This is a genomic window from Streptomyces sp. NPDC055254 (genome assembly GCF_053606025.1).
This window is the reverse complement of the sequence record NZ_JBSGQV010000009.1, coordinates 1-57,671: the sequence shown is the minus strand read 5'-3', so window position 1 is coordinate 57,671 and position 57,671 is coordinate 1. Positions and strand designations below refer to the sequence as shown.

At 71.3% G+C, this 57,671-nt stretch carries 47 protein-coding genes and 4 pseudogenes (1 of these 51 running past the window's edge); 40 read left to right on the top strand and 11 right to left on the bottom strand.

The genetic code is table 11. The annotated features are described in order from the left end of the window. From ACWFQ8_RS12175 to ACWFQ8_RS12125, 11 genes are all read left to right on the top strand, one after another. On the top strand, window positions 1-6,118 hold the 3' end of the coding sequence (locus tag ACWFQ8_RS12175) for a WXG100-like domain-containing protein (RefSeq protein WP_453786105.1). It extends 14,507 nt beyond the left edge of the window; the window shows 6,118 of its 20,625 coding nt (coding positions 14,508-20,625); its start codon lies beyond the left edge, outside the window; it ends in the stop codon at window positions 6,116-6,118. Window positions 6,119-6,204: 86 nt separating this feature from the next. After that, entirely contained in the window at window positions 6,205-6,627 is a 423-nt protein-coding gene (locus ACWFQ8_RS12170; protein ID WP_453786104.1) for a hypothetical protein, read from the top strand. Between the two features lie 80 nt (window positions 6,628-6,707). Continuing rightward, window positions 6,708-8,090, top strand: a complete 1,383-nt coding sequence (locus tag ACWFQ8_RS12165; RefSeq protein ID WP_453786103.1) for a hypothetical protein — start codon at window positions 6,708-6,710, stop codon at window positions 8,088-8,090. Window positions 8,091-8,131: 41 nt separating this feature from the next. Then, window positions 8,132-11,587, top strand: a complete 3,456-nt coding sequence (locus ACWFQ8_RS12160; RefSeq protein WP_453786102.1) for a right-handed parallel beta-helix repeat-containing protein — start codon at window positions 8,132-8,134, stop codon at window positions 11,585-11,587. A gap of 242 nt (window positions 11,588-11,829) precedes the next feature. Continuing rightward, window positions 11,830-12,906 carry a S8 family serine peptidase gene (locus ACWFQ8_RS12155; protein ID WP_453786101.1) on the top strand — a complete coding sequence of 359 codons (1,077 nt, stop codon included), beginning with the start codon at window positions 11,830-11,832 and terminating at the stop codon, window positions 12,904-12,906. Between the two features lie 381 nt (window positions 12,907-13,287). After that, entirely contained in the window at window positions 13,288-13,932 is a 645-nt protein-coding gene (locus ACWFQ8_RS12150; protein WP_453786100.1) for a sigma-70 family RNA polymerase sigma factor, read from the top strand. Between the two features lie 112 nt (window positions 13,933-14,044). Beyond that, complete coding sequence (locus tag ACWFQ8_RS12145; RefSeq protein ID WP_453786099.1) at window positions 14,045-15,319, top strand: nucleotide-binding protein; 1,275 nt, start codon at window positions 14,045-14,047, stop codon at window positions 15,317-15,319. Between the two features lie 188 nt (window positions 15,320-15,507). Then, window positions 15,508-16,062: a hypothetical protein gene (locus tag ACWFQ8_RS12140; protein ID WP_453786098.1), complete on the top strand. Its 555-nt coding sequence runs from the start codon at window positions 15,508-15,510 to the stop codon at window positions 16,060-16,062. Between the two features lie 648 nt (window positions 16,063-16,710). After that, window positions 16,711-19,515, top strand: coding sequence for a BTAD domain-containing putative transcriptional regulator (locus ACWFQ8_RS12135; RefSeq protein ID WP_453786097.1), 2,805 nt, complete (start codon window positions 16,711-16,713; stop codon window positions 19,513-19,515). A 120-nt stretch (window positions 19,516-19,635) separates the two neighbouring features. Beyond that, window positions 19,636-20,829, top strand: a complete 1,194-nt coding sequence (locus ACWFQ8_RS12130) for a cytochrome P450 (protein ID WP_453786096.1) — start codon at window positions 19,636-19,638, stop codon at window positions 20,827-20,829. Window positions 20,830-21,002: 173 nt separating this feature from the next. After that, a complete protein-coding gene (locus ACWFQ8_RS12125; RefSeq protein ID WP_453786095.1) occupies window positions 21,003-22,346 on the top strand; it encodes an ABC transporter substrate-binding protein in 1,344 nt (447 codons plus the stop codon). Between the two features lie 99 nt (window positions 22,347-22,445). Here the strand turns inward: ACWFQ8_RS12125 and ACWFQ8_RS12120 are convergent, their stop codons facing one another. Both ACWFQ8_RS12120 and ACWFQ8_RS12115 read right to left on the bottom strand, forming a co-directional pair. After that, the gene (locus tag ACWFQ8_RS12120) at window positions 22,446-23,984 is read right to left on the bottom strand and encodes an alpha/beta fold hydrolase (protein WP_453786094.1); all 1,539 of its coding nucleotides are present in this window, start codon (window positions 23,982-23,984) and stop codon (window positions 22,446-22,448) included. A gap of 78 nt (window positions 23,985-24,062) precedes the next feature. Then, on the bottom strand, window positions 24,063-25,613 hold the full coding sequence (locus ACWFQ8_RS12115) for an alpha/beta fold hydrolase (RefSeq protein ID WP_453786093.1): 1,551 nt from the start codon (window positions 25,611-25,613) through the stop codon (window positions 24,063-24,065). 161 nt (window positions 25,614-25,774) lie between these two features. Here ACWFQ8_RS12115 and ACWFQ8_RS12110 point away from each other — a divergent pair, with 161 nt between their 5' ends. Then, window positions 25,775-26,059: a hypothetical protein gene (locus ACWFQ8_RS12110; protein ID WP_453786092.1), complete on the top strand. Its 285-nt coding sequence runs from the start codon at window positions 25,775-25,777 to the stop codon at window positions 26,057-26,059. A gap of 336 nt (window positions 26,060-26,395) precedes the next feature. Next, entirely contained in the window at window positions 26,396-27,052 is a 657-nt protein-coding gene (locus tag ACWFQ8_RS12105; RefSeq protein ID WP_453786091.1) for a GOLPH3/VPS74 family protein, read from the top strand. A gap of 630 nt (window positions 27,053-27,682) precedes the next feature. Here the strand turns inward: ACWFQ8_RS12105 and ACWFQ8_RS12100 are convergent. Continuing rightward, window positions 27,683-28,333: a SigE family RNA polymerase sigma factor gene (locus ACWFQ8_RS12100; RefSeq protein WP_453786090.1), complete on the bottom strand. Its 651-nt coding sequence runs from the start codon at window positions 28,331-28,333 to the stop codon at window positions 27,683-27,685. 199 nt (window positions 28,334-28,532) lie between these two features. On the opposite strand from ACWFQ8_RS12100, the gene ACWFQ8_RS12095 reads away from it, so the two are divergent. The 17 genes from ACWFQ8_RS12095 (at window position 28,533) to ACWFQ8_RS12015 (ending at window position 41,777) form a co-directional block, all read left to right on the top strand. Beyond that, complete coding sequence (locus tag ACWFQ8_RS12095) at window positions 28,533-29,888, top strand: YcaO-like family protein (RefSeq protein WP_453786089.1); 1,356 nt, start codon at window positions 28,533-28,535, stop codon at window positions 29,886-29,888. Window positions 29,889-29,896: 8 nt separating this feature from the next. Further along, window positions 29,897-30,526, top strand: a complete 630-nt coding sequence (locus tag ACWFQ8_RS12090; RefSeq protein ID WP_453786088.1) for a TOMM precursor leader peptide-binding protein — start codon at window positions 29,897-29,899, stop codon at window positions 30,524-30,526. Continuing rightward, window positions 30,523-32,181 carry a hypothetical protein gene (locus ACWFQ8_RS12085; protein ID WP_453786087.1) on the top strand — a complete coding sequence of 553 codons (1,659 nt, stop codon included), beginning with the start codon at window positions 30,523-30,525 and terminating at the stop codon, window positions 32,179-32,181. Before ACWFQ8_RS12090 ends, ACWFQ8_RS12085 begins: the two co-directional genes overlap by 4 nt. Further along, on the top strand, window positions 32,178-32,939 hold the full coding sequence (locus tag ACWFQ8_RS12080) for a nitroreductase family protein (protein WP_453786086.1): 762 nt from the start codon (window positions 32,178-32,180) through the stop codon (window positions 32,937-32,939). The genes ACWFQ8_RS12085 and ACWFQ8_RS12080 overlap by 4 nt, the downstream gene beginning before the upstream one ends. 28 nt (window positions 32,940-32,967) lie before the next feature. After that, on the top strand, window positions 32,968-33,153 hold the full coding sequence (locus tag ACWFQ8_RS12075; protein ID WP_453786085.1) for a thiocillin family RiPP: 186 nt from the start codon (window positions 32,968-32,970) through the stop codon (window positions 33,151-33,153). A gap of 32 nt (window positions 33,154-33,185) precedes the next feature. Then, complete coding sequence (locus ACWFQ8_RS12070) at window positions 33,186-33,359, top strand: thiocillin family RiPP (RefSeq protein ID WP_329102287.1); 174 nt, start codon at window positions 33,186-33,188, stop codon at window positions 33,357-33,359. 79 nt (window positions 33,360-33,438) lie between these two features. Continuing rightward, window positions 33,439-33,612 (top strand): thiocillin family RiPP, encoded by a 174-nt coding sequence (locus ACWFQ8_RS12065; RefSeq protein ID WP_453786084.1) that lies wholly within the window; start codon window positions 33,439-33,441, stop codon window positions 33,610-33,612. A gap of 41 nt (window positions 33,613-33,653) precedes the next feature. Continuing rightward, window positions 33,654-33,833: a thiocillin family RiPP gene (locus tag ACWFQ8_RS12060; RefSeq protein ID WP_433085592.1), complete on the top strand. Its 180-nt coding sequence runs from the start codon at window positions 33,654-33,656 to the stop codon at window positions 33,831-33,833. Between the two features lie 64 nt (window positions 33,834-33,897). Then, window positions 33,898-34,080 (top strand): thiocillin family RiPP, encoded by a 183-nt coding sequence (locus ACWFQ8_RS12055; RefSeq protein WP_453786083.1) that lies wholly within the window; start codon window positions 33,898-33,900, stop codon window positions 34,078-34,080. A 204-nt stretch (window positions 34,081-34,284) separates the two neighbouring features. After that, window positions 34,285-35,385 carry a hypothetical protein gene (locus ACWFQ8_RS12050; protein ID WP_453786082.1) on the top strand — a complete coding sequence of 367 codons (1,101 nt, stop codon included), beginning with the start codon at window positions 34,285-34,287 and terminating at the stop codon, window positions 35,383-35,385. Then, window positions 35,382-37,865 (top strand): hypothetical protein, encoded by a 2,484-nt coding sequence (locus tag ACWFQ8_RS12045; protein WP_453786081.1) that lies wholly within the window; start codon window positions 35,382-35,384, stop codon window positions 37,863-37,865. The genes ACWFQ8_RS12050 and ACWFQ8_RS12045 overlap by 4 nt, the downstream gene beginning before the upstream one ends. Beyond that, window positions 37,862-38,746 carry a lantibiotic dehydratase C-terminal domain-containing protein gene (locus ACWFQ8_RS12040; protein WP_453786080.1) on the top strand — a complete coding sequence of 295 codons (885 nt, stop codon included), beginning with the start codon at window positions 37,862-37,864 and terminating at the stop codon, window positions 38,744-38,746. Before ACWFQ8_RS12045 ends, ACWFQ8_RS12040 begins: the two co-directional genes overlap by 4 nt. A gap of 125 nt (window positions 38,747-38,871) precedes the next feature. Beyond that, a complete protein-coding gene (locus tag ACWFQ8_RS12035; protein ID WP_453786079.1) occupies window positions 38,872-39,882 on the top strand; it encodes an ABC transporter ATP-binding protein in 1,011 nt (336 codons plus the stop codon). Further along, window positions 39,882-40,640: an ABC transporter permease gene (locus ACWFQ8_RS12030; RefSeq protein ID WP_453786078.1), complete on the top strand. Its 759-nt coding sequence runs from the start codon at window positions 39,882-39,884 to the stop codon at window positions 40,638-40,640. Before ACWFQ8_RS12035 ends, ACWFQ8_RS12030 begins: the two co-directional genes overlap by 1 nt. A gap of 41 nt (window positions 40,641-40,681) precedes the next feature. Continuing rightward, the gene (locus ACWFQ8_RS12025; RefSeq protein ID WP_453786077.1) at window positions 40,682-41,116 is read left to right on the top strand and encodes a hypothetical protein; all 435 of its coding nucleotides are present in this window, start codon (window positions 40,682-40,684) and stop codon (window positions 41,114-41,116) included. Next, window positions 41,113-41,454: a winged helix-turn-helix domain-containing protein gene (locus tag ACWFQ8_RS12020; RefSeq protein WP_453786076.1), complete on the top strand. Its 342-nt coding sequence runs from the start codon at window positions 41,113-41,115 to the stop codon at window positions 41,452-41,454. Before ACWFQ8_RS12025 ends, ACWFQ8_RS12020 begins: the two co-directional genes overlap by 4 nt. 35 nt (window positions 41,455-41,489) lie before the next feature. Beyond that, window positions 41,490-41,777, top strand: a complete 288-nt coding sequence (locus tag ACWFQ8_RS12015) for a hypothetical protein (RefSeq protein WP_453786075.1) — start codon at window positions 41,490-41,492, stop codon at window positions 41,775-41,777. Window positions 41,778-42,298: 521 nt separating this feature from the next. Here ACWFQ8_RS12015 and ACWFQ8_RS12010 read toward each other — a convergent pair. Then, window positions 42,299-42,503: pseudogene (locus ACWFQ8_RS12010) on the bottom strand (transposase family protein); the annotation flags it as partial. A gap of 380 nt (window positions 42,504-42,883) precedes the next feature. Between ACWFQ8_RS12010 and ACWFQ8_RS12005 the strand changes: the two are divergent. Both ACWFQ8_RS12005 and ACWFQ8_RS12000 read left to right on the top strand, forming a co-directional pair. Continuing rightward, window positions 42,884-43,039 (top strand): hypothetical protein, encoded by a 156-nt coding sequence (locus tag ACWFQ8_RS12005; RefSeq protein WP_453786074.1) that lies wholly within the window; start codon window positions 42,884-42,886, stop codon window positions 43,037-43,039. A 158-nt stretch (window positions 43,040-43,197) separates the two neighbouring features. Further along, a pseudogene (locus ACWFQ8_RS12000) lies at window positions 43,198-43,686 on the top strand (transposase family protein); the annotation flags it as partial. On the opposite strand, the pseudogene ACWFQ8_RS11995 reads toward ACWFQ8_RS12000, so the two are convergent. After that, window positions 43,672-43,953: pseudogene (locus ACWFQ8_RS11995) on the bottom strand (transposase); the annotation flags it as partial. The pseudogenes ACWFQ8_RS12000 and ACWFQ8_RS11995 sit on opposite strands and share 15 nt — an antisense overlap. Between ACWFQ8_RS11995 and ACWFQ8_RS11990 the strand changes: the two are divergent. Continuing rightward, a pseudogene (locus ACWFQ8_RS11990) lies at window positions 43,935-44,612 on the top strand (IS701 family transposase); the annotation flags it as partial. The pseudogenes ACWFQ8_RS11995 and ACWFQ8_RS11990 sit on opposite strands and share 19 nt — an antisense overlap. Window positions 44,613-45,048: 436 nt before the next feature. On the opposite strand, the gene ACWFQ8_RS11985 reads toward ACWFQ8_RS11990, so the two are convergent. Then, the gene (locus ACWFQ8_RS11985) at window positions 45,049-46,014 is read right to left on the bottom strand and encodes a pirin family protein (protein WP_453786073.1); all 966 of its coding nucleotides are present in this window, start codon (window positions 46,012-46,014) and stop codon (window positions 45,049-45,051) included. A gap of 105 nt (window positions 46,015-46,119) precedes the next feature. Here ACWFQ8_RS11985 and ACWFQ8_RS11980 point away from each other — a divergent pair, with 105 nt between their 5' ends. From ACWFQ8_RS11980 to ACWFQ8_RS11950, 7 genes are all read left to right on the top strand, one after another. Further along, a complete protein-coding gene (locus ACWFQ8_RS11980) occupies window positions 46,120-46,470 on the top strand; it encodes a tetratricopeptide repeat protein (protein WP_453786072.1) in 351 nt (116 codons plus the stop codon). A 193-nt stretch (window positions 46,471-46,663) separates the two neighbouring features. After that, entirely contained in the window at window positions 46,664-47,860 is a 1,197-nt protein-coding gene (locus tag ACWFQ8_RS11975; RefSeq protein WP_453786071.1) for a methyltransferase, read from the top strand. A gap of 28 nt (window positions 47,861-47,888) precedes the next feature. After that, a complete protein-coding gene (locus ACWFQ8_RS11970) occupies window positions 47,889-48,650 on the top strand; it encodes a MerR family transcriptional regulator (RefSeq protein ID WP_453786070.1) in 762 nt (253 codons plus the stop codon). A gap of 208 nt (window positions 48,651-48,858) precedes the next feature. Beyond that, window positions 48,859-49,440 (top strand): DUF6230 family protein, encoded by a 582-nt coding sequence (locus ACWFQ8_RS11965; RefSeq protein WP_453786069.1) that lies wholly within the window; start codon window positions 48,859-48,861, stop codon window positions 49,438-49,440. Continuing rightward, window positions 49,431-50,096: a DUF6114 domain-containing protein gene (locus ACWFQ8_RS11960; RefSeq protein WP_453786068.1), complete on the top strand. Its 666-nt coding sequence runs from the start codon at window positions 49,431-49,433 to the stop codon at window positions 50,094-50,096. Before ACWFQ8_RS11965 ends, ACWFQ8_RS11960 begins: the two co-directional genes overlap by 10 nt. Continuing rightward, the gene (locus tag ACWFQ8_RS11955; protein WP_453786067.1) at window positions 50,093-50,743 is read left to right on the top strand and encodes a hypothetical protein; all 651 of its coding nucleotides are present in this window, start codon (window positions 50,093-50,095) and stop codon (window positions 50,741-50,743) included. Before ACWFQ8_RS11960 ends, ACWFQ8_RS11955 begins: the two co-directional genes overlap by 4 nt. A 130-nt stretch (window positions 50,744-50,873) precedes the next feature. Further along, entirely contained in the window at window positions 50,874-51,182 is a 309-nt protein-coding gene (locus ACWFQ8_RS11950; protein ID WP_453786066.1) for a DUF2087 domain-containing protein, read from the top strand. Here the strand turns inward: ACWFQ8_RS11950 and ACWFQ8_RS11945 are convergent. The 5 genes from ACWFQ8_RS11945 to ACWFQ8_RS11925 form a co-directional block, all read right to left on the bottom strand. Further along, the gene (locus ACWFQ8_RS11945; protein WP_453786065.1) at window positions 51,155-51,919 is read right to left on the bottom strand and encodes a metallophosphoesterase; all 765 of its coding nucleotides are present in this window, start codon (window positions 51,917-51,919) and stop codon (window positions 51,155-51,157) included. The two genes, ACWFQ8_RS11950 and ACWFQ8_RS11945, sit on opposite strands and share 28 nt — an antisense overlap. Before the next feature lie 119 nt (window positions 51,920-52,038). Next, window positions 52,039-53,469, bottom strand: a complete 1,431-nt coding sequence (locus ACWFQ8_RS11940) for a dihydrolipoyl dehydrogenase family protein (RefSeq protein WP_453786064.1) — start codon at window positions 53,467-53,469, stop codon at window positions 52,039-52,041. A gap of 125 nt (window positions 53,470-53,594) precedes the next feature. After that, entirely contained in the window at window positions 53,595-53,984 is a 390-nt protein-coding gene (locus tag ACWFQ8_RS11935) for a thioredoxin family protein (RefSeq protein WP_453786063.1), read from the bottom strand. Window positions 53,985-54,075: 91 nt separating this feature from the next. Next, window positions 54,076-55,515 (bottom strand): aldehyde dehydrogenase family protein, encoded by a 1,440-nt coding sequence (locus ACWFQ8_RS11930; protein WP_453786062.1) that lies wholly within the window; start codon window positions 55,513-55,515, stop codon window positions 54,076-54,078. A gap of 642 nt (window positions 55,516-56,157) precedes the next feature. Further along, on the bottom strand, window positions 56,158-57,357 hold the full coding sequence (locus ACWFQ8_RS11925) for a thiolase family protein (RefSeq protein ID WP_453786061.1): 1,200 nt from the start codon (window positions 57,355-57,357) through the stop codon (window positions 56,158-56,160). Window positions 57,358-57,671 lie beyond the last annotated feature (314 nt).

The window sequence follows — 57,671 nt, the reverse complement described above, 5'->3', positions numbered from 1 at the left end:
CGATCCGGGCGAGCCGAGTACGCCCCCTGCCGCTGCGACGCGCGACGAGCCGACACCGCAGGTGCCCTGGCACGTCGCGGACGGGGCGCTGGGCGACGGGTACGTCACCTCCGTGCACACCTGGGCCGACGCCGACCGGAAGGCATGGCTGGCCTCGACCGAATCGGCACTCGGCAGGGACCTCGACGCCAAGACCGCGAAGAAGGTCATGGAGTGGGTGCGCCCGAGGGTCACGAGTCAGGACCCGGCGGACTGGCAGGGCTTCCTGCGCAACGGCGTCACCTTCCGGGCCGACGGAAAGCTCATGACCCTGACCGCCTGGCCGGAGAACCTGCGTCATCACCAGCCGCAACCGAAGGATGACTTGGCGGGCTTCGCCTCACGCACCCAGCCCGCGACGAACCGTACGGTGACCTCGGGTGGCAACACCCAGGTCTCCGCCTCGGTGGACACCGTCGTCAGGCTGCTGGACGCCGGTGCCCTGGCCGGGGTGATCCCGACCGTGCGCGTGCAGGCGGGCACCACGACCGCCTCGTCCCGGGCGACCTCGGTGGACACCCAGGGCGTCGGCCGGACTGTCATCGACGAGATGCACGAGTTCGACGGGGACGTGTGCGTCACCCTCCGCGTCCAGGACGGGACCCCGCTCACGTTCGACGTCCCGAACCGGCTGCGCATCGCCTTCCCGGAGGGGTCCGTCCCGGCGGACGGGGTCCCCTCGGCCGGGCCCCGGCCGGTGGTGAACCCCAACGGTCTGAAAGCGGTGCTCTCCACGGTCAACGCCGTCGCGCCGAAGCAGATCGTGGCCGAGCTGGCCGGCCATCTGGCGGCGGCGGACGTGGCGTCCGACGTGGCCGCGGCGTTCCTCAACGAGGTCACCGGGGATCTCCTCAACGAGAAGATGCTCAAGGACAGCAACCAGTGGTGGACCAGCGGCAGCTGGACGTCCAAGGTCTTCGTCGCCGCCGGCCGCCCGGGGCGCTCGCTCGCGGGCCACTTCCAGGTGAGTGCGCGGCTGACCACACTCGAACGCAAGGGGGACACCGGCGGCGAGCTGCGCGTGCGTGAGGACTTCGCGGACTCGTTCGGAGTGAAGTCGAGCAGCAAGCACGGCGGGAAGGCCGCGGTGAACGTGAGCACGTCCGCGCTGTTCTCGCTGAACCGGTTCGTGGTCGTGCCCAGTGTGGACCTCGCGGTCAACACCGCCCGCGCCCACAACTTCGACGCCGGCGGCTCGGACAAGAGCAAGCAGAAGCTCAAATTCGCCGGCGAGAAGCAGGCCGACTACCGTGCGGAGGCCGACTTCCGCGTGGAATTCAGGTCCCTGTCGAAGAACCCGATCCCGCCGTTCGAATCCCGGCTGGTGCTGGCCGTGGGCGTACCGGCCTCGCAGGTGGCCCGGTTCGAAGCGCTCACCCTGGGGACGGACCTGGCAGACCCGGCGGACCCGGGCGACCCCGCGGCGACCGCTGTCGAGGATCCGGAGCCGGCCGCCGCCGGGGCGGGGGCGGCCCCGGCGCCCGGCACGCCCGCCCCCACCCCCCTGTCCCGCTTCGGGGCGGCGACCCACGCCATCCGCACCGTGCTGCGGCTGGCCCGCCAGGAGCCGGCCTCCCACTTCGACGTCGGCGTGCACCGGCCTTTCCCGACCGGAGGGATGCCGAGCACCGAGGGGCTGCTCAAGATCGCCAAGAGGCAGCCGATCGAGGTCGCGGTCCCGAGCGGTAACGTCCCCACCGGACCCGTCTGGGACAGGCTGACGGCCCACCCCAACGTGAGCATCGTCGACGACCGGGATTCCTACTCCGTCGTACCCGCGGCGGCGCCCACGAGCGCCCCCGGCCCGGTCTTCCGCTACTACGCGGACGGCCAGGGCCTCATCACCGACGCCCAGCGTCTGGGCACCACCTCCTTCACGGGGCTCTTCGGTCCCCTGAGCAAGGCCCACACGGGTGGTCTCACCGAGCTCACCGCGTTCCTCGAAGCGCACCCCCGGATCGCGCTGCTGGTCCTCGTGGACGCGCAGTTCACCACCGACGACACCGATGTGGCCGCGGACCTGCAAACCCTCCGCGGCCACCGTCAGGTCTCACCCCAGTCCCGGTTCGGCGTTCACCGCACCCTCCTGGTCGCCAACATCGCCGAGGACGGCACGATCGAACTGCCCGACACCCTGCGCCACCCGGTCGAGCAGGCGAAGCGCAACCTCGCAGCCGCCGCGGTCCTTGCCGCACAGCCGGTGCCCCCCCGCGCCGACACGCCACCGCTGAGGCACGAGAACGGCGGCATCGAGGAACTTACGGACCTGGCCGCCGACCAAGGTCCGGTGCAACTCCAGATCAGCCCGGATTACCCGGCGGCGCAACAGGTCCGAACGGCGCTCGGGAACGACGGCCCTGTCCGGCTGCTGAACGCACTGGGCACGCCTGAGCAGCCGGTCCAGCCCGAGGGGGCTCCCCGGCAAGAGCCGCCCAAGTTCCTCATGGTGGTCGACGGGCAGGGCAGGCTCCTCGGCCCGTTCCCCAGGCGCGAGTTCCCCGTCAACCGCCTTGAGCCACTGTCCCTGGCCTCGCGCAAGGGCCTCGGCCCCGGCATGGTCGGCGAACTTCCCGGCTCCGAGCAGGTGCTGCCCGCGGCCCGTACCTGGCTGGACGCGCGCTTGGCGGCGGCCGGCCTCAAGAAGCAGCTCAGTGAGCAGGAGTACGGGCACTTCCAGCGGGAGCTCGCGGCTGCCCTCGGCACGCCCGGCATGCGTGCCCGCTTCACCAAGCTGATGGGCTCCGGTGTGCCGGTCACCCTGAAGGCGGGCGACCACGAGATCCGCCTGCACCTGCGCACCGAGCTCAAGGAGCTGCGCGGTACGTCCGAGGAGAGCGACCTCACGCTGGGACGCTCCGCGGCACGCACCGCGAACTACGGCGTCGGACAGAGCGACCAGCTCGCCTTCTCGGTCAGCGGCGGCTCCACGCTGCGGATCAGCACGGGCGGAGGTTTCCGGGTCGAGGCGCCCGCGGTCAAACTCACGGGCGGCGCCACGATCTCGTCCGCCAAGGAGTCCCTGACCTCCACGGTCAAGTCGTCCCACGGGGAGGAGTCCACGGGCACGCACACCGCCTTCACCTACGCGGCCGTCCACCATCTGACCGCCACCATCCATGACGGGGACGGCAAGCTGGTGTCCGGCACCTCTCTGGAATTCGGCGGCGACGACGTCTCCGCCGTGGTGCGCGTGAACAACGATCACCGGCCGACCGCCGATCACGACCCCGCGAAGCTCGTCACCGTAGGCACCACGACGGTGTTCGAGGGCCCGCACGAACCGGGCTGGTGCGGTGACGGTGCGGACCAGACCGCGGAATTCGTCCTGCCCGGCTCCGGCCTTGGCGGGATCCATCCGGAGTTCCTGGGCACGAGGGAGCTGAGTGCGGCCGCCGCCGCGTTCCTGGCCGAGCGCGGCGACGGCATCCCGCCGACTGAGGCCGACGTCGCGTTCGGCAGGCATTCGGGCGACAAGGTGGGCGCGCTGCGCCGGGACCTCACCCCGGAGATCGAGGAGATCTTCACTTCGAACTTCCTGCGGTCCGAGTTCGAGCAGCTCACCGGCCCGGACGGCGCGGTGTTCCCGCTCCCGCCGAATTCCGACGGCCACCCCCAGGCACTCGTGGTCAGGCTGAGGCTCGCCCTGGCGGCGCACGAGACGTCCGGTACGGAGACCAGCCTGTCGCACAGCACCGAGACCGGCACGAAGTCCAGCGTCGCCGACACCTCGTCGCGCACCATCGGCGGCAGCCTCGGCGGCGGCGTGCATGCCGGTCTCACCAGCAGCATCCTCGCCGCGAGCGGCACGGTGGAGGGAACCAGGACGTTCACGGACGTGGCCACCCAGGTCTCGGCCGGCACCGTCTCCTCCACCCTGACCTACCAGGGCACGAGCCACCGCTTCCGCAGCGACGGCCACTTCGAGATCACCCACCACACCTGGCCGCCCGCCGGCCGGTACAAGACCGTCGCCGCACCGGCCACCCTGTACGCGAAGGTCAGCGGCGGCGTGGAGCTGACGGTGCCGGACCGGCAGGCCCGTGACCTGAGCCTGATGGTCCCCGGCCCGGACCTCGATGACGGCGCCGACGGGGAGGAGCGCTCCTACGTCAACGCCGACCTGGCCAACGCCGTCTCGCACGTGGAGAAGCTCGACGCGGACCAGGTCCTGCCCGCGATCAAGCAGGCGCTGCGGGAGTTGAAAGTGATCCCCGACGCGCTGCGCGACACCCCGACGGATCTCTCCCGGGGCATCGCCTCGGTGTTCTCCAAGGAGTCGCTGCGCGCCAACTTCTCCAACCTCAGGACCACATCGGTACGCCAGCTGCTCAAGCTGCGGACGCCCGGAGGCGGCACCCGCCTGATCGGCATCCGGGCCACCGCGCAGGTCGGCGGAGCGAGGTACGAGCGGCCCCGCGGCGACGTCATCATGTCCGTGAGTGACACCGCCACGACCTCCCGCGGGTCCGCCTCCGGAAGCTCCGACAAGGTCGGCGCGCAGGTCGGCGTCACCGTGAAGGGGATCTCGGGGGCGGGCGGGCCACGTGGTGGCGTCAAGGTCGGTGGCGGTGCGGAGACCTCAGTGGGTCGGACCGTGACCGACACCACCACGGTGCGCGACCAGCACAGCCTCGAATACACGGGGAGGGCACAGGAGTTCTCGCACCCGGTGGGCTACCAGGTGGAGATCTTCGACGGCGGCGAGCCGCACCAGCTGGCAAGGCTGGCGGGCGCGGCCCTGACCGCCCCGGTGGAACTGATCGACTGGGCCACGGACGGACGGGCCGGCCGCTGGTTCACGGAGCGCTGGGGCACCGAGTGGGACAGTCTCTTCCCCTCGGGACACGAGCCGAAGCGACAGTTCGACGTCCCGGGCGGCCGGGTCCACCTGGTGGTCCCGGACCATCTGACGCAGCCGGGCTCCGGCACGCACGCCCCGCCCGCCGCAGTGGCCGGAAGCATCCGCCCCAACGGACCGACCCCGGTCCCCCCGTCGGTCCGGAGGCTGACCTCGGACCTGGCCCCGCTGATCCAGGGCCTGGCGATGCCCGGGCTGGACCGGGTCCTGCCCTGGCTGTCGGCGGCGGCGTCCCTGCCCCACCGGGTGGCACCGCAAGACACGTCGCCGCCGAAGCGGCGGGATCTCTCCCCGACCACCCTGGCGGGTCTGCGTACGGACCTGCTGACGACCGAACACAACCTGCGTGCCAACATCGGCGCGCTGCTCGGCGACGGCTTCGTCGTGCCGGTGGCCGACGGCAAGAAGGTCACCGTACGGCTCGTGGTGCACCGGACCCGGCACCTGACCTCCGGCGAGTTCGAGAGCGGCATCGACACGGGGGTCAAGGAGCAGGAGCGGGAGACCGAGCGGGAGAGGGCCGCGGTGGCCTGGTCCGGCTCGCTCACTCCGGACGCCGGCGGCCACGCCACGAACGGCGGTGCGCCGATCTCCTTCGGGGGTGAGGGGAGCAGCAGCCTCAGTGCCTCCCAGAGCGAGGCGGTCGAAGAGCGCGAGCGCAGGAAGGGGACGCAGCACTACTACGAGGCCGACGTCACCTGGGTGCTCACCGGCAGCAACGGAACCACGGTGGAGGTCAACACCGAAGGTGGCCTGATCGGCTTGGTGCACGCGTCGAACGTGACCACGCTGACGGAGAGGCACCCTCGGCTGTTCGGCCCCAGGACGGACCCGACCGACCCGACGCCCACGATCACCCCGGCCTCCGACGACCGGACCGTCCCACCGGTCCCTACCACCCCGCCGTCCGACGACCCGACCGTCCCGGCGACCCCCATCACCCCGCCGTCCGACGTTCCGGTCGAACCGCCCGTCCCTACCACCCCGGCATCCGACGTTCCGGCCGTACCGCCCGTCCCCACCACCCCGGCATCCGACGACCCGGCCGAACCGCCCGCCCCGCCCCTCCCGACGATCCTCATTACTCCGGCGCCGGACGACCCGGCGGCACTGGTATCCACCCCGCTCGGCACCGGGCCCGCCGACCCCGCCATCGGTCCGCGCGACGCTCCCGGAGGGGGAAGGTTCCTCACACTGCCCGTCAACGACTGGTTGGCGTGAACCGGGCCCGGTGCGCCGTACGTTCTCCCGGGAGCGTACGGCCACCGGGCCATCCCGACCCGACCCTCAAGGACTAGGACCTCGCCATGACCGACCCGGAGTTCCAGCTAGCCGCCGTCTTCGACCACGTGGACCCGGTGGCCGGGCCCGGTTTCGCCGTCGGCCATCCGTCGGTGGACGACCCTGCGCTGCGGGCCCTGCTGGTCGAGCGCCTGAACGCGGGCACGCCCGTGCTGGTGACGCCGATGCTGATGAACGACGTGCTGGACCCGGAGCGGCCCTCCGAGGTGCCGCTGAACTACCGCACGGACGGCCGGTGGGTGTGGACCGACACGGTCACCTACTACCTGGAGCAGTACGCCCTCGCCCCCGAACCCGGCCTGCTCGCGCACCTGAGCAGCCCGGACTACGCGATTCCTGCACCCCTGGACCGGGCGACCGTCGAGCGGGCCGCCGTCTTCGCGCTCACCCCGGCCCCGGAGGGCGAAACGGTCCACTTCCTCGGTTGACCGTCGCCGGTGAACCCCGGGCCGGTGGCGGTCCGTTCGAACGGTAGGCGGGAGTTTCGCGATGACCGAGGGGAAACACGGTGGACAACAAGGAACATCGGCACGGGACCACCGAACAGGCTCCGGCGGCGGCCATCAGCCTGCCGGAAGTCGCCTGGCAGGTGGCCGGTGAGGAGCCGGCGGCGGACCCCGCCACGCCGCCCCCGACCCCGCCCACGGTCGCGCCGGCCCCGGAACCGGCGGCCGGTGCGGAGCTGCCCGGGACCGTCTCCGAGCCGGCCCGCGGCGCCGTCCCGGTGGTCCCCGCGGCATCCGAGACCGGCGCGCAGGAGGCCGAGGAGGCAACCGAGGCCCAGGAGGTCGCAGGGACAGAGGAAGCCGCGGAGAACGCGCAGGAGGCGGCACCCGACGCCCTCGCGGCGGCACCCGTCGCCGCGCCCGCCGTACCCGGGGACCAGCGCCGGACGAGGCGGATACCCAAGCCGATGATCGCGGCCGCGGCCACCTCGGGCGTGGTGCTCATGGGCGTGCCCTTCCTGTTCTCCCAGCTCGGCGGCGGCTCCGGCCCCGGTCCGGGCCCCGAGCGCCCAGCGGGCTACAACCAGCCCGACGGCGGCCCCGAAGGCTTCGTGCCGGGAGCCGACGCGCCGGACAAGGGCTCCCAGCTGCCCGGCGCCGTCGTCCCGGGAGTGGCCGTGGGCTCACCGGGTCCCGGCACCGAGAACAGCCCTGTGGCCAACACCGGCAGCGTCCCGGGTGGCGGCGAGGGTCAGCGAAACCCCGCGGGCAGCCTGACGGGCGGCTCCGACGGGACACCCGGTACGGGCACCGGCGGGCAGGGGTCCGGCCCGGCCGGCTCCCCCGGCGCCGGGCCCCGCCAGGACCCGCAGTCGTCCGATCCCGCCCCGCAGCCGCCCCCGCCCCCCTCCACGAAAAAGGAGTACGCCGCCGTCGCCGGACCCGGCTGCTCCGGCGAGGGCACCACCTTCGGCCGCAACGGCTGGTACACGGACGGCATCGAGGGCTGGAAGCAGTACGGTACCGGCGGCCACGGCAGCAGCGGCTGCAACGGCGACTTCCTCGCGATGCCCATGTCCGGCAGCAGCAGCAAGGACGCGGGCAACTACGTGCTGTGGACCTTCCGCACCGGCGCCGTCACCACGGGCACCTGCCAGGTGTCGGTCCACATCGCGAACAACTCCGACATCAGGGCGGTCGGCGGGAAGCCGTCCTACTACACGGTGCACGGCGACACCTCCGTGAGCGGCCCCACCCTCGGGTCCTTCTCCATCAACCAGCCCTCCCAGCTGGGCCGCTGGGTCAGCGGGGGCAGCTTCCGGATCACCGGCGGCAAGCTGGCGGTCAAGCTGCACGACCGGGGCCAGGACTGGTCGGGGTCGACGAAGACGTACGCCCACCACGCGGGCTCCGCCGTCCGCCTCAACTGCACCTCCAGCTCCTGAACCAGGCCGTCCACCGGCCAGAACGAAGGGAACCACCAGGCATGTCGCGCCATGTGCTGACCGTGTGCGCGCAAGCGCAGAGCGGCGGCTCGTCCGGCTCCGGCGGGTCGAGCGGCCCGTTCCGCACCATCGGAGCAGCGCTGGAGGCGGCGCGCAGCGGCGGGGTGATCTCGGTCCGCCCGGGCCGTTACGAGGAGAACCTGGTCATCACCAAGATGGTGACGATCACCGCCGAGGACGCGCGGGGCACCGTGCGGATCACCCCCCGGCAGGGCACGGTGGTCCAGGTGGTCGCCGAGGCGGTGCAACTGACGGGTCTGGTGCTCCAGGGGCAGGACGAGGAGCTGCCCGCGGTGGACGTGCCGCGCGGTCAGGCGGCGCTCCAGGACTGTGAGGTGGTGGGCAACGCGTGGACGGCCGTGCTCACCCGCCAGCAGGGCTCGCTGGCGATGCGCGGCTGCCGGGTGACCAACCCGGGCGGCGCGGGGATCGTGGAGACGTCCAGCGGCACCAGCGTCATCGAGGACTGTGTCGTGGAGCACCTGGGCACCTCGGCGGTGGTCATCGGCGAGCGCGCCAATCCGACGATCCGCAACTGTGTGCTGCGCGATGCCCGCGGCAACGGAGTGTGCGCAAACGGCGAGGCCCGCGGGGTGATCGAGGACTGCCAGATCTCCGCCACCGACAAGCCCGCCATCGCCCTGGAGCAGAACAGCGTCACCCGGATCGTGCGCACGTCGGTACGGGACTGCCTGCTGGGCGTGTACATCAGCTCGACGGACCGGGTGGTGCTGGAGGAGTGCACGGTGACCGGCACCAAGGTGCACGGCATCGCGCTGGCGGGAGGCACCGATCCCGTGCTGCGCCGCTGCCGGACCTCCCGTACCAAGGGCAACGGCATCCATGTCACCGGCCGTTCCCGGGGCACCTTCGAGGAGTGCGAGGTCAGCGCCTCCGAGGGCCACGGCATCTGGGTGGAGGAGTCCTCGGGGCCCTCGTTCAGCCGGTGCTCGGTACGGGACGCCAAGGACGCGGGGGTCCAGGTGACCGGGGACAGCGCACCGGACTTCGACCGGCTGGAGGTCCGTGACAGCGCCGGAGCGGGAGTGCGCGTCCTGGAGGGGGCAAATCCGATGCTGCGGCGCGTGACCGTGTCGGACGTACGCGGGCCCGGCGTGGAAGTGGCGCGCAACGGGCGGGGCCGGCTGGAGGGTTCGGAGATTTCCGGCACCGGGCAGGCGGGCATCCGGATCGCCGACGGAGGCAATACGTACGTCGGCAACACGTCGGTACGGGACACCGGCGCGGCCGCGGTCTCGGTCGGTGCCGGCGGCGTGGCCCTGCTGCGGGACTGTGATGTGGCCGAGTCCCCCCACGAGGGGGTGCTCGTCGAGGAGGGCGGTGAGCTGACCGCGACCCGCACCCGGGCGCGGTCGTGCCGACGGCACGGCTTCCAGGTCGCGGCGGGTGCCCGGGCCACGCTCAGCCGGTGTGAGGCGGTGGACAACACCGCCGACGGCATCCGGATCGACTCCACCGAGGCGGTACGGGTGCACGACTGCACGGTCTCCGGGAACCGGGGGTCGGGGCTGCGGCAGTCGAAGCCCTCGAACCGGCTGGCGGTCGAGAACCTGACCAGTGTGGAGAACGGGCTGCCGGACGCGCACGGCGAGTCCATGGCCAGGGCGGGGGCCTCGGGGGGCGGGTCCCGCCCGGGCGGCCCCGCCGACGCGGACGGGGCCGACGGGGCGGACGGCTCCGGCGCGGAGTACGCCGGTGACGGGTCGCCGGAGTCACCGGCGCGCCCGGGCCCCACCCGGCCGCAGGGCCCGCTGGACGTCCTGGACTCGCTGGTCGGCCTGGACGGGGTGAAGGAGCAGGTCGCCACCCTGGTCAACCTCAACAAGCTGGCGCGGCGGCGGGAGTTGGCGGGCATGCCGGCGCTGCCGATGAGCCGTCATCTCATCTTCGCGGGCCCGCCCGGTACCGGTAAGACGACGGTGGCCCGGCTCTACGGCTCGGTCCTCGCCGAGCTGGACGTGCTGCCGTCCGGGCATCTGGTCGAGGTGGCGCGCGCGGACCTGGTGGCATCGATCATCGGCGGTACGGCGATCAAGACGATGGAGGTGTTCAAGCAAGCCCTCGGCGGTGTGCTCTTCATCGACGAGGCGTACACGCTCTCCCAGGGCGGTGGCGGCAGCGGACCGGACTTCGGCCGGGAGGCCATCGACACGCTGGTCAAGCTGATGGAGGACCACCGCGACGAGATCGTGGTGATCGTGGCCGGCTACTCGGAGCAGATGCAGGGGTTCCTCGACTCCAACCCCGGGCTGGCGTCCCGCTTCAGCCGGACGGTGGAGTTCGAGAACTACTCTGACGACGAGTTGACGACCATCGTGACGATGTCCGCGGCCTCCCACGGCTACCAGCTGGCCGACGGCACCCGCGAGGCACTGAAGCTGCACTTCGAGAGCGTGGCCAAGGGCGCCGACTTCGGCAACGGCCGGGCGGCGAGGAAGGTCTTCGAGGAGATGGTGGACCGGCAGGCGTCGCGGCTGGCCGTGCTGCCGGAGATCGGCAACGCGGACCTGGCGCTCCTGAAGCCGGAGGACGTCGGGGCGGCGGCGGCCGCCGCGGCCGTGGCTGCCGCCGCCGGGGTGCCGGCCGAGCGGAAGACGGAACTGCTGGACCAGCTGCGCGCAATGATCGGTCTGCCGGCCGCCAAGGAGCAGGTCGAGGACCTGGTCAACCTGATCAAGCAGGTGAACCGGCGGAAAGAGGCCGGGCTGCCGACCGCCACGATCAGCCACCACCTGGTGTTCTCGGGTCCGCCGGGTACGGGTAAGACGACAGTGGCGCGGCTCTACGGGCAGTTGCTCGCGGAACTGGGTGTGCTGCCCGGCGGCCAGCTGATCGAGACCGCCCGGGCCGATCTGGTGGGCCGCTTCGTGGGTCACACCGCGCAGCTGACGAAGGAGGCGTTCGACAAGGCACGCGGAGGTGTGCTGTTCATCGACGAGGCCTACACGTTGACCCCGCGCGGTGGCAGCGGCAACGACTTCGGCCAGGAGGCCGTCGACACCCTGATGAAGCTCATGGAGGACCACCGCGATGAGGTGGTGGTCATCGTCGCCGGGTACTCCGACGAGATGCGGGGCTTCCTGGACTCCAACCCCGGGCTCGCCTCCCGGTTCTCGCGGTCGGTCTCGTTCGAGCACTACACGGACGCCGAGCTGGTGCAGATCGTGGAGGTGCAGGCGGAGAAGGCCGGGTACGTGTGCCCGCCCGAGACGCTGACGGCGCTCGGGGAGAGGTTCGCCTCGGTGGCGCGTGACCAGACCTTCGGCAACGGACGCTTCGCGCGGCAGACACTGGAGTCGATGATCACCCGGCAGGCCGGGCGGCTCGGCAAGCTGGACATCGACGACCTGGCGGAGCTCAGTCTGCTGCTGCCGCAGGACATCCCGTGGGACCGGGTGCCCGGGGGCGCTGCGTGATCCCGGGCGGCCGGGGTGGCGGCGCCCTGACGGCAGCGCTGGTGTGCGGGGCGCTGGTGCTCGGCTCTCCGGCCGCGGTGGCTGCGGTGGCCGCGTCCCCGGTGCCGGCCGCCCCGGGTCCGGGGACGCCCACGGCTGCGGGGTCGGCCGGGGCGGGCTCGGAACCGACGTCGCTGCCCAGGCTCACGCAACGGCTCACGAGCGACGAGTGCCGGCCGGCGTCGGAACGTACCGTCACGCGGGTGCCGTGGCCCCAGGCGTATCTGCGCCCGGACACCGTCTGGCCGCTGACCGAGGGCGCCGGGGTGACGGTGGCGGTGGTCGGGTCGGGCGTGGACGACACCTCAGGCCTGCTGGGCGGCCGTCTGAGCCGGGTGCCGCGCCAGTTCGACGGCGGGCCGGCGGCGGACTGCGCCGGGCACGGCACCTTCGCGGCGGGGCTGATCGCGGCGGCGCGGACGCCGGGGACGGGGTTTGCGGGTCTCGCCCCGCGCGCCCGGGTGCTGGACGTCGCGGTCACCGACCGGCGCGGTAACACCACCCCCGATCTGCTGGGTGCGGGCATCCGGGTGGCCGCCGACGGCGGCTCACGGGTGATCGCCGTGATGGCGGTGGCGGGCTCGGACAGCCAGGCGCTGGGGGACGCCGTCCGGTACGCCGTCTCCAGGGGCGCGGTCGTGATCGCCCCGGCCGCTGCCGACGGGGAGACCGGGGCAGCCTTCCCGGCGGCCCATCCGCAGGTGGTGGCGGTCGCGGCGACGGGTCCGGGCGGGACCCCGGCCAAGCAGGCGGCCGGGGGGCGGGTGGACCTGACGGCGCCGGGAGAGGCGGTGATGGGCCCGGGACCGGGCGGCAACGGACACTTCACGGCCTCCGGGCCGAGTTACGCGGCCGCGCTGGTGGCCGGAACGGCGGCGCTGGTGCTCGGCTACCGGCCGGAACTCGGCGGTGAGGCGCTCGCGCACCGGCTGCGAGCCACCACGTCCGGGCCGGGCGGCCGACTGCCGGACCCGCTCCAGGGGTACGGGCCCGTGGACCCGGTGGCCGCCGTCACGGCGGTACTCCCCGAGGAGCAGCAGGGCGGGGCGTCGGGCCTGCCCGGCCACGCCCGGGAGTCGGCTCCCGGGGTGGCGATGCCGCCGGACCCCGGACCGTCGGCCGCGGGTCCGGCCTGGCTGGTGTTCGCGTCGGCCCTCGCGGTGGCGGCGGGGGTGGCCGGCGCAGCCGTGGTGGTGCCCGGAGGGCGGCGCAGGGGCTGGCGGCCGGGCCGTTACCAAGCCCCGGCGGCCGATAAGAGGCGCATTTCAGAGCTGATTTAGGCCGGTTCCGCCGGGGCCGGGCGGTGAGCGGGTCGCGCCGGGGCCGGGCGGTGAGCGGGGCCGGTTCCGCCGGGGCCGGGCGCGCGCCGGGGCGTCTCCTCGGGCGCCGAACGCGGCGAGAGGTCGAAGAGCTGGGCGGAAGTGCGTTCGGCGCCCTGCGGGGAGCGCCCGGGCACACACCTGTCCCCGGCACAACCGGCGGGCACCGGCCTGATCCGAAGGGCACGGCCCAGCCGCATCGTTGGCGAATCGTTGGTGGGACGTTGGGGCGGGCTGGGACTCTCACCTGCGTCAGACCCGACACGCCCTGCCCAGGGCGGTCGGCAGGTGCCGTCGTCAGCCATGTGAAGAGGCCGGCGGCGCGAGGCAGGAGGAAGAGCCGTGAAGGCGACAGGGCGGCACGGGGCGGACGGGGACACGACGGCCATCACGGCCTTGCGGGACGGCGCGGAGGGTGCGGAGAGGGACACCGGCTCCGACACCGGCACCGCCGAGGGCGCGGCGCGCCGCCCCACCTTGGACCGCGACACACTGGCGGAGCTCTACCGGCTGCACGCCCCGTACCTGTTGCGCGCGCTGCTGCGACTGACCAGCGGCGACCGGGGCAAGGCCGAGGACATGTTGCAAGAAACGTTTCTGCGCGCCTGGCAGCACCCTCAGGCTCTGACCCGTGGCCCGGAGCACGGCCGGCCCTGGCTCTACACCGTCGCCCGCCGAATCGCCATCGACCACTTCCGGATGCAGGCCGCCCGCGTCAAGGAACTCGGCGACGAGACCCCGGAGGAGCGTGCGGCCCCGCACGATCCGTACGAGGAGGCCCTGGTCGCCCACGACATCCGCGGCGTCCTTGCCGAACTTCCCCCGCACCACCGGGAAGTGCTCGTGGAACTGCACCTGAACGACCGTTCCAGCACCGATGCGGCGGCCGTGCTCGGTGTCCCACCCGGCACCGTCAAGTCCCGCAACTTCTACGCCGTACGGGCATTGCGCCAACTGCTGGAGCAGCACGGCCGCACCCCGGCGTGACCTGCCCGGCCACTGAACCGGGCCCGGGGCCGGCCGCGTTCCCCTGGGTGAACCACGGCCAGGACAACGGGAGGGAACCACAGCGGTGACCATCGTCGTAGACAGAAACGGCATGAACGAGCCCGGACACTGGGCGGAGGCTCCCGACTACGGCCCCACGACGTGGCCGGACGCCGGCCGGAACATACGGGACCTGCCGGACATGGATACGGACACGGCGTCCGCCTCGGCATCGGCCGAGACCGCGCCACCGCCCGCCGGCCCCGCCACGGCGACCCCGCCCGGCGAGACGGCGCGCGAGCCGGGTGCCGCGCCCGGGGAAGCACCCACTCCGGCCGCCCCCGTCCCTCAGCCCGACCCGTCATCGGATCCGGCAGCGGCCTCGGCCCCGGAGGCGCAGGCCCGGGTCCAGGCCCAGATGCGGACCCAGGACCAGGGCGCCGAGGCTTCGTCGGCCGCGCCCCCCGCGCCCCCCGCGCCCCCCGCGGCCGTCTCCGCTCCGCCGGCCCGGCCGGGCTGGGCGGCGGATGCCGAGCTCTCCGCCGAGCGCCTGGTACGCCGTATCCCCCGACAGAGGTTCTGGTTCGACCGCCACCGCGGGCCGGGCGGATTCTCCGACGACATCCGCACCCCGCTCCGCCGCAGCCACCGCATCGCGGTGATCAGCCTCAAGGGCGGGGTCAGCAAGACCACGACCACGACGGCCCTCGGCGCGGTCCTGGCGCGCGAGCGGGCCGACCGGGTCATCGCCATCGACGCGAACCCGGACTCCGGCACGCTGGGCCGCCGCGTCCGCCGGCAGTCCGGCGCCACCATTCGCGACCTGGTGGCGGCCATCCCCGACCTGCGCACCTACATGGACATCCGGGCCTTCACCTCCCAGGCGCCCAGCGGTCTGGAGATCCTCGCCAACGACTGCGACCCGGCAATCTCCCAGACGTTCGACGACCAGGACTACCGGCGGGTCATGGAGCTGCTCAGCGGCCAGTACCCGATCGTCCTCACCGACTCGGGCACCGGCCTGCTGCACAGCACCATGCGCGGCATCCTGGACCTGTCCGACCAACTGGTCGTCGTCGCCACCCCGAGCGTCGACGGCGCCACCAGCGCCGGCATCACCTTCGACTGGCTGGCCGCCCACGGCTTCCAGGACAAGGCGCGGCGCGCGGTGACCGTCGTCTCCGGCGTACGGTCCTCCGCCGGCCGGCTGATCCGGGTCGACGAAGTCGTCTCCCACTTCCAGCAGCGCTGCCGGGCCGTGGTGACGGTTCCCTACGACGAGCACCTGGCCCAGGGCGGCGAGGTCGATCCGGAGCAGATGCGCGGCCGGACCAGGGCGGCGTACTACGAGCTGGCGGCCCAGGTGGCGAAGGAGTTCAGCCGGTGAGCGAGGTTCCTCGGGTACCCGGTCGGGCGAAGGCGGCGGCAGGTTTGTGAACCGGAAGCGGTCCAGGGCCCGTTGATCCGCGTGAGGGCACGCGTCCGTACGCCCACCGCTCGGCCGGCCCCGTCCGGGCGGCCCGCTCCGCCTGCCCCTCGGCGCGCCCCGCGCCCCGGACTCACCTGGAGGAACCCATGGCCTGGTACGAGGGACCTTGCCGGATCACCGTCATCGCCGTCGACGCCGACTGGCCCCAGCGCGCCGTGGTCGTCGTGCGGCGTGGCGCGGGCGAGACCCGGATCGAGATCCCCGGCACGGCCGGCACGGTCCGCCACATCGAGGCCCAGAGCTGGCACCTGGAGCTGGAGCACCAGTACGAGGGCACCTGGCGGCCCAACGTCCGTGCGACCAGGAGTCGCTGGGAGAGCTCGGGCGGGGTCCCTACGCAGACCATCCACAGCAAGGACGTGGACTGGCCCCAGAACCAGCACGAGCGCAACCTGGTGCTGTGCCTGGAACGGACCGGAGAACCGCAGGAGCGTCCCCGCGACACCGGCCGCGCTCTCGACGCCCCGGCCCGGGCGGCCACCCAGTCCTCCTCCACCGGACCCGCCCACCGCACGTCCGCCGGCCCCGCCCACTCCCCCACCCAGTCCTCGGCGGCCGACCCCGCCTTCACCGCACCCCCCGCTGCTTCTCCCGCCCGCACCGCCTCGCACGGGCCGACCTCCAGCAGCAGCCCCTGGTGACCGGCCGTCCCGGCGGCCCCTGCGGTAGCAAACACCGGACAACAGGCCCGCCCCGCCGCACGGGGAGAACTGGCGGCGGGGCGGGGCGGGTCGGCTCCGCGGGGGACTGCGGGGCCGGGGGCGGGAGGGCCGGGGACGAAGTACGGGGGGGGAGCTCCACCCCCCGACCCTTCCAGTCAGGTCAACGCACGAACAGCCGACCGGGGTTCACCGCAGCCTGAAAAAGATCCGAATTCTTCCGGGGCAGGCGCCCCGATACCCCTGGGTGGCAGCGAGCCTGCGGCCGGCGCCGCTCGGGCCGCAGCGTGGACGCCCCGCTCGCGCTCCTTCCCGGAGGTTCACCTGGAGGAGCGCTTGGCGCTGCGCGGAGTTCCGTCCGGAGTCGCTTGTGGCCGTTGAAGTGTGGACGTCGTTGAACCAGGGGCCACAGCCGTACGCGTGACCTGAATGGGCTAACCTCAAGTCCGCTACGAGACGGTGTGGCCCAGCATCACCGGTTTCCCAGCCACTGACCTGAAGCTGTTGGAACCGGTACCGTAGCCGCTCCAGTCGCCGCCGCGAGCACCATCCCGGACCGCCCACGACCGCACGTGCCGCGTGTCGGGTGGTTCCAGGTGCTTCGCGAATCGGCTGGTGAAGGTGGGGAACATGAGATTGCTGCTCCTGGGACCGGCGGAGCTGCGCTCCGACGACGGTGACCCCGTGCCCCTCGGCGGCGCCAGGCGCAGGGCCGTACTGGCCGCTCTCGCGTTGAACCTCAACCGGGTCGTGCCGGTGGAGCGGTTGCTCGACCTGGTCTGGGACGAGGCGCCGCCGCGGAGCGCCAAGGCGGCGCTCCAGGGGCATGTCGCCAGTCTGCGCGGCCGGCTTGACGCAACGATCAGCCTTGTGACCCGGGCGCCCGGCTACGCACTCATGGCGGACCGGGCCCGGGTGGACGTGCACCACATGCAGGATCTCGTGGCGGCGTCCCAGGAGGCGCCGGACGACGAGGGCATCCGCATGCTGAACTCGGCCCTGGAACTGTGGCGCGGGCCGGCCCTGGAGGACTGCGAGTCGGAATCGCTGCGCGGGGGTGCGGGGACCCGGCTGGAGCACACGCGGCTGCACGCCCTGGAGCTCCTCGGCGAGCGGCTGCTGCGGACCGGGCAGGGGGCGCTGGCCGTGCCGCGGCTGGCCGAGGCGGTGGAGGAGAACCCGCTGCGCGAGTCCCTGGTGCGGCTGCTCATCCTGTGCCATCAGCAGGAGGGCAGACAGGCGGAGGCGTTGTGCCTGTACCACTCGACGCGCATGCTGCTGAAAGCGGACCTCGGCGTCGCACCGGGTCCCAAACTCCAGGCGGTATTCACCGATCTGCTCGGCCGGATGCCCCCCGGTTCCAACGGTCCGGACGGTCCCGACAGGCGGTCGCTGCCGGGCGCTCCCCCGCGGCACGTCGCGTCCACGCCGGCCCGGTCCACGCCCGTGCCCCGGACACCGTCCGCCGCGCCCACCGCCGTCCATCGGGTCACTCCTGCCCAACTCCCCCGCAAGCCGACCGGTTTCATCGGCCGCGCGGACGAGTTCCGTACGGTGGAACGCGCGCTGGCTCCGGATTCCGCGGGTCTCGCCCTGGTCGTCGGCCAGGCGGGGGTCGGCAAGACCTCCCTCGCCCTGCGCTGGGCCCACGCGCACGCCGACGACTACCCGGACGGGCAGCTCTTCGCCGACCTCCACGGCTTCGACGGCTCGACCCCGGTGCATCCCTCCGTGGTGATCAGCGGATTCCTGTCGGCGCTGGGCGTGCCGCAGCACTCCATTCCCGATGACACGGCCGCCGCTCAGGCTCTGTACCGCTCGATGCTGGCGAAGCGCCGGCTGCTGATCCTGCTGGACGACGCCCGCGAATCCGCGCAGGTGCGCCCGCTGCTGACGGCCGGCGGCGGATCGGCGACCATCGTCACCAGCCGGCTCCGGCTGGACGGGCTGATCGCCCTCGACGGCGCGGCCCTGGTGCCGGTCGGCCTTCTGGACGAGGAGGAGGGCCTGGCTCTGCTCCGGGCCGCGCTCTCCTGCGACCGCATCGAGCAGGAGCCCGAGGCCGCCCTGGAACTGGTCCGGCTGTGCAGCGGGCTGCCGCTGGCGCTGCGGATCACCTCCGCCCGGCTGGCGGCACACCCGCGCTGGTCGCTGCGATCGGTCGCCGACGAGCTCGGCGACGAGCAGCAGCGCCTCGCGGCGCTCTCGATTGAGGACGCCGACATCACCGCTGCCCTGACCTTGAGCGTCCGCGCGCTCGACAGCGAGGCGCAGGCGGTCTTCTCGGCGCTGAGTGTGGTGCCCGGCGGTGATTTCACCGCCCACGCCATCGCGGCCGCGTGCCGGATGCCGCTCGGTACGTCCCGCCGGGCGCTGGGCGTCTTGGCGAGCGCCCACCTGATCGAGGAACGTTCGGTCGGCCGCTACTCCTGCCACGACCTCGTCCAGCTGTTCTCCCGCGAGTACGGGCCGCAGGGGCGCAGCGAGCGGTTGCGCGGTCTGCTCGACTTCTACGTGCACACGGCGTACGCGGCCTCCCGGATGTACGACCCGGCAGGCCGGCCCTGCTGCGATCTGCCCGAATGGTGCGAGAAGCCGCTGGCTGTGCCCCGGTTCGACGACAGGCGGGCGGTGCTCGACTGGTACGCGGCCGAGGCGGCCAACCTTTGTGCGGCGATCGAGGCGGCCACCCGTGCGGGTGAGGCGGACCGGGCATGGCGCCTGACCGTGCTGGTGTGGCCGCTGCTGACGTGGCAGAGTCACCGGAACTGGATTCCGGTGGTGACCCACGGCCTGCGCGCCGCCCGGGCGACTCGTGATCCGAGGGCGGAGACCCGGGTGGCGAACCTGCTGGGCTGGGCCACCGTCGAGGCGGGCAGGGCCGAGGACGCCATTCCGCTGCTGGAGCGGTCGCGGGAGCTCGCCGTACAGACGGGGGACGACTGCGATCTGGCACAGGCATTGATCAACCTCGGGCTGGCCCACGCCGCGTGCGGGACGTACGAGGACGCGGTGGCGGTGTACACGGAGGCGGCCCAGGTCTCCGAACGCATCCGCGACTACGGCACGGCAGCGCTCGCCCTGCACCACATGGCGCAGTTGTGCCTGGACCAGGGCCTCTCCGACCGGGCCCTGCTCCATGCCGAGCGGGCCCGGATCCTGCCTGGTGCGCGCGGTCTGACGGGGGTGCTGCTGTGCGATGTGCAGGCAGTGGCGCTGTGCCGGACCGGGGACCCATGGGCGGCCCTGCAGTTGCTGGAGGAGGGGCTCGCCACGGCGCGTGCGGAGAAGTTCATCGCCGGCGAGCTGACGGTGCTGGAGCACCTGTCGGAGGTGACGGAGCGGCTCGGCCTGCGGGCGGAGACGGAGGAGTACCGGCATGCGGCGGAGCGTCTGCGCGGCCGCATGGAGGAGGGTGCCGAAGGCGGGCTCTGAGCCGGGGCACCTTCACACATCCCGCGCATGGACCTGCGAACCCCGGTGGCACGCAGGCGCGTTCCCTCAGATATGAGAAGCCTGCACCCAGAGGGATTCAACCCGTTCGCTCCGGGCGTCATGGACGACCCCTATCCGTCCTACCGGGAACTGCGCGAGCGCAGCCCGGTCCACTTCAACCCACGGACCGGACTGTTCTTCCTGTCACGGTACGAGGACATCGCGGTCCTGGGGCGCGACAGGACGAAGCTGATCCGGGGCAGCTCGCTGTCGGGCCGGTACGAGCAGTTCCGCGGGACCGCGTTGCACCGGATCCTCGGGTCCAGCCTGTTCGCCATCGACGACCCCGACCACGGCCGGCTCAAGCGTCTGGTCGCCCGTACCCTCACCCGCGGCCGCGTGGAGCAGCTGAGCCCCAGGATCGAGGAGATCTGCGCGGAACTCCTGGACCGGGCGGAGCTGGACCCCTCGGGCGGCGTCCTCGACCTCGTCCCCGCTCTGGGCCGCCCCCTGCCGTTCCTCGTCCTGTGCGAGCTCCTCGGCATCGCGCCGGAGGACCGGGCCCCGTTCCTCGGCTGGACCCGCAAGGTGCTGCCGGTCGCCGACCCCTTCCCCACCGACGCGCAGTGGATGCTGGCGGTCGACGGGAGCGGCGCGTTCGAGGGCTTCTTCACCGCGGTGACAGCCGAGCGCCGCAGTCTGCTGCGCCGCGGCCGGCCCCTCCCGCCCGGACTGATCAGTGACCTCGTGCAGGTCTCGGAGGAGGACGGTGAGCGGCTCACCGAGGGCGAGTTGTTCTCCCTGACCTTCACGCTGCTCGGGGCCGGGTTGGAGAACGTCACCCACCTGATCGGCAACGCCATGCGGGCGCTGTGCGAGAACCCGGACCAGCAGGAGGACCTGCGGGCCGAGCCCGGGCTGCTGGGCAACCTCGCCGACGAGACCCTCCGCTACTACAGCACGACCCAGCACAGTCCGCGCGAGGCGGCCGAGGACATCGAGCAGCACGGGGTCCGGATCCCGGCGGGCGCGCGGGTGATCCTGCTGCGGGGCGCGGCCAATCGGGACCACCGGCAGTTCGACGACCCGGACCGGTTCGATCTGCGGCGGCCGAACAGCTCCACCCATGTGGGCTTCGGGGAGGGTGCCACGCTCTGCACGGGCGCGGCACTGGCCCGCATGGAGGTGCGCATCGCCTTCCGCGAGCTGCTGCGGCGCTGCGGCACCTTCGAGGTGCAGCGGTTGTGGACCGGCCCGGCCAAGCGGTTCTGGGGGCCTCGTGCGCTGTCCACCACGTACGGGCCCCGGAGCTGAGCCGGGGGGCGCACGACGGGCACGGGGGCGGGCCCCGGCGCCGTCCGCCCCCGGGTGATGCCGGGGCCGCCCCGAACCGCAGGCGGGTTGCGACGCGCATCCCGATCGGGGCTAGGGTGCTGCCCCGCCCGCGAGATCAACTCCACCCCACGACTGCGAGGAGGCAGCTCGTCATGCCCAGAAGACGTCTGTTCCGTCCGGCTCTCACCGGATTCATATCACTTGCGGTACTTGCTCTGACCAGTGCGTGTACGGGTCACAGCGGCTCGGCCCCCCAGGACTCCGCCGACGGGCCCCGGACCATTGAGTTCTGGCACGGCTGGAGCGCCCCGAACGAGGTCAAGGCGATCCAGGAGAACGTCGCCCGCTTCGAGAAGGCCCACCCGGACATCGAGGTCAGGGTCACCGGGAACATGTCCGACGACAAGCTGAACCAGGCACTGCGGGCCGGCGGCGACAAGGCGCCGGACGTGGTGTCGTCCTTCTCTACGAACAGCGTGGGTCGGTTCTGCGCGTCCGGGGTCCTCGCCGACCTCAACCCCTTCTTCGAGAAGGAGGGCCTGCACAAGGAAAAGATCATTCCGGAGAGCCTGCTGCGGTACACCCAGTACCGTGGCAACCAGTGCACGCTGCCGCTGCTGACCGATGCGTACGGCCTGTATTACAACAAGGACGCCTTCGAGGCGGCCGGCATCAGCGAGCCGCCGAGGACCTGGAGCCAGTTCGCCGAGGTCGCCGAGAAACTGACCAGGGCCAAGGGCGACGGCTACGAGCAACTGGGCTTCATGCCCACGTTCCACGGGTACGAGACGACCCCGATGCACTACGCCGCCCAGTGGGGACCGGTGACGTACTTCGACGCCGCGGGGAAGTCGGCGATCGCGCGGGAGCCGGCCTTCGCGCAGATGTACACCTTCCAGAAGCAGCTGGTCGACCGCCTGGGCGGCTACCAGCGCCTTGAGACGTACCGGTCCTCCTTCGGCGACGAGTGGGGCCCCGAGCACCCCTTCCACACCGGACAGGTCGCCATGCAGCTGGACGGCGAGTGGCGGCTCGCCATGGCCAGGGACGCCGGGGCGACGTTCGAGATCGGTACCGCGCCGCTGCCGGTGCCCGACGAGCAGGCCGCCGACTACGGCAAGGGCTACGTGAGCGGCACCATCATCGGCGTGTCGGCGGGCAGCAGGCAGCAGCAGGCCGCGTGGGAGCTGGTGCGGTACATGGCCACGGACACCGACGCGGTGGTGTCCTTCGCCAACGCCATCCACAACGTGCCGTCGACCATCGAGGCGCTGAACTCGCCCTCGCTGGACTCCGACCCGGGCTTCCGGACCTTCCTGGACATCGCCCGGCACCCGAAGTCCGGCACCGCCGAGGCGCAGCCCGACGGCGGGCAGTACCAGCTCACGCTGCAGGACTTCGGGTACGCGTACGAGAAGGGCGACGTGGCCGACCTCGACGCCGGCCTGCTCAAGACCGCCGGCCGGATCGACACCGACATCGCCAGGGCCAAGTAGGCCGGCCCCTGCAGCCACGACCCCACGGCCACCGCCACGACGATCAGGACCGCCATGGGGAGCAGGACCGGCAGGATCGAGGCCCCGGAGCGGCGTGGGTCAGGGAGCGATCTCGAACTCAGGCGGCTCAAGGCCCTTCAGGCATCCGGTTTTCGGCGCGTCCGGGGTCTCGAAGAACGAGACGGCGATCTCTTGGGCGCACTTCGAGGTGGCGAACACCACGTGCGGCTCGTAGGGGACCGTGACGACTTCGGCCTTGCTCAGCGTGCGGGCGACGTACGGACCGTTGTCCGCCCCGGTCTGGGAGTCGAAGCTGCCCGACAGGGCGAGGGTGGGGATGTCGCCGCGGGTGACGTCCCGAATCGAGGGCGCCGCCGGGGGAACGTTCCAGACCTCGCAGTCCGGGCGGAGGAAAGTGAGCTGCGGAGCCTGGGCCTGTACCGAGCGGGGGAAGGACGGGAACGCTTCCTGTCCGCCCTTGAGCGCCTGTTCCTGGGTCTCGTACGGCGTCCACTCGCTGCAGAAGACGCCGTAGGCGAGACCGTGCGCGACCCTGCCCATGGCCGCCGGGCTGAGCTTGCCGCCCGCCCACTGCTGGGCGATCCGCTGCGGTTTGCCGTTGGCCAGTTCGTCGAGGGCGGCGGGTACTTGGGGTGCCACGTGGGTGGCGGAGGTCATCCAGTTCACCAGGGCTCCGCCGTCCAGGACGACCTTGACCGGCTTGTCGTCGCCGGGGAGCGTGACGGTGGTGGTGACCGGCTTGGCTTCGAGGTCGCTGACGAGCTTGTCGAAGGTGGCCGACAGGTTCGGGTAGCGCTTGTTGCACGCCGGCTGGTCCGCGCAGGCCTTGAACAGGCCGTCGAAGCCCTGCCGGGCGCTGCTCCAGGTCGCCGCCGACCCTGCCTTGGACGGCGGCAGTATGCCGTCGATGCCCACCGAGCGGAGTCCCTCTGGGTGCAGGCGCATGTAGACCAGCGCCAGGTGGGTGCCGTAGGAGATCCCGTACAAATTCCATTGCTCGATGCCGAGCGCGGTGCGCAGGTCGTCGTAGTCGGCGGCGCTCTCGGTGTCGTTGTAGGCGCTGAGGTCGAGTCCGCGGCCCGCCAGTTGGTCGCGGCAGGCCTTCGTGGCCTCGACGTGCAGGCGCTCGGTGGACGGAGCGTCGTGGACGAGGCCGACCGCGCGTGCGTTGAACTCGTCGATGTTGGGGCAGAGGGCCGCCGGGTCGGCCGAGTACGTACCGCGCTGGGACATGAAAATCACGTCACGGTCGCGGTTCAGGCCGCCGTCGATGGCCATCTTCGCCTCCCCCACGGCGTCGTCTCCGGGTCCGCCCGCGAGCCACACGATGGGATCGGGTTTCGGTGTGTCGGCCGCGGCGGGCACGATCGCGACACCGAGCTTGATCGTTTCACTGCTGGGTTCGGCTCGGTTCTCGGGCACGGTGAGCGTTCCGCAGCGGGCCCCTTCGAGCTCCTCTATCGGTTCTGGTGTCTTCGGGCAGGGGCCCGGTTCGTAGCGGGCGTCTCCCACCGTCCGGGCGGTCGTGCCGATCGGCGCTCCGGGGCTGGGGCTGGTGCCGGACTGCGCGTGGGCGGGCGCTGTGAGCAGGCTGGTGACGAGGAGACCGGTCGCCATGCCGGCCGATGTGGCCAGGAGTCGTCGTGCGGTGCGCCGACGACGGGGCGCGTGGTGGCGTCTCATCTGCCCTCCCGGTTACTTCGGGATGATCGTGAACGGTTCGGGCTCGAGATCGTCCACGCAACTGGTGTCGGGCGCGGTCGGGCGAGCGAGGAAGGAGGCCAGCACGCGTTGCGCGCAAGGCGACTGCGGGACCACCCAGTGGCCGATTCCGGGGACCACCAAGGAGGTCGAGTTGGACAGGTTGCGGGCCACGCCCTGCGCCCAACTCGCCCCGGTCTTCACGTCGAACGTGCCGGAGACGACGAGTGCCGGCACCGAGCTGAACGTGGGCACCCGCTGGACCTTCGCACGGTCCGGAACGTTCCAGATCCCGCACACCGGATACTGGAAGGGTAGCTGCGGTGGCTGCGCCAGGACCGTGTCCGGCCACCCGGGGAAGGCCTTCTGCCCCGCCTTCAGCACGTCGGATTCCGAGTACCCCGGAGCCCATTCGCTGCACGCGATCGAGTTCGTCAGGCCGTGCGCGAACTCGCCGACCTTCTGGACCGAACCGCCCGCGCGGGCCTTCGCGAAGCGCTCCGGGTTTCCGTTGCTGAGTTCTTCGAGCGCCGCCGGGATGTCCTTGGGCCGGGGGGTGAAGGCAACGATCAGGTTCAGCAGCGCGCCCCCGTCGAGGACGGTCTTGACCGGCTTCCCTCCGTCCGGCGGCGTGACGTTCAGCGTCAGGGGCTGCGCCTCCAGCCTGCGCACCTGCTCCGTCAACAGTTGGGGGAGGTCCGGGTACCGGTCCTTGCAGGCGGGCTGCGCCGCGCACGCCTCGAAGATGTTGCGGATCCCCTCGGCGGTGCTGCCCCATGTCCACGGCAGAGTCACGAACTGGGAGGGTGCGATCGAGTCGATCGCCACCGCGCGGATCCCCTCGGGGTGCAGGCGCAGGTACGTGAGGGCCAGGTTGGTGCCGTAGGAGTAGCCGTAGACGTTCCACTGGGGGATGTCCAGTGCCTTGCGCAGGTCGGCGAAGTCCGCGGCGTTCTCGGTGCTGTTGTAGGCGCTCAGGTCGACTCCGTCGGCCACGAGGCGGGCCCGGCAGTCCGTCACCGCCTTCAGCATGATCTGTTCCGCCTGCTGTGCGTCGTAGCCCAAGCCGACGGCCTGCGCGTTGAACCTGTCGACCTCGGGGCAGGCGAGGTTCGGCTGGTCGTAGAGGTTGCCGCGCTGACCCATGATGATCAGTTCGCGGTCCTTGTTCAGGCCGGAGTCGACGAGGAACGGAATGTCGTCGAACGTGTCGGCACCGGGGCCGCCCGCCATGAACACCACCGGGTCCGCGGCGGGCTTCTCCGAGGCGGCCGGAATGACCGCCACGGCCAGTTTGATGGTCCGGCCGCCGGGGCGGGAGCGGTTCTCGGGCACCTCGAGGAAGCCGCAGCGTGCGTCGCTCAGCGCTTCGATGGGCTCGGGCGGCTTCGGACAGGGGCCGGGCACGAACCGGGACGGGGCTGCCGGGGTGGGCCCAGCCGGCTGGGCGGGTGCTGACGCGGCGCTGCTCGGTGTGGGGCCGAATACTGCCAGGCAGACCAGAGCTGCCGCGGCAGTCACCGCGGGGATGCTGTGCTTTGGCATGTGTGATCTCGTTCCTGTGCCGACATCGGCGGCGGCCCTGCCGGGCCAGGCAGCGTTTTGGGCGGAACGCACGTTTTCAACGCTACCGGGTGGCTGCTTTGCGCGCACCCAGAGTGGTCGCGACCCGTGGCTCGGGCCGCCCCCGGCCGTTCAGTATCCGCGTGCCCGAGGGCCCCATCGCCCACGGCGAGCTCGCTGCCCTGACCCGGCGCTTCGAAGAGGTCGCGGAGAAGCACGACCGCGAGTTCGGGATCATCAAGTCCGACCTCACCGCGGTACGCCTCCAGATCGACAACCTCGACCAGAAGGTCGAAGCTCTCGACGAGAAGATCGACCGCAAGCAGGCCTGCCGGGCCTGGACCGGGCCGCGCCACGAGGAGCGGACATCGTCTTCGCTCGTGTCCAGCGGATGGTCGACGGCTCCGGCAGGGGCAGGGCGGCCATGAAGTGGGCGATGTCGTGAAGTAGGCGAAGTCGCCGGTGGCGGTCAGCGTGCGCAGCCGGTCGATGGTGGCGGCCAGCTCACCGATGCCGGGCACACCGGGCTGAAACCGCTGTGCAGCCTGGCCCGCCGCCTTCGCCGGGGCTTCGATGCCGTCACCGTTGGACCCACCTTGAGATACAAGAGTGGATCAGAACCGCTTACGGAGACCGCCGTCAGCCAATCGGCGGCCAAGCAACGTGCGTGCGCGGCTATGTCCTCGGGGTAGAAGGGCGTAAAGGGGAACTGATTGCCCGTCTTGGACGTCTCAAGCCGTGGAGTCGAGTGACGGGGGACCGGCGTGATCGTGACACTGGCCGAGGAGATCATGCTGCTGTCGCTGGACGATGAGGCCGGGGCGGTCCGTGAGCGGCAGGCCTGCCAGTGGGCTGTTGCGGGTGGGATCGTTCTCGATCTGGTGCTGGCAGGCCGTCTTTCTGTGGACGGGGGTCGGATCACGGTGGTCGACACGGTTCCGACTGGGGTCGGGCTACTCGACGGCCGACTCAGGATGATCGATACCTGGGCGGCGGGGACACGCCGGCCGCCGAAGGTGACGGCGTGGCTGACCAAGGACAACCGCAAGGTCCTGGATGCCACCGTTGCATCTCTCAGGGAGCGTGGCCTGGTCGGCCAAGAGCAGCGCAAGGTGTTGGGGATCTTCCCGGTGCGACGGTTTCCCGAGGTGGACGGCTCGGTCGAGAGGGAGCTGCGTGCACGGCTCCAAGAAGTGGTCCTGCGGCGTGCCGAGCCCGACGACCGCTCGGCCGGCCTTATCGCACTGTTGCACGGCGCCAAGCTGCACCGCCTGGCATTCCCCGACCGACCGCCGCGAGAGGTCGTTCCGCGAATGCGGGAGATATCCGAGGGCCAATGGGTCGGCGAGAGCGTCCGCAAGGCGATACGGGAGATGCAAGCGGCGATGACCGCAGTTGCTCTGGTCACGATGAGGAGCTGACCATTCCGAACGAGTTGACGTAGCCGCTGGATCGGCATTTCTGGCGTTCCGGGCGGCTTCAGTCAACACGGTGCGGCAGTACCCGGCTACTGAAGTTTTTCCTCTGACTGGGGGTCGTCAGCCGATCCGCGGATCATCGCGATGAGTTCATCGTCGCTCAATGCAGGGCGCGGGGCCGGGGCCGAGCCGAGGAGGGCGCGCAAGGTTTCACGGAGTGACTCCGAAGCTTCGCGCTCGCTTTCTGGTGCCTGATCTCGCATATTCTCACTCATGAATCAACCCTATGGGAAATGGAGGGCAGAATAGATTGGTCTCATAAGCAGTTATGGAGATCGCTGAGGGCCACTGGCACCTTTGAGGATTCCTGTCCGTCTCCTGATGAGCAGCCTGGCGATGCTGTTGCGCACACCCGTCCTCCAGAATGCCGGGCTACCGGACCCTTGGCAAGGGTCCGTCCCCGGCGGACTGTCCTCAGCGGACCGTCGCCGTGCCGGGGCCCGCTGTGGACCACGCACAGGAAGAGTGTCCTGACCCCACCACCGGATGCGGCATACGTACCCGCATCCACGCAGGTCAGGACACCCCCCTACCAGGTCGTCAGAGTTGCCCATCTATCGGCATGCCCGCGGGTCAGTCTTCGTTTCGGCGGGATCCCAACTCGCCGAGTCGTTCGCGCAGGATTCGCAGCGCGCGCGAGGTGGAGCTGCGGACCGTCGAGGAGGAGCAGTCCATGATCTGCGCGACCTCTTCGATCCCTAGGTCCTCCCAGTAACGCAGGTAGACGAGGCTGCGTTGCCGCGGGGTGAGAGTGGCCAGTGCCTCGAGCAGGACCAACCTGTCCCCGATCCGCGCCAACTCCTCGGGTCCGGGCTCCGGTTCGGGCAACGAGTCCTGCAGCAGCTCACGGGTCCAGCGGTGCCTGCGTCGTTCGTCGATGAATAGCCGCACCATCACGGTGCGGGTGTAGGCGGCCAGTGCTTCGTGGTGATCCAGCCGTTCCCAAGATCGATACACGGCAATCAGCGTCTGCTGTACAAGATCGTCAGCCGCGAACCAGTCCCCCACCAGTACGAAGGCCTTGCGTCTGAGTGCTGATCGAACACCCACGACGTGCCGTGCGAAGTCGTCCTCGTGCGCCTTGTCCAATCTGTTCATCCCCGTTTCAAAACTATCCGTCATGGCGAACAGCGCCCCGACCTGTCCACCACGTGTAGAAGGTTGCAACCGTTCGCGACAGATCGTGAACCTGAGCCGCGAACGGCGCCCAACGGAGTCAAACATGTCATCTGCCCTCCCGCTAGTGACCAGAAGGTAGTGGCCGGAAGACCCAACATGGCTAGCAATGGGCTGGCCTGATGACACGAAGTGTCTTACGCGTGTCCGGAATGGGGGAAATCAGTTTGCGGCTTCAACGAACGCAAATGGGTCGAGATATCCGATGCGGCTCAGCCGGATCTCAGACGGTCGAGGAGGGTGGGGAATGAGGACGCTTCAGGCGACGCCCCAGGGAGCCGCGGTGCCCGAATCCCTGCGCCGGATCGGAAGGTTGGTGTCGCCGTACGGGCTCGTGTCGAGGCTGACCTGGCTGCCCGTAACAGAGGGCGAACCTGACTTCGCGGTCTTCTCCGGATCTCTGGGCAACCCGGGAGCCGTCCTCGCAGCGCAGTCGGAGTGGACACACGACGCCTCCTCCGGCAACTTCGACGGGGCCGGAGGAGCGCTGGACCGCGAGACGGCGGCCCACCTCGCAGCCGCCGAATCCCTGGAACGGTACTCCTCGTGCGCATGGTCCCCGCGGGACATGATCTGGGCGACCGCCGAGGAGCTCGGCGAGGACGCCATTCCGCCCTGGAAATGGCCGAACCTCGCACCGGCCGAACTGGCCGACCCGCGCTGTGGTCTGGTCCCCACCGACCCGCGCATGCCGCTGCGCTGGGTTGAAGGCTGGTCCCTCGCCCGCGGCCGGAAGGTATACGTTCCGGCCGTCCAGGTTTACCTGAAGTGCTCACCTGAGTCGGCTGCGGAGCGCTTCGTTCACCCGGTCTCCACGGGCTGCGCCACCCACGCCGACCCGCTGGCCGCGATCGCCAACGGTCTGATGGAAGTCGTCGAACGGGACTCCATCGCCCTGACCTGGCTCCAGCGCCTGCGGCTTCCCCGACTGGAGTTCGCACCCGACGACCTAGCGCCGGAACACCGGGCGTTCGTGGAACGCGCGGCCAACGAGAACATCCGCACCCTGCTCTTCGACGCCACGACGGATCTCGGCATTCCGGTCATCTACGGAGTGCAGCTGGCCGACCACGACCCCGATCTCGCCCAACTCGTCGTCGCCACATGCGACACCGACCCCGGCAAGGCCATCGCCAAACTGCACCGCGAGGCCGCCTCACTACGCATCGCGCTCCGTTCCCACGCGAGCCGGCACACGCACCCCGACGACCCGCAGGACATCGTCAGTGTGATCGGTGGCGCACTCCTCGCCGGGAAGCCCGACCAGCGCCACCGGTTCAAGTTCCTCCTGGAAGGCGAGCGCCCCGTACGGACCTTCGCGGACCTGCAACGCCCCGCGCAGGGAGCGCAAGAGCTCCCGTGGCTCCTGGAGCGATTGTCCCGGGCCGGTTGCGAGGTCGTGGTCGTCGACATCACGACCGACGAGGCCCGCCAGGTGGGTGCGACCGCCGTACGGGTCATGGTGCCGCAGCTGATGCCGCTCTCCTTCGCCCACCGAGCCCGCTACCTCGCCCATCCCCGCCTCTACGAGGCCCCCCGCGCCATGGGACATCCCGTGCACGACATCGACGGCATCAATCCCGACCCGCAGCCCTTCGCATGAGGTAGGTCATGAATCGTCACCTGCTCGTACTCGCCTCGGGAGCCTTCGGCAAGGACGTCGCACGACGTCTGCAACACGACCCCCGGGACCACGGACACGACATCACCCTGATGGAGATCGACGAGGGCACCCACCCGAGTCTGTGGCCCCGCGCCGACCTCATCGTGCTGGCCACCTCCCATGAACGGCCCCGTATCGACGAGGCGACGGACCGTGCCGCCTTCGCCTGGGGCACTCCCTGGTTCGGAGTGCACACCACAGCCACCGAAGTGCTGTGCGGCCCCGTGGTGGTCCCCGGCCGCACGGCCTGCCACCAGTGCTACGTGCGCCGGCGCAGCCAGCACAGGCGCCCCGAGCACGGCACCACCGACACAGGTGACCGCCACCCCACCGGCTATCCGGTCCATGCCGTCGGCATCGCCGCAGCCTTCGCCAGGCAAGCCATCGAGGAGGCGCTGGGCACACCTGGCGACGAGGAGGCAATCGGCGGCACCGTGCGCAAGTTCGACCAAATCACCGGCGCTACCAGCAAGTTTGCCGTGATCGCGGTGGACCGCTGCGAGCGGTGCCGAACCACCGCCGCCGGCGACGAACTGTGGCGCCGACTGGTCTCGATCACCGAAGGGCGGACAGCGTGAGCGATCAATCCATGATGACGGCCGAAACCGTCGGCTCCGCCGCGCGGTTCGACCCGCAGCTGCGCATCCCCCTCCGGCCGCGGCTGCGCCGCGGCCTGGTGGTCAGCACCGAAGCCGACCAGCTGGTGGTGACCGGACCGCCCAAGAAGCAGCTTTTCCGCGGCAGGTCCGCCACGGAGATGCTGCCCGGCCTGCTCGCCCTGCTGGACGGCGAGCGCACACACGACCGGCTCGCGGCGGAGCTTGGAATGCCGGAAGAGGTCGTGTTCAAGGCACTCTCGCTGTTGTGGACCTGCGGCGTCGTCGAAGAAGGACCGCCACGGGCGACGGAAGGCGAAGCAGTCGCGGATGTCGACGACCGGCTCGCCGACTACCTGTCCCGGGTGGGGAGCGCCACCGAGGTGAACCCCTGTTGGGAGGAGGCCGCAGCCCGCCTGAGCACCGCCGACATCGAGGTCTTCGGCGATCCGGCCCTCGCCGCGCTCCTGCGCGACGAGCTCACCGGCTCCGTACGGGTCACCCTCGCCACCGGCGACACTCCGTCCGAACAGGCGACCCTTGCGGTCTGGGCCGATACCGGAGACGGTGCGCGGGGCGCAGAAGGCGGGGAAGGCCGGGACCTCCTCGCCAAGCACTGCTGGGACAAGGGCATCCCGATGCTGCGCCTGAGCGTGCGCGGTCGCCGTGCGGCCCTGGGCCCGCTGGTCGATCCCCGTACGACGCCGTGCCTGGACTGCCTGACCGCCGACGACGAGGACGACGACCGTACAGCCACGGCCGGCGACCACGAGCTCGCCACCGCGCTGTTCGCCCGCGACGTGTTCGCCGCGATCTCCCGGACCACGCCCACACCCCTGCCGATGCGCTGGCGTGTGGTGGACCTGGAGACCCTCGGCCAGCGGGACACCGCCTCCGCGACCCGGCCCGGCTGCCCGCGCTGTTCCGTAGCCGAGGGGCCCGTTGTGGAACGTGCCGCGCCAGCCACGCGCTTCGAGGCGTCCGTGGCCATGCCGCCGAAGGAGTTCGCCGACCTCAAGGCCCACCAGATGCACTACAAGCCTTCCAACCTGGCTCTGCAGCGCGTCTCCCGGACCTGGCCGGTCGCCCCCGCCGTCGAGCTCCCACCGCCCGGCCACGACCGGCTCGACCGGTCCGCTCCGCTCCGGAACGCCGCACGGCCCGGGGCGGACACGCTGTCGCTGCTGCTCTCCGTCACGGCGGGGATCAGGGCCGACAACGCGGACAAGGTATCCCGTTGGACGGCAAGCGGCGGCAACATCGGCTCGGTGACCGCCTACGCCGTCGTCCGGAACACACCGGGCATCCCCCCCGGCGTCTACGGCTACGTCACCTCCGGGCACCGCCTCGCCCGGCTGTCCTCCCGGATCGACGCCCTGCCCGGCAACCAACCGTTCAGCATCGTACTGACCGGCGACTTCCCAAAGGTCGCCCGTAAGTACTCCGCCTTCGCCCTGCGCATCGTCCTGCTCGACAGCGGCTGCGCCCAGGCCACCGCCCGGGAGGCGGCGCACACCCTGGGCATCGGCTGCGCCCTGCGCCCCAGCTGGGATGACGAGGCCCTCGCCACGGCCCTTGGGACGAACCCCGACATGGAACCGGTCACGGCCGTCATCGACCTGGGAGACGACGCATGAGCAGCCCGCACGACCTCGCCGCGGAGCTCCTCACCGCCTTCCGAACCCCCGCGACCGCAGGCATCGCCACCGTGCCGACGCCTGCGCGGCCCGCGGCCCGCCCGCCCGCACCCCTCGGACCGCCCGTCCGCTTCGCCGCCCAACAGCGTGACAGGTCCTCCCTGCTCACCGTTCTGGAGAAGCGCCGCTCCATCCGGTTCTTCGGACCGCAGCCTGTCGACGCCTCACTCGTCGCCGACGTAGCCGCCCGGGGCATCGAGGCGGACCGTGCGTCATGGCCGCAGGAACAGGAGCGGATGCCGCTGCAGATCAACGTCGTTGCCTTCCGGCTCAGTGGCCTGGAACCCGGCATGTACGCGCTCGAGACGGGCCGCGGTACGCAGCGGTCCTACGTCCCGGTCGCCCCGCTGCCGCCGGCTGAAGCCCTGCACGACCTGACGATCCAGAGGGAGTTCTGCGATTCCGCCGCCATCGTCTCCTTCGCCGCGGACCTGGACCTGGCGAGCCGCCTCCACGGCGCCCACGGCTACCGGACACTCATGACCCGCACCGCGGCAGCCGCCTACACGATGTGGCTCGACGCCGTGGCCGTCGGACTCGTCGGCACTGTCTTCGCCGGGTTCATCCCGGCTTCCGTACGGCTGCCGCTGCGCAGCGACGGGGCCAGCCGGCACCAGCTCTTCGCCCTGGCCCTGGGCGGCGCAGTGACGCCGCCCCCCGATACCTCCGGGGCCGACCGGCCACCGGTGAACCGATAGACCGGCATCAAGAGAAGGAAGTGATCCGATGTCCGAAGCCAACGCGTGGGAGCTCGATCTCCACAGCGTCGACCTGGGCGACGACGCACTGTCCATCGAGCAGATCCCCGAGGGCGTGGCACTGGGGACCTTCAGCACAGCGTCCAGCGCGACCACGGCCAGCTGCCCGGTCAGCAGCGCCGGAAGCATCATGACCGCCAACTGCACGGGCTGAGCCCGGCTCGCCTCAAAGAAGGGAAACGAACCATGCCCGAACTGGAACTCTACGTACTGGACGACATCCTCGAGGACTCCCTCGAGATGGAGACGCTGTCGGAGGGCAACGCCCTCTCGTCGGTGTCCACCGCAGGATCGGCCAGCTCCGCCTCCTGCCCGGTGACCACCGCCTCCTCCTTCACGTCCTTCTCCAGCTACACCTGACATGCCCGGAGGCGGCGCCACCGGCTCCTCCTCTCCGCGCACGTCCTCCACAAAGCCCCGTCCGAAGGGAAAACGACCAGTGGACATCAACCAGGACACATTCGACCTGTACGCCCTGGATGGCGAGCTGTCGATCGAGGAGCTGCCGCAGGGCAACGCCCTCGGCTGCTGGTTCTCCGCCGCTTCGGCGTCGACCGCGTCCTGCCCGGCGACCTCGGCCTCCAGCGTCGGCAGCGCGTCGACGTTCGGCTGACCGTCCCGCGCGCTCACACACTCTCGTAAGGGACATCTCCTGTGAACGAGTACAGCACCGACAAGCTCATCGACCTCTACGCGATGGACGACGAGCTCTTCGTGGAGGAGCTGCCGCAGGGCAACGCCCTCGGTTCCTTCTCCAGCGCCACCTCGGCGAGCTCCTTCTCCTGCCCCGCCAGCTCGGCCAGCAGCGCCACCACGGCCTCCTGCGTCGGCTGATTCGTTCCGTCCCCAGCGGCCCTCCCAGGCCGCGACCAGCGAAGAAGAGAAGAGGTGACACCTAATGAACGAACAGCACAGCGACCCGTACGCGTTCGATCTGTACGCCCTCGACGGCGAACTGTCGGTCGAGGAGCTGCCCCAGGGCAACGCCCTGGGCTCCTTCTCCACCGCGACGTCCGCCGCGTGCGCGTCGTGTCCGGTCAGCTCGGCCAGCAGCGCCACCACGGCGTCGACGTACGGGTAACCGGACCCGGCAGGCGGTGCCTCACTGGCTGACACCGATTCAGCACCTGCCCGCCGGGCACGGCCCCTCCCTTCCAGCGGCGCCGTCACCGGCGCCGCTGGAAGGCGGCCTTCTCATTTCGAAGCATCCTGCAACGCAGGGCCCGGGGTCAACGGGTCGCGGCCCGCCGGCCCCGGGCGTCCGGGAGTACAGGAGAGGTAGACAGTGATCAGTTCGCCACCGAAGCTCCGAGACGAGCTGGAGGTCATCCGCGGGATGGACGACATCCCGCTGATCTTCGATCCGGTCACCGGGAACTACCACCGCATCACCCGCGCCGGCGAAGTGGTTCTCACCTATCTGGACGGCACCCGCACCCGCGACGACCTCGTCCTCTTTCTTTCACGCGCCGACCAGGAGCGCGCCGGAGCGGTTTCCCAGCAGATCGACACCTTCCTGAGCGCCCTGGACCGGAGCGGGCTCCTCGAGGGCTCGGAACTGCCCGACAAGCCGCAGGCCGGTGGACGCGTGCGCACGTCCATGCTCATGCCACGGATCATCCTGACCCGCTCACTGCCCCGCATCCTCGAACCCGTGGCCGCAGTACTGCGCAACGCACCGGCGACGCTCCTGGTGCTGATCGCGGCACTCGGCGCGCTCACGGGGTACACGCTCGGCTTCCACACCCTCTTCACTGCGATGCCGCCCCCGCAGGATCTGGCCGGCCCCGCGTTCCTGATCGCCACGGGCGTGATGCTGCTGTACGTCCTGATGCACGAGACCGCCCACGCACTGGTAGCCCAGATACTCGGCACACCGGTCCGCGGGCTGGGGGTCGCGCTCCTGTTCTACTTCATGCCGGTCGCCTACGTGGACCGCACGGACGCCTACCGCTTCAGGGGACGCGGCGGCCGCGTCGTCCTGGCCATGGCCGGCATCCTCAGCGACGGCTGGTTCTGCGCACTGTCGGGCGCGGTCGCCCTGAACTCGGCCGGACTGCTCAGAGACACGGCCGCGCTGCTGCTGGGAATGCAGCTCCTGATGCTGGTGATCAACCTCAATCCGCTCATGCCCAGCGACGGCTACACGGCCATCGAATCGGCGACCGGTCTCACCAACGCCCGGGGGCGCGCGTTCGCACTGCTGCGGCACACCATCCGGCGCCAGGAACTCCCCTCGCACCTCGCCAACCTCAGCAAGATGGCCCGCCGCGGCCACATGGCATACGGACTGTTCTCCGTGGCCTACGTCTGTTTCCTCGCCTACGCCATGTTCCACGCCCTCCCGCTCACCGTGGACCTCGCCCTCTCGGCGGTGGGCCGATGACCTCCTTGGTCATTTCCCCCGTCGTGCTGACCCGGGTGGCGGGACTGCCCTCCGACGTCCTCGACCTGGTCGCCCCGGCCACGCGCAAGCTGCTGGCCGAACACGCCGCCGCCGCGGAACGCCTGAGCTCCCTTGCCCCCGTTCTCACCGAGGCCCTCTTCGCAGTCGTGCCCCGCCTCGATGACGACGTACCACTACGCCGCCGGGTGCTGGCCGCCAAGCGAGCGGTCAACCGCCTGGACCCGCTGCCGTGGGACGAGGACGTACGGCAACGCCTGTCAGAGCGCCTCCCCCCCGACGCGGCCCGCCTCCTGGACGACTGGGTGCGTCTTGTCGACGAACGGCACGCGCTGCTAGAACAGTTGACCGCCCAGCTCGCCGAAGACCGGGACCACGCCGTCGCAGCCCTGCACCGCACCCTCGAACACGGCGGGGACACTGCCGACGGCGCGGGAGCGTCCGGCTTCGCCGCATCCCTGGCGGTCGCCGCGCCCGATTGGATCCGGCACCGCGATCACAAGGCCCGGTCGGCGAAGCAACTGAAGACGCTGTACTCGTACGTCGCCCGCGCCGCCGTCAAGACGAGTCCCTTCTCCGGGCTGACCACGGTCGGCGAGGCCGGGTTCCAAGGACGGGGCCGCGTACGCAGCCGCACCTCGGCGACCATGGCCTACTTGGCGCTGCGCCGGCTCGCGCGCGACCCGTCGACGGCCGGACTGCTGCGCTACCGCGTCGCCCCCGTGCGCCCCGGCACCGCCACCGAACCCGAGGGCCTGCTGCTCCACAGCGAGACGATCATCACCGAGGGCGTCGTGTGGCGCCACGACCGGGCCGTCGAGGCCGACTACGCCATGCCCGCGTTGGCCGGCCTTCGATCCGGTGCCACGTTCACCGAACTCCTCGCCGCCGTCGGCGGTGCCCGGCCCTTCGCCCGGTTCGTCCGCCTGATCGACACCGGAGTTCTACAGCCCATCCCCCCATGGGACAGGAGCGAGGCACCATTCCCCGTTCTTGCCGCGCTGCTGCAGGGCGACACCGCCGCGTCCCCGATCGGGCGCAGCGAGCTGTCGCGGGCCCACGACCTGGGTGACGGCGTGTGGCGGCACGACGCCGAGGGGCGGGTCTCCGCTGCCGCGGAGCTCCGGGACCTCACTGCCGCGTGGAACGAGCACAACGACCCGGGCGAGCGGAAACCCAGCGGGCAGATCTACGAGGACCGGGAGACGGACCTGGACCTGCCAGACCCACTGACCGTCCCCTCGGTCCGGGCCGACCTCACAGCACTGGGCGAGCGGATGCGGCCGTATATCTTCCGCTCGCACCTCTACGACCTGCTCCTGGAGAGCTTCACCGCGGAGTTCGGCGCGGGCGGTGTCTGCCGGGACCCGCTCGGCTTCCTCATGCGCCTCACCATCGACCGGGACGCCAATCCGCCGCTCGACCGAGCGCTGTTCGCAGACATGGCCAGCCGACGCGACCCGGCGGACCGCGCCTGGCTCCCGGTCGGGCCGACCAGCGCCCCGCCGAACGCCGGAGTCTTCTTCCAGCTGGAGGCGGCGAGCCGTGCCGACATCGAGGCGGGCAGCTACCGGCTCGTCGTCAACCAGTACGGTGCCGGCACCGGGGGGCTGTTCAGCCGCTTCGGCCGACTTCTCGGAGACGGCTTCCGCGAACGTCTCGCCGCGCAAATGGAAAGCTGCTGGCCCGGCGTGACCCGCCGCGAGCTGGTGGTGTGGACCGACTGCAACACCGTGCAGTCCGAATGCGGCGGGTTGCTGCCGCCGTTGGTCCTGCCGGGCGAGGTCGAGGCCGTGAACGGGATCACCCTGGACGACACCGTACTCATCCACGACGCCCGCACCGACACGCTGTCCCTCTTCGACCCTGACGGCCATCCTGTCGGGCTGGCCTACCTGGGGCTCATCCCTCAGCATCTGCTCCAGTCCTACGTCCGGCTGCTCGCCGTACTCGCCGATCCCTGGGTCAACGGCTCGCTTCACTCCGACTACACGATGACGAAGGCCCACGAGCTGGGACCGCTCTGCGGCGACGGCGTGGTGGAACTTCCGCGCATGACCGACGGTCCCGCACACCGTCTCGTCACCCGGCGCGCCTCGTGGATCGTGCCGGCCGCCGAGATCCCCCGCCCGGAGGGCGGCGAGCACGACGCGACCGGTCTTGCCGTCCGGCTCGACGCCTTCCGGCGCGCGCACGGCATTCCCGAGGAGGTCTTCGTGCACCAGCTCGGCGGCCCGGGCAGCATGCCCGGCATGACGGCCGACCGGAAACCCATGTGGGTGTCCCTGGCCTCTCCGCTGTCGGTCGGGGTCCTCCACCACTGGCTCAGCCCGCAGACCAGCCACCTCCGGCTCGTGGAGGCACTTCCCGGGCGTCCCCTGCACGCCCAGCGCGACGCCCTCGGCCGGCCCAGGGTCACCGAGCACGTAGCCCTGCTGGCCTGGCCCGAGGAGAACCGATGATGCCGACCGCGCACCGTACGGACCGAACGGACCCCGACACGGAGACCGACTGGTGGTACGTCCGCGCCTTCCCGGGGCACCCGGACGCCATAGACGAGTCCACCCGGGTGCTGATCCCCTGGCTGGCCGAGCGCGCTGCCGAAGAGGCGGCATCTGCCTGGTTCTTCACCCGCTACTGGGACATGAGCGGCCATCACCTACGGCTGCGCCTCAGGTGCTCCGCCGACGGGATCGACCGCGTCTACGGACGCATGCCCGAGCTCGTCGCACTGTTGCAGGCGCTCGACCAGCCTGCCTCCTCGGAGCGCCTCGTGCCGGGCTCCGTGCCGCTGGGATTGCCGATGGTCAAACAGGTCCGGTGCTGCCTCTACTCACCGGAACTCGCCAAATACGGAGGCGCACGCGGGGTCGCCAGGGCCGAGGAGCTCTTCACGGCTTCCTGCGCGTGGTACGTCGACCAGCGGATCGGCAGCCTCACCCCGCTCTTCGAGCGGGCCGCGCTGGCCGTCTCGTACATGAGGAGTCTCGTCCCGGCGGCGCTCCCCGACCTTCCGGCACAGACGGCGTTCTGGACCGCCCACCGCCGCCAGTGGGGGCGGCAACTCCGCATGGCCGCACCCGACCAAGCGGTGCTGCGCAGCCTTCTCCACCGTGCCGCGCAGGGCACCGCGGAGGCCGAGGGGCGATTGGACGCCCCTCTCCGGGAGAGCGCGGTGCGGCACACCGGAACGGTCGTGCGCGTCCTCGACGCCGCGGCGGCCGACGAGAACCCCGTACCACGGGCGGAGTTGCTCCTCCACTACCTGCACATGGACCTGAACCGGTGGGGTTTCGTTCCGGCCGAGGAGTGCCTCCTGGGCGTACTCGCGTCCGCCAACTAGGGCTGTTCCACATGTCGTTACCTCTCGCGCAACCACTTGCCAAATTGGAAAGTGAATGCCAATCTGGCAAGACAGCGGTACGCACGGCAAGACCTCGGTGAAACCCGATGAGAGGCAGATGCGGAATGGCTGAACAAAGCCCGCGCCACGACGCGGCGATCCTGCTGGAGAACGTCACCAAGCGGTACCCGGGCCCCGAAGGGGACGTCGTCGCATTGGCCGGCATCGACCTCTCGGTCCGGCCGGGAGAGATCTTCGGCCTGCTCGGCCCGAACGGAGCCGGCAAGACCACCACCATCGAGACCCTCGTCGGCCTACGCCGCCCCACCGGGGGCACCGTCCGGGTCCTCGGATACGACCCCGTGGCGCAGCGGGACGAGATCCGCAAGTACGTCGCGATCCAGCCGCAGCACGCTGCCGTGTTCGAGCAGCAGACGGTGGCGGAACTTCTCCGCGTCTGGGCCTCGCTCTATCCCGACCCCGAGAGCGCCGACACCATCATCGACCGGATGGGCCTGTCGGCCTCGCGCGACGTCCGCGTGTCAAAGCTCTCCGGCGGACAGCGACAGCGCCTCCTCGTCGGCACGGCGCTCATCTCCCGCCCCCGTCTGCTGGTGCTCGACGAACCGTCGACGGGCATGGACCCGAACGCGCGGCAAGAACTGTGGGACGCGGTCCGCGCGCACCGCGGGGCCGGCGGAACCGTCCTGTTGTCGACGCACTCCATGGAGGAGGCCGAGGTGCTATGCGACCGGGTCGCCGTGCTGCACAAGGGCCGGGTCGCCGCCTGCGGAACCCCGCAGGATCTGATCAACACCCACGCACCCGAACGCGAGGTGCACTTCACCGTCCCGGTCGGCACCGACCTCGCACGGCTGCGTGCCGTGCCCGGGGTGTCCCATGTCCACAGCCGCGATTCCGGCGGCGACTCCCAGGTCATCATGCGGACCAGCGACTCCGACGCGGCATTCGCCCTGCTGGCCGGCCCGATGGGAGCCCGTCGCATCCAGATCAAGGAGGCCGGCCTGGAAGCGGTGTTCCGCCTCCTCACAGGTGTCCCCTTCCATGAAGCGGGCGACGGCGCGCAGCCGCCCGCCGAGCACGGTGCCGCGGAGACGAAAGGAGTGATGGCGTGATGTCGTCGTCCTCGCGTGCGCTGACCCTCATGCACGCCCGGGAGCTCGTACGCGATGCGAAGTACTTCTACTTCGCGCTGTTCTTCCCCTTCGGGATGCTGGGCATCTTCCTCGGCCTCGGCTTCACCATGCCCAAGGACTCCGGAGCCCCGGACTTCCTGCAACTGGTCTTCCCCATGGCCATCTTCCTCGCCGTGACCAGCGCAGCTCTGACCGTCACCGCCGGGCCGCTGGCCAGCCTGCGCGCCAAGGGAACGCTTCGGCTCCTCGGCACTACACCCCTGGGGCGGGCCCGTCTCGTCTTCACCCACATGATCGCCAGGATTCTCATGGTCACCGTCCAGGCGGCGGTCCTGCTCGTGCTGGGGGTCGCCCTCGGCAAGGTGGAACCGAGCAGTCTCCCGGCGCTCTTCGGCATCACACTGCTCGGCCTCGCCATGTTCGGAGGTGTCGGGTACCTGATCGGTGGCCGTCTGGCCTCGCCGGACGCCGCCACCAACGTCGGTACGCTCGTACAGCTCTCGGCACTGTTCCTGAGCGGTCTGGCGTTCCCGCTCGAACTCCTGCCCGATGCCGTTCGCACCACGCTGAGCCTGCTGCCCACGTCCTTCTTCGCGGACCTCATGCTCACGCAGATGCCCCAGGGCGAGCCGACCCACCCGGTGTGGTTGTCCGTCCTGGTCGTCACCGTCACCACCGCCGCGGCGGTCGTCCTCGCCGTCCGCACCTTCAAGTGGGACCAGGGTGAGGGCGCTTAGGCACCGGCATGCGACGAAATCCCCCAGCGAAAGGCGTGACGATGGACAAGAACGAAGCGAGGGAAGCCCTTGCATCGGCGGACGCGGTGGCGTCCCGGATGCGAGGAGGGAACCGGCGACCCGGCCCAGTGGTGTTCCTGCTCGGCCTGGCGATGATGGTGATGACGGCCGTCTACGGACTGCTGATCGAGCCCTCCGCGCAGTACGCCGTTCCGGTCGTCCTGCTCATTCCGTTCTTCGCCCTGGTGATCTACACGGCGACGCGGCCGGTACTGCCCCGGCACTACCGGACTCTGTACGCCCTCACGACGACGTCGGGCGCGGCCGTCTACACGCTCGTCGTCACTCTCGGCACCGTGTTCTTCTCGGGTGACCCACTGTGGTGGGTGCCGGGAGCCGTCCTGTGCGGCATGCCCTTCCTCGTGATCGGCGTGCTCGAACGCAAGGCGGCCCGCACCCCCGGGGCCATGCCGTGACGCATCCCCGCAAATCCCTCGACACCTTGATCCACGCCCCGGTGCGGTTCTCCATCGCAGCCGCGCTGGCCTCGGTCGACGAGGCCGACTTCAGCACGCTCCGCGACACCATCGAGATCTCGGACTCGGCCCTCTCCAAGCAGATCACGCTCTTGGAGCAGGCCGAGTACGTGAAGGTCCGCAAAGCCTTCGTCGGCAAGCGGGCCCGTACCTGGCTCTCCTTGACGGCTCAGGGACGCCTGGCCCTGGCTCGCCACTTGGCTGCTCTCCGCGACATCGCCGCGTGGGATCCGGAGCAGGCAGCCGAACCCGGTGCCGGCCAAGGCAGCGAGGAATGATCCAGCACCACCCCACCCACCGAAGGGAACTCAATATGAACCGCTCGATACGACGCGTCCTGCACACTACGGTCCTCGCCACCGCCTTAGCAGCGGCGGCTCCCCAGGCCTTCGCCGCAACCTCCGCACCGCAACCGCTGGCCTCGTCGTCGAGCTTCGGAATGCCCCCCGCGGGCTACGTCCACGAGAAGTCCTTCCGCGGCGTAGCCGCGGCCTGCCGGGCAGCGGGCCAGGCGGGCATCGCGGACGGCAAGTGGACCGCGTACTTCTGCCACCAGGCACTCCCGTTCACGCCGTACCAGGAGCTCTACGTCAAGAAGTAGGACGGCGCCGACTCCCGCACACCCGCCCCCGTGCGGGAGTCCAGCTCTCAGTGCGTTGTGCCGCCCGAAACCTAGGACACCCAGGATCAGGGCCCTTGCCTTGAGCACGGCCGCCATTCCGTTCCCCGCCCAGGCGCTGCGCCTACTGCAGGCCCCTCCGCAGCCGCCTGGGCGGCGTTCGGCCAGGAAATTGGGCGGCGGCAAGCCGCTCAGGTCCTCCTCGGGCGCCGGAACGGATCCGCTTCGTCGCCTCCTAATTGGCGCTGGGCGGCAGCCGCCGATGGCACTGCACCCACCACTCCCGGACGACGACCTCGCGAAGGCCGCGGCCATGACCGCCGAAGCCCGCCAGGCCCTGGAGGGCCTGGATGAGGAGGCGTCGGTGGGCTAGGTCGCGACGCGGCTGGAGGGCAGAGTCTCCCCGGCAGTCCTCGCCCTGGTGAAGGCCCAGGTGGTGCAGGTCGGCGGGATCGGCGCGGTCACCCGCGCGGTGGACGGCTTCGGCGGGTTCGCCAAGCAGACGGTGGTGGCGCCGATCCCGAAACCAGCCGCGAGCTGGGCATACGGCTGGCCGTTGCGGAGGTGGACGAGAGTGAGCAGGGCCTGCCCACCTGCGCTCAGGCGCCGCCATCGGGTGCCGAGAACACGACGGTGTTCCCTCAGGCGGGCAGTGAGGAAGCGCAGGGCAGAGCTGGAAACGTCGACGCCGGACGGGTAGACAAGCATACGAAGCCTCTGGTGGAGACGGTTCTCTGGGTCGAAAACCCATCTACCAGGGGCTTCATCCGTCCGTCAGGCCAACTGGCCATCCGACAGGTGAGATTGGCAACGGCTCACTGTACGGCTGGCCGCTGCCCCGCCCCGCCCCGCCCGGTGAACCTACGTATTCGATTACGTAGTTCTACTGGTGCCTCGGGAGAGAAGTTGGGAGACTCACCCATGAGCTTCCTGACGGAGCCGTGGTGTCACGCCGGGCAGCTTGCTGACTCCCTACTGGGCAACCGTCGCCAGCTGTCCAACGGGTAGCGAACGCTGTCTGGTCGATAGAGCCCGCCCGAACACTGGAGAGTTCTCCGTTGGTTTCCAAGATTCGTGTCCTTCTGGGCATGCTTGTGCTCCTGGCGCTGGCCCTCGGCGCCATCGCCCTGCTCGCGGCCATGAAAGCCGATGCCACCTGGTTCACGGTCGTTCCTCTCGGCATCCTCGTCATCGGCGCGTCCGTCGTCCAGTCGCTCGGATGGTTCAACAAAAAAGGCAGGTGACGGGCCTGGCCTCGTTGTTTCACGGAGCCGTTTCCAACCTGACGGGTGGTTGGACGGGCGACCCCGCAGCGCACATGAAAAAAGCTCCTGGTAGACGGGTTCACGACCAAGATCACCAGTCCACCAGGAGCTTTCGCGTGCTTGTCTAACCGTCCGGCATCGATCTGTCCAGCCGCACCCTGCAACACCTCTCCGGTCTTCTCGCAGGTCACCGGCACCGCATCGGCTCCCGGTGGCGTCGCCTGACCTGCGGCCGGCAGGCCCTGCTCGTCCTGGCCCACCTGCGCTGCGGCGACACCTACGCCCGTCTCGCCGCAGGCTTCCGCATCGGGATCGCCACGGCCTACCGCTACATACGCGAGGCCGTCGACCTCCTGGCCGCCCTCGCGCCCACGCTGGAACAGGCCATGACGACTGTCCGGAAGAAGGCGTACGTGAGCCTCGACGGCACCGTGCTGCCGATCGACCGCATCGCCGCAGACCGCCCGTACCACTCGGGGAGGAAGAAGCACCACGGAATGAACGTGCAAGTGCTCGCGGATCCTGCCGGCCGTCTGATCTGTGCCTCGGACGCGCTACCCGGGCCCGTGCACGATCTGACCGCGGCCCGGACCCACGGCATTCCCGTCGGTCTCGATCCTGCCGGCAGTGCCTGTGTACTGACGCTGGACGCCGACGGTGTCCACGCCCTTCTTCACGTCGCCGGTCTCATCGACCACCAGCACCGCCCGGTCATCGGGCAGGTGCTCCACCACGTAGCCACGCATGTCGTCGCGTACCTGGTCGGCGTCCCACTTGGCCCGGCCGAGCAGGTGCTGCATGCCGTCCGGAGTGGCCTCCCCCGCCCACTCGGAGATGGTCCAGCAGTTCTTGCGAGGCAGGTCTGCCAGCATGCCGAGTACCAACTGCCTCACTTGCGGAGGAGGCGTCTTTCGCCACCAAGCCGGAACTGGCCGCCCGTACGGTCGCCCGGTTCCTGGATGCCGGCCATCGGGTCGCATGGGTTGCGGGCGACGAGGTCTACGGCGGCAACCCAAAGCTGCGAACCTCACTGGAGGAACGCGGCACCGGCTACGTCCTCGCTGTCGCGTGCTCGCATGAAGCCACCACCGGTGCCGGGAAGTTCCGCGCGGACGCCGTGGCCAAGAAGGTGCCCAAGCGGGCCTGGCAGAAGCTCTCCGCAGGGGCCGGGGCGAAGGGCCACCGCTACTACGACTGGGCGGTCATCGACCTTGCCGACCCCCGACCCGGCAACCGCCACCTGCTGATCCGTCGAAACCGCAGCAGCGGCGAACTCGCCTACTACCGCTGCTACTCGCCCGAGCCGGTGCCGCTCGCAGAGCTGGTGCGCGTCGCTGGATCAAGGTGGCGAGTGGAGGAGTTCTTCCAGTCCGGCAAGGGCCTGGCCGCCCTGGACGAGCACCAGGTCCGCCGCCACACGTCCTGGTCCCGCTGGGTCACCCTCGCCATGCTCGCGCACGCCTTCCTCGCTGCCGTCCGCGCGAACGAACACGCCCACCACCCCGGACCCGACAGCCTCATACCGCTCACGTGCAACGAGATCCAGCGCCTGTCTGCGTGCCTCCACCGCGCTGACCGACACCCGCCTCGCCGGCGCGCGGGCGGCTCCACCGCCGCGCTTTGTTGATCCTTCACAACATCGAGCGCCCGCCTCCACGACAAACCCGCAGTGGGCTGCAGCCTCGGAGGGGTACTCACTTGAAGCTGTCCGCTGCAGCCGGGGAGTCCGCTCACCAGATCCCTCGGCATGAGGTTCCCTGCCCTGAAACGCGACCGAGCTTCCTCTCGCCGCATCTAACTACTCATCAGCAGAGTCAGCAAAGGGTCGACATTCGTCCGACTGGACATGCCCACAGCCTGCTTCACATGAGACTCCACCTCAAGATCGGCAGGCGCTTGCAGAGGCCGCGGTGACTGCCCTGCGACCTCCAGAAGCGGAACGATCGTGCAACCCTCGCACCCGACTTTCCCTCAAAACAAGTCGCAGGTCAGCGCACCCTGCCCCTGGGCTTCAGGCGGGTCGCGGGGAGTTCCGGGGCCGGAATCGGAGTACCGTCGTAGCCCTTGACCTCGCCGAAGCGAGTGCCGTTCATCCAGTCCTCGCGGGCCTGTGCGATGTCCTCTTGGGACCGTCCGATCCAGTTCCAGAACATCACGATCTCCTCCTCGAACGGTTCGCCGCCCAGGAGCATCAGGCCCGCGTCCGACGTTGCGCGCAGGGGGAGTTCGGTGCGGCCGCAGCCGAGGTAGAGCATCGAGCCCGCCAGGACCGGGACGCCGTCGACGTGCGCTTCGCCCGACATCGACAGGACCGCGTACTCGAAGTCCGGGTCGAGCGGGAGCCTCGTCTCCGAGCCCGCGGCGAGGGCCAGGTCCGCGCCGACGATCGGGCTGTACGCCGTACCGGGCGAAGTCGCCGTGTCCAGTGAGCCCAGGATGACCGTCGCGGTCAGGCCCGGGGCGGTCACCCGCGGGAGCTCGGCGTGGTGCTGGAAGTGCGGGGCCACGTCGCGGTGGGCGTCCGGCAGGGCCACCCACAGCTGGGCGCCGTGCAGGAAGCGGGCGTGCGGGCGCGGGCTCTCCTCCGAGTGGCTGATGCCCCGGCCGGAGGTCATCAGGCCCAGCTCGCGCGGCCGGATGGTGGCGAGGCTGCCCTCGCTGTCGCGGTGCAGCACCTCGCCGTCGTGGAGCCAACTCACGGTCTGCAGGCCCGAGTGGGGGTGCGGGGCGACCTGCATGCCGGGCTCGGCGGCGATGTCGTCCGGACCGTAGTGGTCCACGAAGCACCAGGCGCCCACCATGCGGCGTCCCAGATTGGGCAGGAGTCGGCGGACCTCGGTGGATTCACCGAGCTTGACCGTACGCGGGCTGAGGAGCTCGCGCACCGGTTCGGCCACGACGAAACCGCGGCCGCCGCAGGCGGAGAGAGCGGGCTGGCGATCGAGATTGCTCATACGGACAACCTAGCCGGGGGGCGAGGGCCCTGTGGAGTGGAATGTTCCCTGCCAGAAGTGTGTTGGAGGCTGCGCAATCACCCGCTGAACGGTGGAAGGGACCCGATGGACGCGTCGCAGACGTACTACGAGCAGGGGACGGCCGCCGAGCGCTGGGCGCGGGCCCAGCTCTTCTTCGAGGCGAGGGAGTACGCGACGGCCGCCCGCATCCTCGACGCGCTGGCCCGCGAGGCCCCGGAGCAGCTGGCACCGCGGCTGCTGCTGGCCCGCGCCTCCTACCACTCGGCTCAGCTCTCGCGCGCCGAACAGGAGCTCCGCGCGATCCTGGAGCGCTGGCCCGTGGAGGACTACGCGCGGCTGATGCTCGGCCGCACCCTGGAGCGGCTGGGGCGGCCCGCCGAGGCCCGCCCGCACCTGCGGATGGCCGCGGCGATGGCCGGCGACCTTCCCGAGTAGGGAACCCACCGGCTCACCGACGGCCGCCGCCCGGTACGCGAGCCCCCGCACGGTGCGGCGGTCTCGCGGGCCGGCCGCGGGCGGCGCGCACGGGCGCGTACGGGGGCGTACGGGAGGCGATCCGCCCCGGCCCGGCCCCGCCCATGCGGGATCGGGGCGCCGCCTCGGTTAGCCTGGGCCCACGATGAACCGTTTGACCACGCCTTTCGGCTCCTACGAGCTCACCCGCTTCCCCGAGGACCCGCGCGACCGGCTCCGCGCCTGGGACGCCGCCGACGAGTACCTGCTGCGCCACCTCGACTCCGGAACCGGGGACCGCGGGCCGGTGGACCTGGCCTCCGCCGGCCGGATCACAGTGCTCGGGGACCGTTGGGGGACGCTGACGACGGCACTCGCCGCGTACCACCCGACGCAGATCACCGATTCCGCCCTCACCCGCTCCGCGACCGCGGCGAACCTGGACCGGGCCGGAATCGGCACGTCCAAGTCGACGGTGACGCTGTTGACCACCCAGGACCCGCCGCCCGAGCGGATCGACGTCCTGCTGGTGCGCGTACCCAAGAGCCTGGCGCTGCTGGAGGACCAGCTGCACCGGATCGCCCCGCACGTGCACGCCGGGACCGTCGTCGTAGGCGCGGGCATGGTCAAGGAGATCCACACCTCCACGCTGCGCCTCTTCGAGAAGATCCTCGGCCCGACGAAGACCTCCCTCGCCGAGAAGAAGGCCCGGTTGATCTTCTGTACGCCCGGCACTCCCGGGGCGACCCGGCCCACGACCCCCGGGCCGTGGCCGCTGACGTACACGGTGGACGAGGACGGGGGCTCGGGAGCCGGGCTGACCGTCGTCAACCACGCGGGGATCTTCTGCGCGGACCGGCTCGACGTCGGCACCCGCTTCTTCCTCCAGAACATCCCGACCAACACGGCCGGCGCCCGGGTCGTGGACCTGGGCTGCGGCAACGGCGTCGTCGGCACGGCCGTCGCCGTCGCCGACCCGGACGCCGAGGTCGTCTTCACGGACGAGTCGTACCAGGCCGTCGCCTCGGCGCGGGCCACCTACGACGCGAACGTGCGCGCGGCCCGCAAGCCGGCGGAGTTCCACGTCGGCGACGGCGTCGCGATGCTGGCGCCCGGATCGGTGGACCTGGTGCTGTGCAATCCGCCCTTCCACTCGCACCAGGCGACGACGGACGCGACGGCGCTGCGCATGTTCGCGCAGTCGCGCAAGGTACTCCGCCCGGGCGGCGAGCTGTGGGTGGTGGCGAACCGTCACATGGGGTACCACACGCATCTGCGCCGCCTCTTCGGCAACAGTGAAGTCGTGGCGAGCGAACCGAAGTTCGTGGTCCTGCGGGCCGTCAAGCGTCATGAGCGCACTCAGGCCATGTGACCTGCCGGTACGTCCTACACTCTGCCGCGTGAGCAGCCAGGTGGATCAGTGGGACGGCAGTGACGAGGCACGGCGCTACCGCCGGGAGGACGTGGCCCGGGCGGCCGGCGTCAAAGTGCGCAACCTGCGCTACTACCAGGAACGCGGGCTGCTGCCGCCACCGCGCCGGGAGGGCCGGATCGCCTGGTACTCCGAGGACCACCTCACCCGGCTGCGGCTGATCAACGACCTGCTGGGGCGCGGCTACACGGTCAACGGCATCGCCGAGCTGCTGAACGCGTGGGAGGACGGCGGCGGCCTGTCCCGACTCCTGGGTCTGGAACGGGAGATGACCCGGGACTGGGTCCGGGAGGAGCCGGTCACGATGACCCGGGCCGAGCTGCGGGAGCTGTTCGGCCCGACGGCAACCGCCGCGGACACCCGGCGGGCCGCGGAGCTGGGCTACGTGACGGTCGACGGCGATCTGGTCACGCATCCGAGCAGGCGGCTGCTGGACGCGACGCTGACGCTGGTGCGCCAAGGAGTGCCGCTCACGGAGATCCTGGACGCGGGGGACTTCGTACAGAAGCAGGCGGCGGCGCTGGCGGACCGGTTCGTCGGACTGTTCCGGCGGCATGTGATCGGTGCGGAGGGGCTGGACCGTCTTTCGGCCACGCAGATTCAGCACATCACGGAGGCGGTAGCGGCCCTGCGGCCGGTGGCCGGTGAGGTCATGGCCACGGAGTTCGCGCGGGCGATGGCCCGGAGGATGGACGCGGAGGTCGCCGAACTGCTGCGTACGGAGCAGTAGGAGTCGGCCGGAAAGGTGCGCCCGCGGAACCTTGCCAACCTCCATTGGCACTCTTACATTCAACTCGTCGGTAACAACGGTGCACAACCGAATAAGGGATGATCTCATGGCAGATTCCCCGAAGTTATCCGAGTCTTCCGAGTTGTCCGGCATATCCGAGTCATCGGGGACGGCGGAGTCGTCCAGGTCGGCCGGAGCCGCGGGCCGTGTGCGCTGGCGCCGGTTCGCCGTCCTGACCCTCCCCGCCGTCGCCGTCACCGCCGGGCTCGGCGTCGCCCTCGCGCAGGGCGTGCTCGCCGCCTCTTTCGCCGTGTCGGGGCAGCAGTTCAAGGTGTCGGCGAAGAGCCTGGAGGGCGAGGGCTTCGCCCAGTACGGCAGCGTCGACGTCAACGCCCGCCAGGAGCTCATACCGGTAGCGGTCACCGCCATCAGGGAGGCCAAACTCAACAGCCTCTGCCAGTCGGTGGTCACCACCCTCCCGATGATCGGTGACATCTCCCTCAACCTCACCGCCGGCCAGAAGACCCCGGTCGAGGCCAGCAACCTCTTCGTCGACGCGACCCAGCTCTCGGGTGACGCCGTCTTCAGCAACATCGAGATCGGCCGCGACGCCTCCACCCTCGACAAGGGACCCGCCGACGCCCAGGGCATGCAGGACCTCTTCGCCCAGCAGGCGGACACCGTCAGCATCACCAATCTCCAGCAGACGGCTTGGGCGACCAATGCCGGCACCTTCAAGCTGTCCGGGCTCAGCATGAACGTCAGCAAGGGCAAGAAGGAATGCTTCTGAAACGCGCCACCGCCCCAAGGCCGGACCGTCCGGGCGCCGCCGCTTCGGCCTCCGACCCCGCCCCCTCCGGGGTGCGCGCCGGTTTCCGCCGCTGGCGGCGGAGCAGACCGTTCTGGGGAGGACTGCTCGCCGTTCTCGCCGGAGCCGAGATCTGCGTACTGCCGCTGGCTCCGATGAAGATCATGCTCCAGCAGGGAGTGGCGGGCATCCCGTCCGTCCTGATGGGGGTCGTCATGATCGTGCTGGGCCTCACGGCCTGGTTCTCGCCGGCCCAGCGCGGCCTGGCCGGCGTCCTCACCACGCTGATCGCGACCTCCGCCCTGGTCCTGTCCAATCTGGGCGGCTTCCTGATCGGCACCCTGCTCGGCATCCTCGGCGGCGGCCTGATGTTCGCCTGGCAGCCCTACGCCGCCCAGCGGGCCGGCAGCCCGAAGCCGGACGGCAGCCGGACGGGCGGCAGCCAGGCGGACGGCTTCCGGACGGGCGGCAACGAAACGGGCGGCAGCGAAACGGCCGCCGGCACGCCGGCCGGGGCCACCACGGACTCCGCCCCGCGAGCGGACCCCGCCGGGGATGTTCCCGATCGCCCCACCTCCACCTCCACCTCCACCTCCACCCCCACCCCGCACCACGATCCCCAAGGAGCACAGCCATGAGCCGTACACGCAGCGCGCTCGCCCTCGGCATGGCCGCCGCCGGCGCCCTGTCGCTGGCCTCGGTCACCGCCACCGCCGCGCCCTTACCCGCGGCCGGGTCGACGACCGTCACCCCGGCCGGTCACGCCTTCAAGGCCACCCTCAGCGGGCGGGCCACCTTCAAGGCCGGCTCGGTGACGGTGACCTGTTCGGTCTCCGTCTCCACCGGCACGGTGCCGGCCGCCCCCGGCAACAGCAACCCGGCCGGGCCGGTCTCGTCGCCGATCTCACCGCCCACGTACAGCTCGTGCACCTCCAGCATGCCGGGCGTCACGCCCACGGTCACCACCAGCGGCGCCTGGCAGGTGTCGATGCAGCACGGTTCCCCGATCACCGCCACCATGAAGGTGCCGGTCGGCGGCCTCGTCGTACAGACCACCGGCCTGGCGAACTGCACCGTCACGGCCGCGCCGAGCGCCCCGGCGAACGTCGGCGGGACCTGGGTGAACGGGGCTCCGCCGAGCCTGACCTTCACCAACGCCTCGGTCCCGGTCACCGTCACCGGCGGGTTCGGCTGCCCGACGAGCGCGACCGCGTCCCTCTTCAACGCCGTGTACAAGGTCACCGACACCACCAACCCGGCGCAGCAGATCACTGTCGGCCCCTGACCCGGGCCCCTGACCCGGGCTCCTGACCGGGCCCCGACCTGGGGCCCGGGACGGGCACGGGTGCACGACGCGGGTCGGGCGGGGCGAAACTGCGTTGCCGGGCGGCGCGGGGTGCGCCAGGCTCGCCGACATGTCACAGAGCACCGAACACCAACCGCACCCCGCTCCGGCCCCCGCGCGCCGGGACGTCTCCGACCTCTTCTCCGGTGGCCGGCTCACCGCGATCCCGCGCAGGGCCGCGCGGCGCGAGCAGTTGCTCGTCCACCTCGCCGAGACCTTCTTCGCGGTGGACCGGGACTACACGGAGCCCGAGGTGAACGACGCGCTGCGGACGGTGCACGAGGACTGCTCGGCACTGCGGCGCTACCTGATCACCTCGGGTCTGCTGACGCGGACCCGCGACGGCCGTAGCTACCGGCGGTCCACGACCACCCGGTAGTGGGTCGTCAACCGCCCGTCGTCGCCGAGCACATGGAAGGCGACGGCGGGCGGCTCGTCGAGGTGGACGTGCTCGTCGGAGCCCGAGCGGGCCTCCCACGGGAGCCGGAGCGTGGAGACCACGCCGGGCGCCACCAGCAGCGGCCGGCCCGCGAAGGTGGTCGCGGCCGCCGTGTGGGCGTGCCCGCACAGGAACGCGGTGAGGTGCGGATGCCGTTCGACCAGGACCGCCAACCGCTCCTCGCCCGTCTGCCGGATCTGGTCGACGTACGGCGTGTGCAGCGGTACCGGCGGGTGGTGGAAGGCGACCAGGACCGGGGTGTCCACCGGCGTGCCGGCCAGTATCCCGTCCAGCCGAGCCAGGGTGGATTCCTCCAGGAAGCCGTGGTGCTCACCGGGTACGGACGAGTCGCACACCGCCAGTACGAACCCCTCCCGGCGCAGCACTTGATCGACCGGCTCGGCGGAGGCCGTCTCCTCCCCCAAAAGGCCCCGGCGGAAGGCCACGCGCTCGTCGTGGTTGCCGGGGCAGATCACCAGCGGGTGGCGCGAGCGCAGGAGCGTGCGGGCCTCCTCGTACTCCGCCGGGGTCCCGTGATCGGCTATGTCGCCGCTCACCAGTACCGCGTCCAGGTCGTACGGCAGTGCGTCCAGGTACGCCATGACGGATCGGGTGCGCTCGGCGGCCCGGCCTCCTCCGTCGAGATGGACATCGCTGAGGTGGGCGACAACGATCACGGTGGTGACTCCCTCGTCTCCGGTCTTCGGATTCAGTCGCCCGGGCTCCCGGCCCGACTCCCCGGCGGTTCACGGACGGCCCTCGTGTTCGCCGCGTCTGTGGTCGGCGACTCACGGCACTAACCCCGGTAGGTCTCCAGCAGTCTGAGCCAGATCTCGCTGATGGTGGGGAACGCGGGGACCGCGTGCCAGAGCCGGTCGATCGGGACCTCCCCGACGACGGCGATCGTGGCCGCGTGGAGCAGTTCGGCGGCGCCGGGGCCGACGAAGGTGGCGCCGAGCACGATCTCGCGGTCCAGGTCGACGACCAGCCGGGCGCGGCCCCGGTAGCCGTCGGCGTACAGGCCCGCGCCCGAGACCTTGCCGAGGTCGTAGTCGACCGCGCGCACCCGGTGCCCCTCCCGTTCGGCCTCCGCCAGGGTGGGGCCCACGGCCGCCGCCTCCGGGTCGGTGAAGACCGCCTGGGTCAGGGCGCGGGTATCGGCGGTCGCCGCGTGGGCGCCCCAGGCCCCGGTGTCCGGCGCGGACGTGCCGGCCGCGCGGGCGGCGATGGCGGCTCCCGCGATCCGCGCCTGGTACTTGCCCTGGTGGGTGAGGAGCGCGCGGTGATTGACGTCGCCGACGGCGTACAGCCAGTCGTGCCCGGGCACCCGGCAGCTGTCGTCGACCTCGATCCAGGTCCCGGGCGTCAGCCCAACGGTGTCCAGCCCGATGTCCTCGGTGCGCGGCGTGCGGCCCGTCGCCATCAGCAGTTCGTCGGCCTCCAGGGTCTCGCCGCCCTCCAGCACCACCGTGACCGGGCCCGTCGAACCGTCCCGGACGACCGCCTCGACGGCCACCCCGGTACGGACCACCGCGCCGGCCTCGCGCAGCGACTCGGCGACCAGCTCCCCGGCGAAGGACTCCATGCGCGGCAGCAGCCGCCCGCCCCGTACGAGCACGGTGACCTGCGACCCGAGGCCCTGCCAGGCGGTGGCCATCTCGGCGGCCACCACCGAGCCGCCCACGATCAGCAGCCGGCCGGGAGCCTGCTGCGCGGACGTCGCCTCGCGGCTCGTCCAGGGGCGGGCGCCCGCGATGCCGGGCAGGTCGGGGATCACGGCCCGGGTGCCGGTGGCGACGACCACGGCGTGCCGGGCGGTGAGCACGTGGTGCTCGCCCTCGGGGCTCGAGACGGAGACCTTCCGGACCCCGTAGAGCCTCCCGTGGCCGCGGTACACGTCGGCGCCGATCGAGCCGAGCCAGTCGACCTGGCCCTCGTCCTTCCAATGGCCCGTCCAGTAGTCGCGGTGCGCGAGCACCGAGGCCGTGTCGAGCGGGCCCTGGACGGCCGCCGCGAGCCCCGGCACCCGCCGCGCCTCGGCCCGGGCCAGGACGGGGCGCAGCAGCGCCTTGCTCGGGACGCAGGCCCAGTACGAGCACTCCCCGCCGATGAGCTCGCTCTCCACCAGGGCCGTGCTCAACCCGGCGGCGCGGGTCCGGTCAGCGATGTTCTCGCCGGCCGGTCCCCCACCGAGCACCACGACGTCGTACTCCACGGCTTCGGTCATACGGACCAGTGTCGCCGCCCGCCCGGGACCTCGTCACGCATGCGGGGCTCCGGCGTGCCGGGCTCCGGCGTGCCGGGCTCCCGCGCGTCGAGACCGCTCCTGCGGGCGGCGGGGCGGCGGGGTCCCTACTGCTGCTCGCCCTGCCCCTGCTCGCCCTGCTGCTCAGCGGCGATCTTCGCCCGTACCTCGTCCATGTCGAGCGCCCGGGCCTGCTCGATGAGGTCCGTCAGCGCCGCCTCGGGCAGGGCGCCCGGCTGGGAGAAGATCGCGACCTGGTCCCGGACGATCATCAAGGTCGGGATGGAGGAGATCTGGAAGGCGCTCGCCAGCTCCTGCTGCATCTCGGTGTCCACCTTGGCGAAGACCAGGTCCGGGTTGGCTTCCGAGGCCTTCTCGTACACCGGGGAGAACTGGAGGCACGGCCGGCACCAGCCCGCCCAGAAGTCGATCAGCACGAACGCGTTCTCGCTGACCGTCCGGTCGAAGTTCTCCTTGGTGAGCTCGACTGTAGCCACGGGTCCGGACCTCCTGTTTGAGTCGTCTGTCTCCTGAACGAACAACCCGCCCCCGGCATTCCGCTCGGCGGGGCGCAATGCCGGGCGGTCACTAGAACGGGTGACCCGCCGGCGTGGCGCGGGTGGTCGTCCAGCGCAGTTCGGTGAAGGCGTCCAGGTTGGCCTCGCCGCCGAAACGGGCGCCGGTGCCGGAGGCCCCCACGCCGCCGAACGGGGCCACGGCCTCGTCGTTCACGGTCTGGTCGTTGATGTGCGCGATCCCGGTCGGGATCCGGTCGGCCAGGTCCAGCCCGCGCGCCGCGTCCCGCGTCACGATGCCGAGCGAGAGGCCGTACGGGCCCGCCGCGGCCAGCTCCACGGCCTCCTCCTCCGTCGCGAAGGACCGTACCGGGGCGACCGGGCCGAAGACCTCCTCCGCGTAGGCGGGGGTGTCGTCGGCGGCGCCCGCCAGTACGGTCGGCCGGTAGAAGAGGCCCTCGTACGTGCCGCCGGCGACGAGCTTGGCGCCCTGTCCGGTGCTGGCCTCGACCAGGGCGTGTACGCGCTCCCGCTGGGCGGCGTCGATCAACGGGCCGAGGTGGACCTGCTCGCGGTACGGGTCCCCGACCGCCAGGGCCTCGGCGCGGGCGGCGAGCCGCTCGACGTACTCGTCGTACAGCGAGGTGTGCACGAGGTGGCGGCCGGCGGTCATGCAGATCTGGCCCTGGTGGAAGAAGGTGCCCCAGGAGGCCTGGGCGACGGCCGCCTCGATGTCGGCGTCCTGGAGCACGACGAGCGCCGAGTTTCCGCCCAACTCCAGGTGTGCGCGGGTCAGGTGACGGCCCGCCAGTTCCGCCACCGAGCGGCCCGCGGCGGTGGACCCGGTGAAGGACACCACCCGTACGCGCGGGTCGGCCACCACCGCGGCGCCCGTCCCGGCGCCGCCCGGCAGTACGTGCAGCAGCCCGCCCGGCAGTCCGGCGGCGGCGAAGACGGCGCCGAGGGCGAGTCCGCCACTGACCGCGGTCCGCGGGTCCGGCTTGAGCAGCACGGCGTTGCCGAGGGCCAGCGCCGGCGCGACCGAGCGGATCGCCAGGATCAGCGGGGCGTTGAACGGGGCGACGACCCCGACGACCCCGGCCGGCACCCGGCGGGTGAAGGACAGGCGGGGGGCCTCGCTCGGCAGCACCTGCCCGGTCGGACGCGAGGCCAGGGCGGCGGCCTCGTAGCACTCCTGGGCGGCGACGTGCAGTTCGAAGGCCGCCTTGCCGGGTATGGAGCCGGACTCCCGGACGAGCCAGTCGCGGAGTTCGTCGGCGTGGGTGGTGAACAGGTCGCCGGCGCGGCGCAGCACCGCCGCCCGCTCCAGGTGGGTGGCCCGCGCCCAGGCGGGCTGCGCGGCCCGGGCCCGTACGGCGGCGTCCGCGACGTCCGCGGGGGCGGCCAGGTCGAGGGTGGCGAGGGTGAGTCCGGTGGCGGGTTCGACGACGGGAGCGGCGCCGCCGGTGAGAGTGGGTCCGTCCTGCCAGAGGGTCGGATCGAGGAGCGGCATGGCGCGGGGCCTCCGGGTGGGGAGTTCGGGGCGGGGGGCGGCAGCACGCGCCATCGTGCCAGACCGCGGGCGCCACTTGTGTTCAGTTATTGGGCAGTTGCCCGGGGCCGGTGACCGGAAATGATCGCCCCCGGGCCCCGGGGTCGGGAGGGGCAGCGCGGGCGGCGGTCGTCGTCGCCGACGTGCCGCTGCACCGGGGAATGAGCCGCTCCCGGGTACCAGGGGGAACCACATGAGCAGGAGCATGTCCGCGGCCTCGGCCGCGATCATCGTCGTGGCCGGGCTGACGACGGCCGCGGGACGGACCGCCGCGGCCGGATCCGAGGCCGTCTGCACACCCGGCCTCCAGCGCCTGGAGAGCCTGACCGACGGCGCCACGGCGCAGGTGCGCGACCTCGCGGCCGTGGACCTGGCCGCGGGCGAGTCGAACGGGCTGCCGTTGCACTGGCCGGGCACGCGCTTCGACGGCGCGTACGCGGAGCCCGCGCGGGCGCGCGGGCGGCCGCGCCGCGCGGCTGAGCCCGCCGGGCCGGCGCCCGCACCGCCACCGGCGGGCCCGCCCTTGACGCGCCGAGGTGCCCGAGGCCGTCCGGGAGGCGAGGCCTCGGGCTGCTGTGGCCTCAAGTGGTGGGGGTGGTGGGGTCAGCGTTCCAGGACGAGGGCGATGCCCTGGCCGACGCCGATGCACAGGGCCGCCATGCCGGTGCCCGAGCCGGCAGCCGCCAGCTGGTGCGCGACCGAACCGGCCAGCCGGGCCCCCGAGGCGCCGAGCGGGTGTCCGATCGCGATGGCGCCGCCGCGCGGGTTGACCACGGCCGGGTCGAGCTCCGGCCACGCCGCGAGGCAACCCAACACCTGCGCCGCGAACGCCTCGTTGAGCTCGAAGGCGGCGAGGTCGCCCAGCCCGCGGCCGGCTTTGGCGAGCGCGCGCTCGACTGCTTCCACCGGCCCCAGGCCGAAGAGCTGCGGCTCGATGCCGGTGACGGCGGACGCGCTGATCCGCGCGAGCGGTTCCCGGCCGGTGGCCGCGAGCCCGGCCTCGTCGGTCAGCAGCAGGGCGGCCGCGCCGTCGTTGAGCGGGGAGGCGTTGCCGGCCGTCACCGTACCGGTGCCGTCCGTCCGGAACGCGGGCTTCAACCGCGCCAGCGCCTCCGGGGTGGAACCCTCCCGGATGCTCTCGTCCCGGACCAGGTCCACGCCCCCGTAGGGGACGACCTCGGCGTCGTACTGCCCGGCGGCCCAGGCGGCGGCCGCCTTGCGGTGGCTCTCCAGCGCGAAGGCGTCCTGCGCCTCCCGGGTGATGCCGTGCTTGTCGGCGACGAGCTCGGCGCCCTCGCCGAGCGAACCGGTCCATTCCGCGGGCATCCGCGGGTTGGTCATCCGCCAGCCGAGGGTGGTGGACCACATCTGCTGGTGGGCGGCCGGGAAGGCGCGTTCGGGCTTCTGGAGCACCCAGGGGGCGCGGGTCATGGACTCGACGCCGCCCGCGATGGCGACGGAGGCGTCGCCGAGGGCGATGGCCCGGGCGGCCTGGACGACGGCTTCGAGACCGGATCCGCAGAGCCGGTTGACGGTGACCCCGGGGACGCTCACCGGCAGCCCCGCCAGCAGCACCGCCATCCGGGCCACGTCCCGGTTGTCCTCACCCGCGCCGTTGGCGTCGCCGAAGACCACGTCGTCGATCCGGGCGGGGTCGAGGTCGGGCGTACGGTCCACCAGCGCGCGCACCACGTGCGCGGCCAGGTCGTCCGGCCGGGTCCCGGCGAAGGCACCGCCGAACTTGCCGATCGGGGTGCGGACGGCATCGACGACGTAGACGTCGCGGACGGTGCGGATGCTCATGGGGGCTCTCCTGGGCGGATCCGTACGGGCAGTGGCGCGTCGGGGCCGGTGTCGGCACCGGGACGGACCACCGGGCACGCCCGGTGGGGCGCGCCCGCAGTCTCCGTCCGCGCGTCACCGCCTGTCAACGGCCCCCGGGGCGGGCACCCGGGGCCGGGACCGCCACCCACCCGGGCGGGGGCCGCGGGCGCGGGGGGGGGGTTTGCGGGGGGGGGGGGGGGGGGCGGAGCCGGGGACGCTGCCGGGGGTGTGCGGCGCTGTCATCGGTTCCTCCGGAGGCCTGGCGGGGCGGGGCGGAAACGGTACGCCCGACC

Bases quoted from the DNA above. Each gene is read 5' to 3' on its own strand.
- ACWFQ8_RS12045 (WP_453786081.1), top strand. From the start codon at position 35,382: ATGACCTCCTTGGTCATTTCCCCCGTCGTGCTGACCCGGGTGGCGGGA.
- ACWFQ8_RS12090 (WP_453786088.1), top strand. From the start codon at position 29,897: ATGAATCGTCACCTGCTCGTACTCGCCTCGGGAGCCTTCGGCAAGGAC.
- ACWFQ8_RS12075 (WP_453786085.1), top strand. From the start codon at position 32,968: ATGTCCGAAGCCAACGCGTGGGAGCTCGATCTCCACAGCGTCGACCTG.
- ACWFQ8_RS12135 (WP_453786097.1), top strand. From the start codon at position 16,711: ATGAGATTGCTGCTCCTGGGACCGGCGGAGCTGCGCTCCGACGACGGT.
- ACWFQ8_RS12100 (WP_453786090.1), bottom strand. From the start codon at position 28,333: ATGTTTGACTCCGTTGGGCGCCGTTCGCGGCTCAGGTTCACGATCTGT.
- ACWFQ8_RS12115 (WP_453786093.1), bottom strand. From the start codon at position 25,613: ATGCCAAAGCACAGCATCCCCGCGGTGACTGCCGCGGCAGCTCTGGTC.
- ACWFQ8_RS12160 (WP_453786102.1), top strand. From the start codon at position 8,132: ATGTCGCGCCATGTGCTGACCGTGTGCGCGCAAGCGCAGAGCGGCGGC.
- ACWFQ8_RS11955 (WP_453786067.1), top strand. From the start codon at position 50,093: ATGAGCCGTACACGCAGCGCGCTCGCCCTCGGCATGGCCGCCGCCGGC.
- ACWFQ8_RS12070 (WP_329102287.1), top strand. From the start codon at position 33,186: ATGCCCGAACTGGAACTCTACGTACTGGACGACATCCTCGAGGACTCC.
- ACWFQ8_RS12055 (WP_453786083.1), top strand. From the start codon at position 33,898: ATGAACGAACAGCACAGCGACCCGTACGCGTTCGATCTGTACGCCCTC.
- ACWFQ8_RS12145 (WP_453786099.1), top strand. From the start codon at position 14,045: ATGAACGAGCCCGGACACTGGGCGGAGGCTCCCGACTACGGCCCCACG.
- ACWFQ8_RS11925 (WP_453786061.1), bottom strand. From the start codon at position 57,357: ATGAGCATCCGCACCGTCCGCGACGTCTACGTCGTCGATGCCGTCCGC.
- ACWFQ8_RS12080 (WP_453786086.1), top strand. From the start codon at position 32,178: ATGAGCAGCCCGCACGACCTCGCCGCGGAGCTCCTCACCGCCTTCCGA.
- ACWFQ8_RS12015 (WP_453786075.1), top strand. From the start codon at position 41,490: ATGAACCGCTCGATACGACGCGTCCTGCACACTACGGTCCTCGCCACC.
- ACWFQ8_RS12140 (WP_453786098.1), top strand. From the start codon at position 15,508: ATGGCCTGGTACGAGGGACCTTGCCGGATCACCGTCATCGCCGTCGAC.
- ACWFQ8_RS12025 (WP_453786077.1), top strand. From the start codon at position 40,682: ATGGACAAGAACGAAGCGAGGGAAGCCCTTGCATCGGCGGACGCGGTG.
- ACWFQ8_RS11950 (WP_453786066.1), top strand. From the start codon at position 50,874: ATGTCACAGAGCACCGAACACCAACCGCACCCCGCTCCGGCCCCCGCG.
- ACWFQ8_RS11980 (WP_453786072.1), top strand. From the start codon at position 46,120: ATGGACGCGTCGCAGACGTACTACGAGCAGGGGACGGCCGCCGAGCGC.
- ACWFQ8_RS12095 (WP_453786089.1), top strand. From the start codon at position 28,533: ATGAGGACGCTTCAGGCGACGCCCCAGGGAGCCGCGGTGCCCGAATCC.
- ACWFQ8_RS12125 (WP_453786095.1), top strand. From the start codon at position 21,003: ATGCCCAGAAGACGTCTGTTCCGTCCGGCTCTCACCGGATTCATATCA.
- ACWFQ8_RS12040 (WP_453786080.1), top strand. From the start codon at position 37,862: ATGATGCCGACCGCGCACCGTACGGACCGAACGGACCCCGACACGGAG.
- ACWFQ8_RS12035 (WP_453786079.1), top strand. From the start codon at position 38,872: ATGGCTGAACAAAGCCCGCGCCACGACGCGGCGATCCTGCTGGAGAAC.
- ACWFQ8_RS12120 (WP_453786094.1), bottom strand. From the start codon at position 23,984: ATGGCGACCGGTCTCCTCGTCACCAGCCTGCTCACAGCGCCCGCCCAC.
- ACWFQ8_RS11940 (WP_453786064.1), bottom strand. From the start codon at position 53,469: ATGACCGAAGCCGTGGAGTACGACGTCGTGGTGCTCGGTGGGGGACCG.
- ACWFQ8_RS11960 (WP_453786068.1), top strand. From the start codon at position 49,431: ATGCTTCTGAAACGCGCCACCGCCCCAAGGCCGGACCGTCCGGGCGCC.
- ACWFQ8_RS12005 (WP_453786074.1), top strand. From the start codon at position 42,884: ATGCTTGTGCTCCTGGCGCTGGCCCTCGGCGCCATCGCCCTGCTCGCG.
- ACWFQ8_RS11985 (WP_453786073.1), bottom strand. From the start codon at position 46,014: ATGAGCAATCTCGATCGCCAGCCCGCTCTCTCCGCCTGCGGCGGCCGC.
- ACWFQ8_RS11930 (WP_453786062.1), bottom strand. From the start codon at position 55,515: ATGCCGCTCCTCGATCCGACCCTCTGGCAGGACGGACCCACTCTCACC.
- ACWFQ8_RS12130 (WP_453786096.1), top strand. From the start codon at position 19,636: ATGGACGACCCCTATCCGTCCTACCGGGAACTGCGCGAGCGCAGCCCG.
- ACWFQ8_RS12030 (WP_453786078.1), top strand. From the start codon at position 39,882: ATGTCGTCGTCCTCGCGTGCGCTGACCCTCATGCACGCCCGGGAGCTC.
- ACWFQ8_RS12170 (WP_453786104.1), top strand. From the start codon at position 6,205: ATGACCGACCCGGAGTTCCAGCTAGCCGCCGTCTTCGACCACGTGGAC.